General features: G+C 47.3%; 46 protein-coding genes and 1 other RNA gene (1 of these 47 running past the window's edge). 18 read left to right on the top strand and 29 right to left on the bottom strand.

Translation table 11 applies throughout. The features are described 5' to 3' along the window. The 3 genes from ssrS to E8M12_RS00720 all read left to right on the top strand — a co-directional run. Positions 1-162, top strand: a non-coding RNA gene (gene ssrS, locus E8M12_RS00730) — 6S RNA (it extends 21 nt beyond the left edge of the window). Between the two features lie 237 nt (positions 163-399). Then, positions 400-1,149: a TIGR04219 family outer membrane beta-barrel protein gene (locus E8M12_RS00725; protein WP_136734152.1), complete on the top strand. Its 750-nt coding sequence runs from the start codon at positions 400-402 to the stop codon at positions 1,147-1,149. 72 nt (positions 1,150-1,221) lie between these two features. Then, on the top strand, positions 1,222-1,800 hold the full coding sequence (locus tag E8M12_RS00720; protein ID WP_136734151.1) for a 5-formyltetrahydrofolate cyclo-ligase: 579 nt from the start codon (positions 1,222-1,224) through the stop codon (positions 1,798-1,800). Between the two features lie 45 nt (positions 1,801-1,845). Here the strand turns inward: E8M12_RS00720 and E8M12_RS00715 are convergent, their stop codons facing one another. Next, a complete protein-coding gene (locus E8M12_RS00715) occupies positions 1,846-2,238 on the bottom strand; it encodes a DUF3718 domain-containing protein (protein WP_136734150.1) in 393 nt (130 codons plus the stop codon). Positions 2,239-2,727: 489 nt separating this feature from the next. On the opposite strand from E8M12_RS00715, the gene rpiA reads away from it, so the two are divergent. The 4 genes from rpiA to E8M12_RS00695 all read left to right on the top strand — a co-directional run bounded on the left by rpiA (position 2,728) and on the right by E8M12_RS00695 (position 9,847). Further along, positions 2,728-3,390 (top strand): ribose-5-phosphate isomerase RpiA, encoded by a 663-nt coding sequence (gene rpiA, locus E8M12_RS00710; RefSeq protein ID WP_136734149.1) that lies wholly within the window; start codon positions 2,728-2,730, stop codon positions 3,388-3,390. 234 nt (positions 3,391-3,624) lie between these two features. After that, on the top strand, positions 3,625-4,854 hold the full coding sequence (gene serA / locus E8M12_RS00705; protein ID WP_136734148.1) for a phosphoglycerate dehydrogenase: 1,230 nt from the start codon (positions 3,625-3,627) through the stop codon (positions 4,852-4,854). An 816-nt stretch (positions 4,855-5,670) separates the two neighbouring features. Further along, positions 5,671-7,911 (top strand): hypothetical protein, encoded by a 2,241-nt coding sequence (locus tag E8M12_RS00700; RefSeq protein ID WP_136734147.1) that lies wholly within the window; start codon positions 5,671-5,673, stop codon positions 7,909-7,911. Further along, complete coding sequence (locus E8M12_RS00695) at positions 7,895-9,847, top strand: tetratricopeptide repeat-containing diguanylate cyclase (protein ID WP_136734146.1); 1,953 nt, start codon at positions 7,895-7,897, stop codon at positions 9,845-9,847. Before E8M12_RS00700 ends, E8M12_RS00695 begins: the two co-directional genes overlap by 17 nt. 102 nt (positions 9,848-9,949) lie before the next feature. Here the strand turns inward: E8M12_RS00695 and ruvX are convergent, their stop codons facing one another. From ruvX to E8M12_RS00680, 3 genes are all read right to left on the bottom strand, one after another. Then, a complete protein-coding gene (gene ruvX / locus E8M12_RS00690; protein WP_136734145.1) occupies positions 9,950-10,390 on the bottom strand; it encodes a Holliday junction resolvase RuvX in 441 nt (146 codons plus the stop codon). A 136-nt stretch (positions 10,391-10,526) separates the two neighbouring features. Next, entirely contained in the window at positions 10,527-11,258 is a 732-nt protein-coding gene (locus E8M12_RS00685) for a DUF3581 family protein (protein ID WP_136734144.1), read from the bottom strand. A gap of 142 nt (positions 11,259-11,400) precedes the next feature. After that, positions 11,401-11,673: a GIY-YIG nuclease family protein gene (locus tag E8M12_RS00680; protein ID WP_136734143.1), complete on the bottom strand. Its 273-nt coding sequence runs from the start codon at positions 11,671-11,673 to the stop codon at positions 11,401-11,403. 60 nt (positions 11,674-11,733) lie between these two features. On the opposite strand from E8M12_RS00680, the gene arfB reads away from it, so the two are divergent. The 3 genes from arfB (at position 11,734) to E8M12_RS00665 (ending at position 13,695) form a co-directional block, all read left to right on the top strand. Further along, positions 11,734-12,156: an alternative ribosome rescue aminoacyl-tRNA hydrolase ArfB gene (gene arfB, locus E8M12_RS00675; RefSeq protein ID WP_136734142.1), complete on the top strand. Its 423-nt coding sequence runs from the start codon at positions 11,734-11,736 to the stop codon at positions 12,154-12,156. Positions 12,157-12,209: 53 nt separating this feature from the next. Continuing rightward, positions 12,210-13,028 (top strand): DUF2797 domain-containing protein, encoded by an 819-nt coding sequence (locus E8M12_RS00670; RefSeq protein WP_438363446.1) that lies wholly within the window; start codon positions 12,210-12,212, stop codon positions 13,026-13,028. A 163-nt stretch (positions 13,029-13,191) separates the two neighbouring features. Beyond that, a complete protein-coding gene (locus tag E8M12_RS00665; RefSeq protein WP_136734140.1) occupies positions 13,192-13,695 on the top strand; it encodes a hypothetical protein in 504 nt (167 codons plus the stop codon). A gap of 75 nt (positions 13,696-13,770) precedes the next feature. Here E8M12_RS00665 and cobN read toward each other — a convergent pair whose 3' ends face one another. The 3 genes from cobN to E8M12_RS00650 are packed head-to-tail and all read right to left on the bottom strand — an operon-like array spanning position 13,771 to position 18,677. Continuing rightward, positions 13,771-17,787, bottom strand: coding sequence for a cobaltochelatase subunit CobN (gene cobN / locus E8M12_RS00660; RefSeq protein WP_246033969.1), 4,017 nt, complete (start codon positions 17,785-17,787; stop codon positions 13,771-13,773). Beyond that, positions 17,787-18,134 carry a DUF2149 domain-containing protein gene (locus tag E8M12_RS00655; RefSeq protein ID WP_211244960.1) on the bottom strand — a complete coding sequence of 116 codons (348 nt, stop codon included), beginning with the start codon at positions 18,132-18,134 and terminating at the stop codon, positions 17,787-17,789. The genes cobN and E8M12_RS00655 overlap by 1 nt, the downstream gene beginning before the upstream one ends. 12 nt (positions 18,135-18,146) lie before the next feature. Beyond that, positions 18,147-18,677 (bottom strand): MotA/TolQ/ExbB proton channel family protein, encoded by a 531-nt coding sequence (locus E8M12_RS00650; RefSeq protein ID WP_136734138.1) that lies wholly within the window; start codon positions 18,675-18,677, stop codon positions 18,147-18,149. 163 nt (positions 18,678-18,840) lie between these two features. Here E8M12_RS00650 and E8M12_RS00645 point away from each other — a divergent pair, with 163 nt between their 5' ends. The 3 genes from E8M12_RS00645 (at position 18,841) to E8M12_RS00635 (ending at position 24,149) form a co-directional block, all read left to right on the top strand. Further along, on the top strand, positions 18,841-21,030 hold the full coding sequence (locus E8M12_RS00645; protein WP_136734137.1) for a TonB-dependent hemoglobin/transferrin/lactoferrin family receptor: 2,190 nt from the start codon (positions 18,841-18,843) through the stop codon (positions 21,028-21,030). A 316-nt stretch (positions 21,031-21,346) separates the two neighbouring features. Continuing rightward, the gene (locus E8M12_RS00640; protein WP_136734136.1) at positions 21,347-22,234 is read left to right on the top strand and encodes a prenyltransferase; all 888 of its coding nucleotides are present in this window, start codon (positions 21,347-21,349) and stop codon (positions 22,232-22,234) included. Between the two features lie 97 nt (positions 22,235-22,331). Continuing rightward, a complete protein-coding gene (locus E8M12_RS00635; protein ID WP_136734174.1) occupies positions 22,332-24,149 on the top strand; it encodes a DUF885 domain-containing protein in 1,818 nt (605 codons plus the stop codon). A 127-nt stretch (positions 24,150-24,276) separates the two neighbouring features. On the opposite strand, the gene E8M12_RS00630 is transcribed toward E8M12_RS00635, so the two are convergent. Beyond that, positions 24,277-24,702 carry a DUF3010 family protein gene (locus E8M12_RS00630; RefSeq protein WP_136734135.1) on the bottom strand — a complete coding sequence of 142 codons (426 nt, stop codon included), beginning with the start codon at positions 24,700-24,702 and terminating at the stop codon, positions 24,277-24,279. Between the two features lie 166 nt (positions 24,703-24,868). On the opposite strand from E8M12_RS00630, the gene E8M12_RS00625 reads away from it, so the two are divergent. Together E8M12_RS00625 and E8M12_RS00620 are read left to right on the top strand one after the other, a co-directional pair. Then, positions 24,869-26,692 carry a DUF885 family protein gene (locus tag E8M12_RS00625; RefSeq protein WP_136734134.1) on the top strand — a complete coding sequence of 608 codons (1,824 nt, stop codon included), beginning with the start codon at positions 24,869-24,871 and terminating at the stop codon, positions 26,690-26,692. Positions 26,693-26,948: 256 nt separating this feature from the next. Next, positions 26,949-27,440, top strand: a complete 492-nt coding sequence (locus tag E8M12_RS00620) for a DUF3465 domain-containing protein (protein WP_211244959.1) — start codon at positions 26,949-26,951, stop codon at positions 27,438-27,440. Here the strand turns inward: E8M12_RS00620 and mutT are convergent. The 3 genes from mutT to E8M12_RS00605 all read right to left on the bottom strand — a co-directional run bounded on the left by mutT (position 27,434) and on the right by E8M12_RS00605 (position 31,645). After that, a complete protein-coding gene (mutT, locus tag E8M12_RS00615; protein WP_136734133.1) occupies positions 27,434-27,832 on the bottom strand; it encodes an 8-oxo-dGTP diphosphatase MutT in 399 nt (132 codons plus the stop codon). The genes E8M12_RS00620 and mutT overlap by 7 nt on opposite strands. Before the next feature lie 76 nt (positions 27,833-27,908). Continuing rightward, the gene (secA, locus tag E8M12_RS00610; protein WP_136734132.1) at positions 27,909-30,590 is read right to left on the bottom strand and encodes a preprotein translocase subunit SecA; all 2,682 of its coding nucleotides are present in this window, start codon (positions 30,588-30,590) and stop codon (positions 27,909-27,911) included. Positions 30,591-30,739: 149 nt separating this feature from the next. Continuing rightward, positions 30,740-31,645, bottom strand: a complete 906-nt coding sequence (locus tag E8M12_RS00605) for a M23 family metallopeptidase (protein WP_136734131.1) — start codon at positions 31,643-31,645, stop codon at positions 30,740-30,742. 42 nt (positions 31,646-31,687) lie between these two features. Here E8M12_RS00605 and E8M12_RS00600 point away from each other — a divergent pair, with 42 nt between their 5' ends. After that, positions 31,688-32,176 (top strand): DUF721 domain-containing protein, encoded by a 489-nt coding sequence (locus E8M12_RS00600; RefSeq protein ID WP_136734130.1) that lies wholly within the window; start codon positions 31,688-31,690, stop codon positions 32,174-32,176. Between the two features lie 35 nt (positions 32,177-32,211). Here the strand turns inward: E8M12_RS00600 and lpxC are convergent, their stop codons facing one another. The 18 genes from lpxC to E8M12_RS00510 all read right to left on the bottom strand — a co-directional run bounded on the left by lpxC (position 32,212) and on the right by E8M12_RS00510 (position 53,570). Next, a complete protein-coding gene (gene lpxC / locus E8M12_RS00595) occupies positions 32,212-33,120 on the bottom strand; it encodes a UDP-3-O-acyl-N-acetylglucosamine deacetylase (RefSeq protein WP_136734129.1) in 909 nt (302 codons plus the stop codon). 188 nt (positions 33,121-33,308) lie between these two features. Next, positions 33,309-34,466, bottom strand: a complete 1,158-nt coding sequence (gene ftsZ, locus E8M12_RS00590) for a cell division protein FtsZ (protein WP_136734128.1) — start codon at positions 34,464-34,466, stop codon at positions 33,309-33,311. Positions 34,467-34,514: 48 nt separating this feature from the next. After that, on the bottom strand, positions 34,515-35,747 hold the full coding sequence (gene ftsA, locus E8M12_RS00585) for a cell division protein FtsA (protein WP_136734172.1): 1,233 nt from the start codon (positions 35,745-35,747) through the stop codon (positions 34,515-34,517). Further along, positions 35,740-36,504, bottom strand: coding sequence for a cell division protein FtsQ/DivIB (locus E8M12_RS00580; protein ID WP_169302993.1), 765 nt, complete (start codon positions 36,502-36,504; stop codon positions 35,740-35,742). The genes ftsA and E8M12_RS00580 overlap by 8 nt, the downstream gene beginning before the upstream one ends. Before the next feature lie 21 nt (positions 36,505-36,525). After that, a complete protein-coding gene (locus E8M12_RS00575) occupies positions 36,526-37,467 on the bottom strand; it encodes a D-alanine--D-alanine ligase (protein WP_281277697.1) in 942 nt (313 codons plus the stop codon). A gap of 4 nt (positions 37,468-37,471) precedes the next feature. After that, the gene (gene murC / locus E8M12_RS00570; RefSeq protein WP_136734125.1) at positions 37,472-38,929 is read right to left on the bottom strand and encodes a UDP-N-acetylmuramate--L-alanine ligase; all 1,458 of its coding nucleotides are present in this window, start codon (positions 38,927-38,929) and stop codon (positions 37,472-37,474) included. Continuing rightward, the gene (gene murG / locus E8M12_RS00565; RefSeq protein WP_136734124.1) at positions 38,926-40,005 is read right to left on the bottom strand and encodes an undecaprenyldiphospho-muramoylpentapeptide beta-N-acetylglucosaminyltransferase; all 1,080 of its coding nucleotides are present in this window, start codon (positions 40,003-40,005) and stop codon (positions 38,926-38,928) included. The genes murC and murG overlap by 4 nt, the downstream gene beginning before the upstream one ends. Next, the gene (gene ftsW / locus E8M12_RS00560; protein ID WP_136734123.1) at positions 39,998-41,212 is read right to left on the bottom strand and encodes a cell division protein FtsW; all 1,215 of its coding nucleotides are present in this window, start codon (positions 41,210-41,212) and stop codon (positions 39,998-40,000) included. The genes murG and ftsW overlap by 8 nt, the downstream gene beginning before the upstream one ends. Next, complete coding sequence (murD, locus tag E8M12_RS00555) at positions 41,205-42,551, bottom strand: UDP-N-acetylmuramoyl-L-alanine--D-glutamate ligase (RefSeq protein ID WP_136734122.1); 1,347 nt, start codon at positions 42,549-42,551, stop codon at positions 41,205-41,207. Before murD ends, ftsW begins: the two co-directional genes overlap by 8 nt. 15 nt (positions 42,552-42,566) lie before the next feature. Further along, positions 42,567-43,649: a phospho-N-acetylmuramoyl-pentapeptide-transferase gene (mraY, locus tag E8M12_RS00550; RefSeq protein ID WP_136734121.1), complete on the bottom strand. Its 1,083-nt coding sequence runs from the start codon at positions 43,647-43,649 to the stop codon at positions 42,567-42,569. Continuing rightward, entirely contained in the window at positions 43,643-45,040 is a 1,398-nt protein-coding gene (locus tag E8M12_RS00545; protein ID WP_136734120.1) for a UDP-N-acetylmuramoyl-tripeptide--D-alanyl-D-alanine ligase, read from the bottom strand. Before E8M12_RS00545 ends, mraY begins: the two co-directional genes overlap by 7 nt. Then, positions 45,041-46,582 (bottom strand): UDP-N-acetylmuramoyl-L-alanyl-D-glutamate--2,6-diaminopimelate ligase, encoded by a 1,542-nt coding sequence (locus E8M12_RS00540; protein ID WP_136734119.1) that lies wholly within the window; start codon positions 46,580-46,582, stop codon positions 45,041-45,043. Further along, positions 46,575-48,317 carry a peptidoglycan D,D-transpeptidase FtsI family protein gene (locus tag E8M12_RS00535; RefSeq protein ID WP_136734118.1) on the bottom strand — a complete coding sequence of 581 codons (1,743 nt, stop codon included), beginning with the start codon at positions 48,315-48,317 and terminating at the stop codon, positions 46,575-46,577. The genes E8M12_RS00540 and E8M12_RS00535 overlap by 8 nt, the downstream gene beginning before the upstream one ends. Continuing rightward, complete coding sequence (gene ftsL, locus E8M12_RS00530; protein WP_136734117.1) at positions 48,314-48,628, bottom strand: cell division protein FtsL; 315 nt, start codon at positions 48,626-48,628, stop codon at positions 48,314-48,316. Before ftsL ends, E8M12_RS00535 begins: the two co-directional genes overlap by 4 nt. Positions 48,629-48,642: 14 nt before the next feature. After that, entirely contained in the window at positions 48,643-49,584 is a 942-nt protein-coding gene (gene rsmH, locus E8M12_RS00525) for a 16S rRNA (cytosine(1402)-N(4))-methyltransferase RsmH (RefSeq protein ID WP_136734116.1), read from the bottom strand. 1 nt (position 49,585) lies between these two features. Then, positions 49,586-50,044, bottom strand: coding sequence for a division/cell wall cluster transcriptional repressor MraZ (mraZ, locus tag E8M12_RS00520; RefSeq protein WP_136734115.1), 459 nt, complete (start codon positions 50,042-50,044; stop codon positions 49,586-49,588). Positions 50,045-50,429: 385 nt separating this feature from the next. Beyond that, on the bottom strand, positions 50,430-51,830 hold the full coding sequence (locus E8M12_RS00515; RefSeq protein ID WP_136734171.1) for a sugar porter family MFS transporter: 1,401 nt from the start codon (positions 51,828-51,830) through the stop codon (positions 50,430-50,432). Positions 51,831-52,007: 177 nt separating this feature from the next. Then, complete coding sequence (locus E8M12_RS00510; protein ID WP_136734114.1) at positions 52,008-53,570, bottom strand: sugar porter family MFS transporter; 1,563 nt, start codon at positions 53,568-53,570, stop codon at positions 52,008-52,010. Between the two features lie 622 nt (positions 53,571-54,192). Between E8M12_RS00510 and tkt the strand changes: the two genes are divergently transcribed. Together tkt and pgi are read left to right on the top strand one after the other, a co-directional pair. After that, on the top strand, positions 54,193-56,202 hold the full coding sequence (tkt, locus tag E8M12_RS00505) for a transketolase (RefSeq protein ID WP_136734113.1): 2,010 nt from the start codon (positions 54,193-54,195) through the stop codon (positions 56,200-56,202). 20 nt (positions 56,203-56,222) lie between these two features. Continuing rightward, positions 56,223-57,671 (top strand): glucose-6-phosphate isomerase (gene pgi, locus E8M12_RS00500; RefSeq protein ID WP_136734112.1); only part of this gene is annotated, 1,449 nt, incomplete at its 3' end.

Raw genomic sequence — 57,671 nt, 5'->3', positions numbered from 1 at the left:
TCAACTATGTCCCTGAGCCGATAATTTCTACTTAAGGGGGTTTATCGGTCGCTATTGAGCAGGCCCGGCAAGTACCGGGAAGCCTAAGGCGAGTGTGCAACCTCCGCCTTGAACACACGGTTGTTCAAGGGCTGACGTTGATGCCGGCATTTTGGGGAACGCCTTTTTCGATACTCTATTCATCCAAGCAATACCGTGCATGACCGTTTAATTTCCTCGCCAACCCCTGGAAATATTAACGCACCTTCGTCCACCCCCGCCCCCCTTAGACACCTTTAGACATCTACCCATTGTTTATAAAATATTAACCTTGCCTCTACAATTTTCTTTCAATTTGAGTTACTGTTTGCCTGTCGTACTATCTTGCAAAAGATAACAATAACTAAAAGAAGTAAAGTCATGAAAAAACTCGCCCTTGCAACAACGTTAGCCCTAAGTTCGTTTATCGCACAAGCCGATACCATCGCCGGTGTCTACATTGGTGGTCAGGTTTGGGATATGCAAGCAGATGGTAGCTTTGGTAGCACTGAAAATTTGCAGATGTTTGAGCTCGAAGATGATAAAAAAGGCAGCTATTGGGCTGCACTTGAGCATCCGATCCCGTTACTGCCTAACCTAAAACTCCGCCAGAACGAGTTGGACACAACCGGCATGGCTGAAGTGGCTGACTTTCAATTTGGCGATCGTATCTACAACGGCGATACTCTGGTTGATGCCGAGTTAGATCACCTAGATGTGATTATGTATTACGAATTGTTTGATAACGCCATCTTCAGCATCGACTTTGGTGTTAACTTTAAGTACGCCGAATATGCTGTTACGGTGAGTCAGAATGATGCAAACCCGGTATTTACTGAGGAGTCGCTCGATTACCACGGTGTTATCCCGATGTTATACCTGGCAACCGAACTCGGTATCTTAGGCACTGGCCTGGACGTATTTGCGGAAGGCTCCTGGATTGGTTTTGATGATCACAATGTCTATGACGCCATGGCTGGCATTAAATATGAATTTGTCGATAATCTGGTTGTCGATTTGGATATCCGCCTTGGCTATCGCAAAATGCAATTCGATATTCAGGACGTAGAAGACCTGTATCTTGACGCACAATTTGACGGTGCGTTTGCCGGCATTGAATTACACTTTTAAAACCTGTCGCTTGGCAACCTTTAAGGTTTAAGAAATAATGAGGGTCAGATAAAATCTGGCCCTTTTTTTACCATGACTCCGAACACCGACTTAGCAAATCGTATACAGCACCTAAGGCAAGAGCTCAGGCAAAAGCGCCGGGCATTAACGTACGCCGAGCAAACTGCCGCCAGTCATAACCTTTGCCGACAACTGCAGAAGCTATCGTCTGAGCAACGCATCGAAAACGTTGCCGGCTATATCGCCGCAAATGGTGAAATTAGCCTTGCCCCCTACTTTCACTGGTGCTGGCAACAGCAAATACAGGTCTACGTGCCGGTCCTGCATCCGTTTAGCAAAGGCCATTTGTTGTTTCTGAGTTACTCACAACATACCCCTCTAACCCGCAATCGCTATAATCTGGAGGAGCCAGTTCTGGACGTTAGTAAGGTCATTGCGCATCGGCATATAGACCTTTTATTGACGCCACTGTTGGGATTTGATTGCCATGGTAATCGACTTGGCATGGGCGGTGGTTATTATGATCGTACCCTGCACGCTTGTCCTAATTTGCAGAACCGGGCCATTGGCGTGGCCCACCGTTGCCAACAGGTTGAACATCTGCAACCCCAACCCTGGGACATACCGCTTAAACAAATCATCAGTGCATAAAAAAAAGTGACCGGCATTGACGCCGATCACTGTGCTGGTTCAAGGTTATTTGCTGCTAACATAGACAACCACTTTTTTACTGATGTCGCTAGGTTGATAAGCACTGATGTCAATGATTTGAACATCATCCTCTACCTTAAATGCCTTTGGAACGCGGCGATTCAGGTACTCTCCGGTATCTACTGCACCATAAGTATGGGCAAATGAGTTAATGTCCTGATCGTTACAAGCGATAGATAAACTCATAAGCTTGGTGTTGCCATCAAAGGAACGGCGTACCGCTTTTTTCAAGTCACTTAAGTTATCACTTGCTGCGGCTACGCAGGTTTTGGTGGCTACCGAATTGTCGGCTGCAACAAACTCATACTCTACCGCCTGGCCACTTAAAGATACGACCGCCATACCCGCGGCCAGTACTAAACTATTCAGGCCTTTCATAACTACCTCCTCGATTAAAAATCTGTTCCCGAGTGAATTTCCGGCATCGGTTACGTCGATGAATCGAGCGTGTGCAATTGATTGACAGCGGTTTTACTTTATTTCCGGCTTTCGCAAGTGCTTGCAGCTCATCAATTAAGGGGGCGCCTAAGTTTTCGCTACCCCATTCGTTTCCGATGCCAGTAATTAAACCTCAAAAGCACCTAAATAACCTGAGGAAAAGCTGAAGATTGGCCTATAAATTTATTTGCAAACACATAAATATCAATAAGTTATAATGACAACTTTGAAAGTTGTGAAGAATAACAATATTTCCGCTATGGCAGATTAAAAAGTGAGAAATTGCGCAACGGATTCGACCGTATCAACGACTAACTGGCAATTAGGCAAACGACAATGCACTTTATTTAAGCAGCAACAAACAGGCCAGGCGACAAACCGCAATTTTTCAGGCTATAATCGCGCCATCGCGTCGAAAAAGGATTCGTTATGACTCAAGATGAAATGAAAAAAAATGCTGCCGAAGCAGCGCTTGCATTCGTCACCCCTGACAGCATTGTTGGTGTGGGAACCGGCTCAACCGTCAACTTTTTTATTGATGCTTTAGCAAGTAAAAAAAACGAGATACAAGGTGCGGTATCCAGTTCAGATGCATCGACAGAAAAGCTTACCGCCCTCGGCATCGAGGTGTTCGATCTTAATTCGGTAGACAGCCTGGATGTTTACATTGATGGTGCCGACGAAATCACAGAACATATGCACATGATAAAAGGCGGTGGCGCAGCCCTTACCCGAGAGAAAATTGTTGCTGCAGTTGCCAAAAAATTTGTCTGCATCGCCGATGCCAGTAAACAGGTTGGTATGCTCGGTGCGTTCCCCCTGCCGGTCGAAGTAATCCCTATGGCACGCAGTTATGTGGCGCGGGAACTGGTTAAACTCGGCGGTGATCCGGTTTATCGTCAGGGCGTCCTGACCGACAATGGTAACGTCATTCTCGACGTTTATAATCTCGAAATTCTAAATCCGGTTGCCATGGAAGCGAAAATTAACAGCATTGTTGGTGTGGTCACCAACGGTTTGTTTGCCAATCGCGGCGCTGATGTGCTGATTGTTGGCACTGAACAAGGGGCAAAAATCATCGAGGCGAATTAATTGATGTTGATAATGGAGCGACCATTCTCTGCAATCAAAGCCTTGCCTTAAAGCCTTTAAATTCTCACTGAGTGGGAAAACACTTAGTGGAATTGCTATAACATCCAACCGGGCTGAACGTTCAGCCCGTTTTTTCTATCGCAATTATTCAAAAAACGCTTTTGAGTTTTCACTCTATATGCTAATTTAGCTGTCTAGCCATCCAAACTGATATTTTACACAGAGTTAGTGACCATGACCCGACAATCGTTGCAAAAAGAAAAAATCCGCATTTTATTGCTTGAAGGTGTGCATCCGAGTGCAGTGAAAACCTTGCAAGATAGTGGCTATAGCAACATTGAATACCTGAAAAGTTCGTTACCGGATAATGAGCTGAAAGAAAAGATCGCCAATGTGCATTTTGTTGGTATTCGCTCTCGCACCCAATTATCAGACGATGTGTTAAGCCATGCGAAGAAATTAGCAGCCATTGGGTGTTTCTGCATCGGTACCAATCAGGTTGATTTATCCGCCGCGCAAATTCGTGGTATTCCGGTATTTAATGCTCCGTTTTCTAATACCAGGTCCGTGGCAGAACTGGTGATTGGCGAATTATTACTGTTATTTCGCGGAGTGCCGGAAAAAAGCGCTCTCGCTCATCGTGGTCAGTGGCTAAAGTCCGCAGTGGGATCGGTAGAGGCCCGAGGCAAAACACTGGGAATCGTCGGTTACGGACACATCGGCACGCAACTTGGCATTCTTGCCGAGCACCTGGGTATGCAAGTTAAATTTTTTGATATTGAAACCAAATTACCGCTTGGTAACGCCAGTCCAAGCAGCAGTCTTCAGGAATTACTGGCATGTGCCGATGTCATATCCCTGCACGTCCCGGAGACTCAGGCCACGCAGAACATGATTGGCGCCGAACAATTTGCGCAGATGAAAGACGGAGCAATTTTCATCAATGCTTCGCGAGGCACGGTTGTTGATATCGATGCGCTGGCGGCTGCCATAGAAAACAAAAAGGTCGGTGGTGCCGCTATCGACGTATTCCCAATCGAGCCAAAGTCGAATGATGATGAGTTTATCTCACCATTACGACAGTTTGATAATGTCATTCTGACTCCGCATATCGGTGGTAGTACTCAGGAAGCTCAGGAAAATATAGGCATTGAAGTAGCTAGTAAAATTATCAAATATTCTGACAATGGCTCTACGGTATCTGCAGTAAATTTCCCGGAAGTTTCCTTACCGGCAAATATCAACCGCTCACGCTTATTCCACATTCATCATAACCGACCGGGTGTGCTCACCCAGATTAACCAGGCATTTGCAGACCGGGGAATCAATATCGCCGCTCAATATCTGCAAACGGATGATAAAATCGGTTATGTGGTCATCGATCTCGACTCGAAAGACAGCGATGCTGCGTTAAAAGAGCTTAAGGCTATCGATGGCACCATACGGGCCCGGTTGATCCACTAATTTAAGCAGTTCATGTTCATTGTCAGCGGGGAGGAACCTCCCTGTTGACAATATGATAACATTGCACAAAACGCGCCGCCGATTTATATCGACACTGTATTTCCTATGCGCGTTATCCCCTGCTTATCCATTGTCTACCTGTCGTAATACTTACCTCCCGATGCGAACCAAGCTCAGACAGAGCCTAAAGGTGAATAGTTCTGCTTTAACAACGGCCATTCAAAAGGCTTGAAACAACAACCCTTGATACAAAATAATACAAACCCAAAATACGCATAACCAATTGTAATATAAACGATTTACGGTTTTAATATACGATCCAGTTTTAAAGTCGGGAAAAGCTATTGAAACTTCACGAAATACCAGTAACTATCTGCATAGGTGATCGGATTTTCCCTGTTTGCAAATTTTAGTTATCATGGCGCCTTACAAACAAGATTTCAGTAAGCATAAGGCTGGAATCACGCGGTGCGAAAATGGGTGAGATGTGAATCGCTTAAACAATAATAAGAGGAAATATCGTGTCTGAAATCATCAAACTGCCTGACTGTCCAGTTGAGCTTCATTATGTCGTGCGCCGAATAAATTATGCCGTTAAATAATCGGCGACAGCCATTTACTGCACTAATCCGAATGTAATCTATCGTGACTAACATTTTTAGTAAATTCGCTTTTTATCGGCTTGCCATTAATTCAAACCTCACGCGGCGAATATTGTCACGCCTTCAGGTTATTGCCGCGCGCATTGCTAAATTATCTACACCTGGACATGGGATGCCTTGTTTAGTCATGACCTCGAATTGCCGAACAGCTATCGTGACCTGGGTTTCCTGTCTGTTACTACAGTGGATGGTTATGGGCGTTGCGACATCAGCGCAAGCTATAACTATCGTTGATGAGCAACCTGCCAATAAGGAAATGAAAAATCCAATTGCGTTGCCAGACCAAGTAGTTGACGAACTGAACCAGTGGATTACATCTTGGTGGCAAAAAATTGACAGAGGTGTAGGGGCATTCGAAGAGTTCAATAAGGAATTTGCGGAAAAGATACCCACCATCGAAAGCATTCGTACCCGACGAATTGCTGATTTTATTACTCACATTGGTGAGCTTGATGAGTTTATTAACCGCAATGATATCCTGCTTGATACTAATAACCAGACTGAATGGATCTACTTTAAAGCGCACCGGGCAACATTTTTAAACGATATCGAACGAGCGAAACAGTTACACCAGCTACTGGTTAATCACCATGACCCGAAAACTCGACTGCGCGCACACAGCAACTTATTAAATCTGGGTGTTCTGTCAGAAAACTACGATCTGATGCTTGAGCATCATCAAATAATCGTAGAATCCTTACCCGACATTGCAGACTTCCCTTTGAAAGACTTACTGCTACTTACTCTCGGATATTTCTACAATCACATTGGCGAATTCAATCAGGCACAGCAAACCTTTGCACAGGTTAACGCTGCCGGATTGCCACCAAGGCGGCAATGCGTAATTGCACTGCACATGTTGGAGACCACTATAGGTCTGCAACGGACTACAGAAGTCTTTGAAAACTTGCAGCGCACCGAACACCTGTGCCTGAAGAGTCACGAACCCGCCATTTTAAATGCCGCATTAATTGAAACTGCTCATTACTTCCTTAACCAGCACGCGCCTGAAAAAATCAGTGACTTTATCAAAAAGTATCAACGTATTATTGAAACTAATACATTTCAACGCATGAATAACCAGCACATGTTACTCCATTATTACTGGCAAGCAGGTGAAGATGAACTGGCTAGTCGCTACGCGCAACAGCTAACCGCTGAATTAGAAAGCTTAGAACAGATGCAACATTTTAATCGCTGGGTAACCGCAAGTTACAAGTTACTGGCCGATTATCACTACGCAACAAATGCATTAGACCTTGCACAGGCATTTCTAGATCACTATCAGCGGCATCTGCAACGCTCATTACAGGACGAGCAGTCTAAGGCACAATCCAGAGAATTTGTTCGCCTTGCTAAGCAAAATGCCGAGCAGCAGCGAGTGAAATTAAAGCAACGGTTACTTGCCAATAATGTCAAACAGCAAAGAAATTTCACACAATTGCAGCATGAGCTGCAACACCAGTTAGTTTTGCAGTACTCATTATTATCGTTGGCAGTAATTACGCTGATGCTTTACGTTTACCTTCGACGTTATCAGCACATACTGAGCCCATTGAAGCGACAGCTGAGTCTTGACGTAACAAGTAGCGCCCTGAACAGAACTGCTTTTGAAAAAGAGGCTGTTACAGCTTTAAATTCCTGGCGTCAACAAAGCGCAGGGGTAGGAGCTTTGATCATCCGCTTGCCGGATACCTGTAATAACAAGCATGATGATTTATCTTCAATCGACCGTAAATTGGTGTGCGAAACTGGAAATCCAGAAGAAGTCTCAGAAGTTCAATACCAGATTGAGGTTAACCAGCGGCAGCAAATCCGATTAACTGTAAATCTGACCCGACAATTGGCACAACAAGCGTTACAAATTCGTCAACCCGCCTGTTATCCGCCTCGTAACTCCTGGCTACAGCGGACGGCAGCCTGGTACCAGACTCGGTTGAGAGGTCAAAAATGGCTGCGAGATGGTCGTTTTTTCCTCCTTGCCCGCACTAGTCACCAGCAATTAATATTGCTGTTAGGTGATATGGATAAAAAACACACCTTGACCTTTGCCACTAAATTGCAGCAGACAATAAGCAAACAGCTGGGTCACCAGGGGGCGATAGGCGTAACCCACAGCGATAACAGTGGTTATCGATTCCGTTACCTGATGATGGACCTTACAGGTGCATTGCGCTTAGCGCAGCAGCAAGGTAAGCACAACATTGCTAGACAAGACGATAACAGCGCACAGGCTATGCCGGCCTATTGTCCACAGACAGTTATCGAGAGCCCAAATTATCGTACCACCCCGGTTTTTGACGAGCTACACGATATGCCATTCAGTCATGGAGCTAACGACAGACTGACACCTGGCCATCAACCATTGGAGGCTGAGGATGCAACTCGTGGTTAATAACACATCGAAAGCTTTGCAAAGCAACCGCTTCCCCATGTGTACTCCAGTATTGTTTGACTGCGCAAGGCTATTAGGCTGCGCCTGGAAAATGATGTTAATAATCAGTCTGAGCGTTACTATCTGTGTTAATGCACAGGCTGACGGTATAGCGACGGATGGCATTGAAACAAACTCACAACGCTTAGGTTATTTTAATAATTGGACAACAACAGCGTTGCTGGATAAAGCCAATGAAGTTCGCTCCACCGATATCGAATTGAGTAAAACCTTGCTCGCCCTGTTGCAACAGCGCTCGCTTGATGAGTCTCAGCAAGCCAAATTAGCATACCTTCAGGCTTATCGGTTGATCATGGAAGGCAACTATCAGGAGTCTCTACGACGGTTTCAGGTCCTTGCCGAGCACCATGATATCAATGTACGGCTACAGGCGTTGAGCTATAAATTGAGTCTGTACTTATTAGATCGTGATTATCCACATGCGGTAAACCTGCTGGCAGACATTCTTGAATTATTACCTCATCCACAGATCGAGCCACAACTTTATACCAAAACCATTATGGGTATTGGTTTCTTTCATAATCAACTGGGGGCTTATCAAAAAGCCCTGAATTATTTTGAACGCCTTAATAACCGTCACCTGACAGAACGCCAGCAATGCCTGGTGTCGGCACATAAAGTTGATTCGTTAGTCGGTTTAAAAAAGATTAGTGTCGACGATATACTGTATCAGGCCACCCTGACCTATTGTCAGCAAATCAACGAAAACATCATCACCGAGGGGGTCATTGCCGAGATGGCCCAATTCCAGGTGGAGTTAGGCAATTACAACTGGGTAATCGATACATTGCTGCCTCGTCTTGGCTCGATCGAAGCACGCAATTACCCGATGAACAGTGTCGATGCCTATGGCCTATTAGCGGTCAGTTTTTACCACGTACAGGATTATGATAATGCCTGGTTATATGGCACCAAGGCAATGTCCTACAGTAAAGATTTCAAACTCAGCGAAAGCCTGCATGCTGCAGCTGGGATCATGGCATCTATGGCAAAAACTCATGGTAGCCCGGAACAGGCCTATCTTTATCAGATTGATTATCTGCAACGTCAGCAACGTCAATATGCGCAAACCCGCGCCAGGGAAGTCGTCCGCCAACAATTAAATTTTGAACTTCAAAATCACAAAAAATTATTTGCCGAATTAAATTCACATCTGAGCAAACAATACTCGACACTGCATACCACTAATCGGGAAATTGCCGACGTTAGCGAGCAAAACCGCTTTGGTATGCTGTATATCGTCATTTGCATTTTAATTGCAGCAGGGCTGGCACTGAGTGTTTTTGGTATTCGCTGGTCGCGCCGGGTTGTGACCAAGCAACTGCAACTAGACCCCCTGACTCAGGTTTATCATCGCCCAAACACCCTGGAATATTTTTCCCGGCGCTGGCTGAGAATTCAACAGCGCGGACAATCAGCAACTTTGTTTTGTCTGCAGCTGGATCAACTAACGGACATTAATTACCGTAATGGCCATACCATTGGCGACTGGTTAATTGAAAAAGCAGCACAAGTAATAAAAGAGAACGCCCCTCATCAGTCACTTATCGGGCGGTACAAAGGCAACATGTTTGTCATGTTAATGCCAAATACCAGTATGCATAGTTTATTGCAGATCCAGGGGCGAGTGATTCAGCAACTTAATCGATTGCAGCCAAGTATTTTTCTGACCTATAAACTTTCCTACCAGACTACCAGCTTGCTGATGAATCTGGATTACCAAAAAGACTCAATGCATAACATTCTGGCAAGATGTGAATGGATGATGGCCGATAAGGCCAATGTTGATGGACATAAACTCATTGTCGAGGATGGCAACTCTATGATTGCTAATGACGCAAAGGCAACCGCAACGACGGAAATCGCAAACGGTTAATTATATGATTGTGACGATGGAGCGAGCATTCCCGGCAATTTAGGCCTTGCCTAAAAGCCTTTAAATTATCACTGACTGGGAAAACCCTTAGTGGAATTGGTTTTACTCATATTGGCTGGCAAACCAACTTTCTATGATTACCACTGCCGATTGACAGTCAATATGATCTTTTTGCAGGTTACGATAGCCCCCTGTCTCAAACAGGCTCTGTTTGGCATCGGCGGTCGTTAGTCGTTCATCCTGCATCTGAACCTGTAAACCGAAGCGACCATGTAATCGATTGGCGAACTTTCTGGCCCGGGCAGTAAATGGCTGTTCACTACCATCCATATTTAACGGCAAGCCAACAACCAGCAGATCAGGCTGCCACTCTGCAATCAAATCAGCGAGTTGATCAAAATTGGGAATACCATCTCTGGCTTTAATGGCCTTTAAAGGCCTTGCGGTACCAGTCAGTTCCTGACCAACCGCAATACCTATATGTTTGGTACCAAAATCAAATCCGAGTACGGTGCGGGAACCAACAGAAGCAGGCAAGGACATATCTCCGGTCAAAACTGCAAGTTTAAAGGCAAAATTTAGCCTAGACAAGAATAGAGGATATTAATGATAAGCCGGGCATCGCTTTGATGCCCGCGATGCGAATTTTAAGCGGGTACTGGCTAGTTAAAATGGCTGATTAACCATTTACCACTTGTTGACCATGATAAGCGCGCTTCATCGCCAGGTAATCTTGGTAAACCGCGTCCATAACGTCTGCGTCGTATTCACGCAAGCCACTCAATACCATGTGCTTTTCACCATAACCAATGACTTTTCCAGCAGCGATAATGTCAAACACCAAACGTACTTTACCACGCTTGCCATCCACATTTAGATCAGTCTCGCTGGCATTAAACTGCAACGACACCTGTTTCACATCGACGCTGTTTAAGTTCAGCTTCATACTCTCATACATCACCATTGGGCGAGCCGGATTAATCATCACCGACTTTTTGCGCATCAGCTCGCCAAGAATGTTCGGAAACGTGTCACCGGAAAATGCCACATAGGAGCGTACTAATGACTCTATCAGGGTTTCGCAGCGACTGTGTTCGCCATCGGCGGCAACGGCTAAGTAGGTTTTTCCCTGTTCGTCGTTTACTTCGGCACTGGTTGTAATTTTCTCAGGAAAGTTAAGTTCGTTGGCATCGGTCACCATACCAGCGAAGGTAAAGGCCATATTCTGATGAATGCCACACTTATCCAGAATCACTGAAAATAATAAGTCCCCGGGTACACAGAAACGCTTGGCGTCAATATCGTGCAACGGATTGAAATCATCGGCAATATTCTTAGCAAAATCGCTTGCCTGTTGGCGGCTAAAGCGCACTTTGTCATTACTATCGTGATAATACTGGCGAATAAACATGGTCTGCCTAATCAAATCTAACTTGAAACTGGCGGCTAGTTTACCGAGCAAAAAACAGCAAGTCGACGAAATTTACACTAATCAGACCTCTGTACAGCTGTACACCGAACTATTATTAAAGGGATAAACAGTAAATAAGTGCTTACATGCACATACTTTCATCGGCATTGATTAATTTTATTTTTTGCTGGCGGGAAAGCTTTTTAATTTGTGCTTCACGTTTTGCCGCACCGCTGCGATCCGGTAGTGTTTCCTGATAGACCAATTCTACCGGACGTCGGGCCCGGGTATATTTCGCGCCTTTAACGTTATCAGCATTGTGTTCCTGCAATCGTTTTTCAACATCGATAGTAATACCTGTGTACAGGCTTTTATCGGCGCAGCGCAGTATATAAACAAACCAGGAAGATGACATACCATTGAACCTTATCTAAGAATCCCGCACTATATATACAAGTGTGCAAAAGGCAATTATATGATCCCCGTTAGCAAAAACCATCCTGACTTTCTGATTGATGAACTGGATCTGCAATTCACCGCCATTCGCTCGCAGGGCGCCGGTGGCCAGAATGTCAATAAAGTGGCAACAGCGATACATTTACGTTATGACATTAGCACTGCAAACCTACCAGAGAAATATCGACAAAAGTTGCTGGCGCTAACCGATCATCGGATTACCAAAGACGGTGTGGTGATCATCAAATCCCAGGAACATCGAACCCAGGAGATGAACAAAGCCGCTGCCATTGAACGATTGATTGAGGTGTTATTACCCGCCAGCAAAGAGGTGAAAAAACGACGCCCGACCAAGCCGAGTAAAGCGGCGCGAGCCAAACGCATGGATAAAAAAAATCAGCGTGGCAATCTCAAAGCCAACCGCGCAAAAATTCGAATATAACGTTTAGAAACACCGACCCCGGTGCGAGTACAGATACCATGACAGAAGTAAATATTACCGGCCATTTAACGAAAATGGCGACCGAACTGATCGATGGCGTAGCCCATTACACGTTAAAAGCAGGTGAACACCGACTGCTACTTAACCCACTGATTGGCAGCAAACTGACTCTAACCCATACCGGACAGATCAATTGCCAAAGTTGCGGTAAGAAGACCAAAAAAAGTTATTCCCAGGGGTTTTGTTACCCCTGTATGATGAAACTAGCGCAATGCGACATGTGTATTTTAAAACCGGAAAAGTGTCACTTTGAACAGGGTACCTGTCGCGAGCCAGAATGGGGAGAAGCGAATTGTTTTGTACCTCATTACGTCTATCTGGCAAATACCACAGCCATTAAAGTGGGGATTACCCGCCATACGCAAATCCCTACCCGTTGGATCGATCAGGGCGCCAATCAGGCCCTGCCAATTTTTAAAGTGGATTCCCGCTTGCAATCAGGATTGGTCGAAACCGCTCTTGCCGAGCTTATCAGCGATAAAACTAACTGGCGTAATATGCTCAAAGGCAAAGCCGATGCCATCGACCTAAAGCAACATGCTCAACAGCTGATTCCTAAAATAAATGAACGCCTGGACGAGCTAAGACTTCGCTTTGGCAGCGACGCTATCGAACAACTGGATGAAGAAGTCATTGAAATCGACTATCCGGTTGATCTCTACCCAAGCAAAATAAGCTCATTTAATTTTGATAAAAATCCACAAGTGTCGGGGATACTACAGGGGATAAAAGGCCAGTATTTAATATTTGATACCGGTGTTATTAACCTTAGAAAGTTCACCTCTTATGAAGTAACCGTAACCACAAGCTAAGCGATGAAAGTCAGGGACGAAACGAAAGATATGAATCGAAGCGGCTCTGGGGCTTGGCTGTTATGCCTTGCCATTCTGCTAATTGTCGCGCCGTTAATGGAGAGTTGGTATGGTATCACCTTTTGAGGCTTAAACCTATACTCTCCTGCACACATGGATGTGCTTGCTGATTATCTACGCCCGGTTAAAATCGTCCTTGTTTGCACAGGTGTTTTCCTGCTTATCCACAAATCAAAAGCCATTAAAACAGTTATGGATTCGCGCATTGCCCGCCACCTGGTTTTTGCCTGCTTGTTATGTTATCGCCGTAGCGCAAATTCTGTTGCTAACCTTGGGTATCTTTTTCCTCACCACGTCTCATACCGATTTACATTATATCCATCAGGAACATAACCTTAACGAACACACCATCTATGTCCACACAGTCGATCCTGGTGCGATGGCTAAAGCGTATCACTATGTGTATTTAAAGTGCCCATTAGCTTTCAATCGCTATGCCCTGAAAAAGATAGGTCGCTTAGACTGGATGCGGGAATTTCGCGTAAATTTCGATGATGAAAAGCTTGTTATTACCCAGGTAAACTCTTTACCGTCAGAACGTTCAAACACACACATCATGGATATTAGTGCGTTCACGTTTGTAACCGAAACACCTCAGGTACTCTAAGCTGAGCTAGAAAAAATGCCGGTAAAAACCGGCATTTTTTCTAGTTAATCATTGACTCTATTTCTGACAGTAAGCTCAGGCGGCAAGCTGATTGTTATCCACTGAAGGGTTTTCCAGGTCATTTTTATCAACGGGCACCGGCACACGGGGTGGCCGTTGCAGGAAGTTGCTGATAAAACCCACCAAAACAACCAGCAACAGTAGGTATAAGCCCCGATAGTCAGTTTCATGTTCAACCACTTCGGTCTGCTCAAGTTTTTGCCCGGTGACTTGCTCCATTTGCGGCTGTGCAGCGGCTACGGGCGGAACTTGTGCCAACGCTTCGGTCAACGCTTGCGTCAATGGCGTTAATCCAAATCCGGCAGCGGTGTTATCCATAAACTCTTTGAACTTTTCATTGTCCGTTGCCACATCAAATTCCGTCGCAAGTTCCGTGTAAGTTTCTACCATGGTTTGCAAGGTCTGCTCATCCGCTTGCCAATAGCCCTTGCGAACCGCTTCTAACATGCGTTCTAGCATCTGAGCCAACGCTTCGGCATTGTGCTGTTCGAAGAACTCGCGCATGTCCAGTTCGTACTTGTCGTTGACATACACTTCAAAGAACTCCTGCCAGTGATCGTCACGAACCGCGTCCGGTGTCATGACCTCCCAACCCCACATATTGTTCATGCGATCGAGGATCGCGGTAGCACCGGCGTAACCTGACTCCTGCATTGCCTGAATCCAACGCGGATGGAAATAGCGGCTGCGCATTTCCTGATTCAGGAAGGCATCCATAGTCTGCGCTTTAACATTATCCTTGCGTCGTAGATTCGATACATACATTTCCGGTGTTTCACCATCGAGATGACGCACCGCCAGGCCAATGCCACCAAAGTACTGGAACGGATCATCATTGGTCATCAATGCGTATAAGTTGGTAGAGCGGGAAAATACCACACCATCGGTACCAGACAAAACTTTGCCGTAAAGGTTATCGCCGCTGACATTCTCACTCCAACGCGACTCGTCTTTGCCATAGGCAAAGCCCATGCGGTCCAAATACAAATTCGCCAGTTTACTGTCGTCTTCCCAGCTACCGGAATCCAACGATGCGCCAGCAAGCCCCGTCCCATAGTTACCCGTTTCATTAGAAAATATACGCAAGGTTGATAAATAATCCGCATCTTCAACCGACTTACCTGATTCTAAAAGCTCTTGCTTTAATACATTGGCATGGCGATAAACAAAGTTGTTTTCTTCCTTAAGCTGAGCAATATCATCAATGGCTTTGGCGAGGAACAGCATCACATTTGGGAATGCATCGCGATACAACCCGGTCGCCGATATCACCACATCGACGCGAGGGCGGCCTAATTCAGAATAAGGAATGACTTCGGTACCGGTCACATTACCGGCGCGATTCCACACCGGTTTTACCCCCATGGCGTGCAAAATTTGCGCTTCCAAAGCGCCTTGATGACGCATGGTTTCCAGTGACCATAGTGAAAACGCCAGTTTATCCGGGTATTTACCGTGCTTGGCGTAGTAGTCTTCGATGGTCTGGTCCATGAGTTTGACACCAGCTTCGTACGCTTCTTTGGATGGCACTTTCGCCGGGTTGAAACCAATTAAGTTGCGACCAGTTGGCGCCGCGTCGGGGTTACGAATTGGATCGCCACCATGACTTACCGGAATATAACCAGCATCGAGCGCCAGCATCAGATTGCTAATTTCGGCAATATTATCGAAGTTATTCCAGTAACTCTCGGCCAGCTGCAAATCGGCTGCGAGCAGTGCATCCGGCTGTGCCGGTAATTTACTGGCATCCACCTTGTTATCTAACAAGTGACGTTTCAGTAACTGGAAACCATCAAGCGCGTGCAGATTTACCACCTGACGTTCATCCAGACGTTCTGCTTCCGGGACTGCAATGCCATTCTCCTGCTCATAACGGCCGGCTCGGTTAGCAAAATCATCGCCCAGCATTTGAATAATGGTACTGAATAAATGGGCTTGTTTTGGCAACAAACCAAAGATATGTACCCCTAACGGCTGGCTTTGCTGGGCCAAATCATTTAAGTGATCCTGCATCGCGGTGATCGCGTCCGCGAGAATAAAGTCCCCGGCATTAGGGTCTATGCTTAAGTCTTTAAACAGTGACAATTCGATGGCCAAATCCTTAATTGCCTGCTCGGTGTTGGCACGGGTTTGCCCGTCTTCCAACATCATGTAATTAGTCATTAACTCATTTAGCTTAGCGACATCGGCGTATAACCCGGCTTTAGCAAACCCTGGGGTTAAGTGGGAAATCATCGTCGCTCGACCACGACGTTTCGCCTGCATCGCTTCACCGACGTTATCAATAATGTATGGATAAAATACCGGCAGGTTACCAATCGCCAGGTTAGGTGCATCCCACACGGAAAGTCCGCGCTCCTTACCCGATAGCCATTCCTGTGAACCATGGGTGCCCAGGTGAATATAGGCATCGGCGGCGAATACTTCGCGTACGTATAAATAAATCGCCAGATAACCGTGGTTTACCGGGGTTTTTGTTGAGTGATATAAGCTGGCATGCTCTTGAGGGTCTTCACCACGGACGCCCTGAGGCAAGACAATCATGTTACCCAGTTCCATGCGCGGGATCACAAACATCTTCTCACCGTCAACGTCGGTCACCATGTTCGAGTCGCCGGGTTTTCCCCAGCGCTCTACAATCGGTTGTTGCACGTTCTGAGGTAGTGAATTGAACCAGCTAAGATAGGTGCTAAGCGGTAAATAATCTGCAAGACCTTTGTCAATTAACGTCGCAGAGTCTTCGTTACGATAATAAGGTCGAAGCAACAATCCAGCTTGCTCAATTAAGGTCTCGTTGTCTTTAACATTCACCTGATAGCCATTGGCTTTCATCGCCGTGGCGATTTGCTCAATCGATGATGGGACATCTAAAAACGCGGCGCCAATGTTTTTTTCACCCGGAGGGTAATTCCAGATAAAGGTGGCTACTTTCTTGTCCGCCGCGGCGATATGGGCAAGGTTTGCGTGATTGTAAGCGCGCTCAACTAACGCATTTAGCTGGTCTTGCATGATCACTTTCGCACCCTTGTCATTCGCGGCAATGATGGTCGGATCGGTACTTCCTGTGTCTTCTGGCATCACCAGAAAGAACGGCGTTAATGACGGAGATACACCGGTGTGATTTTCGTTAAATGAGGTTTCATCGCCGTCATTGTAATTCAATGCGTGAATAACCGGCACGCCAAGTTTTTCAAACTCTCCTCGACGTTTATCTACGTAGTGAAGAGAGCGGTAGTTAATCAATAAATCAACACGGGTTTGTTGCTGATTATCTTGAAGCAAATCAGTGTAGTTAAGCGCTTCATCGTTACCTTCAAAAAAGTAGCCTAATGCTTTGGCACCCTTGGCCTCCAGGCCTTTAATGATGGCATCAACGATTTGTGTTTGCTCATAATCGACGACAGAGCGGTGCATACCGATAGCAATGACAGGTTGATTGTCCTGCGCTTGCAAAAAATTAAAAAACGCCTGTTCATCGGCGGTGACAAAGCCGGGATAATCATAATGGTATAAACCAACATCCGGAGTCACCCGCGGTGGAACAACCTCCTGCTCACTGAGTGCAAATATCTCAACGCTTAAGTAATCCATCATATTGGCGTAGTTATCGCGACCAGCATTCCTGTAGTAACTGCCCAGCGTTTGCTTCTGCTTAGTCGTTAATCCCTGGTTTTGCTTGTTATTGTCCAAATCCCCTAACGAGATCACCGGCACTGCAGCAAACTCCTGCAGATAGGCTTGATATTTGCCAAACATAAACGCCGACAATGCCGGGTTGATACCATCGAGCATGATCAAATCGGCCGACTGCCAGCGAGCTTTCACCTCATCTTCGCTCTTGCCCTTAGTCGAGTAAATATCAAGGTTAAAGGCCTGTTCCTTTGCCAGTAAGGACAATAAATCGCCCTTGGGTTTTGCTGCGTGGGAAGACATGATCAGCACCACGTCCTTGGTGTCTTGCTCAGCCATCAGCAATGGTGCAGTCAGTACCATGATCAGGGCCGTTACCGTTGTTATCAGGCGCTTCAACATTAATCCTGCCCTCCGCCATTATTCACCTGTTCCGCCGACTCATCTTCCGGTACATAGACAAAGCTGCCATCGGCCATTTTATAGGCGACACCAGCGCGCATACCTTCGCCCGAACCGATATCACCAGTGGATTTATACTGTTTGATTTCCTTACCTTCTTTAACGATCACTTCCATGTTTGGCTCACCGGCATTTTTTATCACGGTTACATTATCGGCGCTGAATACATTGAGCGGATTTTGCGCCAGGGCTATCAGCAAGGCAGCAATAATCACCAGGAACACATCCACCAGGTTTACGGCACTGACGATTGGGTTTAATTCTTCATCTTCATCAAGAAATCGCATGGTAATGCCTTCCTAGTCTTGATTACGAAGTTTGCTGATTTCGATTAGCTCATTGGCACACCAGCGCTTCTTAACCGATGCCGGCCAAAAGGTGATCGATGAGATAACCAGCCCCCAAATCACGGCAGCAAAGGCAATAATCAGATTTTCACTAATCCCCTGGATGTTACCGTCAGCCAGCGCCTGCAGCGCCGGCCCCATTGGGATCATGGTGGCAATCAACCCCAGCATCGGGGCGATACGAGTCACAATTCGCAGTGTTTCCAGCTTTTTCAACGCAAATACTTCCAGCTCATCCTGGCCGGCATCAGGGTTTTGTACGAAGTAGTTATATACCGGATACCCTGATACGCCCTGCGGCTGTTCGCTGCCAAGTTGGCGAGCATATAACAGCGCATTTTGACGGCGTTGCAGTAGCTGACTGAAAAAACGCCCAAGCGCATATAAGGCATAAAAAAGTAACAGCACAATGGCGATTATGACCGGTGTCATAAGCAGTTCTGACACCTGTGCCATTAATTGTTCGATGGATTGGATAAACACAAAAACGGTTCCTTATTGAAATTATGGAACGAACTATAGCGGACACCGAAACAAATAACAATGAAAATGAGAATAATTATCATTAAGCTTTACATATGCATTTGTAGCACTAATAATAAAAAGCAATTTTTTCCCGGCAAAAATCCAAGAAAAAGGAAATGCTATGTTTCGCTGTAAAAAAACCTTGTTAAGCACTGTTGTTGCTGGACAATTTTTAATCTCCCCCGCTGCCCTATCGGAGCAATTGCAACCAGGTCCGGCCGCTACAACCATGGAAACCATTGTCGTCAGTGGTACAAAAACCCCAAAAGCCTTACAGGACGTCGCCGGTAGCATTTCCGTCATTGACGCTGAAACCATTGATACTCAGGTGGTAACCGACCTGAATGAAATTTTTAAGTATGATCCGTCGATTCAGGTAACCGGCAGTGTTGGTGGTGCGCAGAATATCCTGGTGCGCGGCATGGGTTCTGACCGTATTTTGATGATCAAAGACGGAATGCGCATGAATGAAGGTTATGGTGCCAACGGTCAGAATGATATTGTTGGTCGTGGCTTTATCGACACCGATACTTTAAAGCAGGTGGAAGTTGCCAAAGGCGCGGCGTCTTCTTTGTATGGCTCGGATGCTCTTGGGGGCATTGTCGTCTTCACAACCAAAGATGCCAGTGATTACCTGCAAGACGGTGAAACTGTTGGCGGCCGGGTAAAACTGGAGTACTCAGACCATAGCTCGCAATCGGGTATTGCCGGTACACTTGCCCTGAAAACCGGGGGACTCGAACACCTGTTAAATGCCAGTTACCGTGATGGTGAAGAGCAACAGAATTATCAAGAGTCAAACGCCCCATTTAACATTGAATCGAACAGTGCACTATACAAAGCAAAATGGAACATCAATGACGATAACGCCGTCAATTTTATTGTTGATTATTACAAGCAAGACGTTAGTGGCGACAGTGCCGACGGTTTATTATTCTATTTCCGCAGCTTAGCCAATTATGGTTACAATATTGTCAGCGAAAGTACCATCACCGAGAAAGAATCCACCGCTTATAAACTGCAATACACCAGCACCAGTAACACCCCATTCTTTGATTACTTAAATATTTCGTTATACAACAATACATCCGAGCAAAGCGATGAAGAGTATGGCCAACTGGATATTAATGCGCCAATGTTTGGGGTCGTTGAATTACGGGACATGTGGAAAACAGGTCTTTATCAACAGGAAACATCCGGGTTTTTGTCTAACGCCTCAGTCGCTTTAAACGAAATGCATACCCTGGGCTATGGTTTTGATTATGAAACGACTGAAAGCCTGCGCACCTCGCACGAATACCGTGAGGTGGCTGGCGAAGCAACGAAAGACGACCTGAGTAACAAATTCCCGACCAATGACGTCAACCGTTTAGGGATATTCATTAATGACGAGATCAGTTTCCTTGGCGGAGATATCCTGGTGACTCCGGGCGTTCGCTTCGATCAATACGATATGGATCCAAACGGGGCTTTGAACGGCAATGGCGAAGCTTTTGCCAAAATTAGTGAGAGCCAGACGTCTTTTAACCTGGGAGCGCTGTATAAAGTTAATGGTATGCTGTCTGCATTCGCTCAATACGGCCAGGGATTTAAAGTGCCTGCCTATGATTTGGCGTACATCGAGCACTACAACCAGGCTACATCAACCTACATCTACGAAATCGTGCCGAGCGATGATTTATCCCCGGAAGAGAGTGACAGCCTTGAGATCGGTATTCGTGGTCATATCGGCGATTTGATCATCAATGCGGCAATTTACTACAACGAATATGATCAATTCTTAGCAACACAACTCATCGATTCTGAAACCGTGTTGAATGAAGATGGTAGCTTCGCTTATCAATACGATACGTACCAATATCAAAACATCGATTCAGTAACCATCAAAGGCGCAGAACTGGCGATAGATTATGCCATGAGTAACAACTGGAGTGTGTTTGCCAATGCGTCCTATCAGGACGGCAAAGATGATACAACGGACGAATACATCAACACCATCAGTCCACTATCCGGTGTTGTCGGTTTAACCTTTGACTATGCGGACCTTTCCAGCCAATTAACCTTAAACTGGGCTGTTCGGATGACCAAGGTTAATGCGGGAGAAGCTGAAATTGCCGGATACGGCTCACTCGACTGGTCGGTAAATTACCACATTAATGACGCCTTAACGCTGAATGTCTTAGCCAGTAACTTACTGGACAAGGAATACGTTCGCTTTATCAATGTTGCCGGACATGCAGCTGGCGACGACCTGCAGGGCTTTACAGAACCAGGTCGCGGCGTTGCCGCAAATATTACCTATCAGTTTTAGAAGCGAAACTTAATCGTTTCGCTTCAGTTGAAGAGGGACTCTACCTAAGGTTATGACCACGGATGGTCGGTATAAAGAAAATGAAGGAGCTATTTTCTGAGGAGAAAACCACTCACGTTGTCGTGGTTTTGGGTGGATACTAACGTGGTGGAAGGAGTCACTTCCTCCTCCACCTTCCCTTCCTCCGGTTCTTTGCTATTGTTAAATAAATACCAATAATTACATATCGTTAAATGACAACAACGGCCCCACACCTGCTCCAAAAAAAGAAGCGATTATGGGTGCAATGGCTCGCTAAAATAGTGGGGCTTAGTGAATGATCGCCACCCTTGTTAAATCGATTCGAATGCCATTTCTTATTCTGGTACCAGTGTGCATCTTCCTCGCCACCAGCCTGGTAACTTATGAGAATACCCATGTTGATTGGCTGGTGCTATTTCTGGCTTTGGCTGCTGCATTGTTTGCCCATGTCAGCGTTAATGCTTTGAATGAATATCAGGATTTTCACAGTGGCCTGGATGCACACACCAAACGCACGCCCTTTAGTGGCGGCAGTGGAGCCCTGATTGCCGCGCCCCATATGGATAAGTGGGTGCTCTATATTGCCTTAATATCTTTGCTAGTTACCATCACCATCGGCCTGTTTTTCTACTACCTGAGAGGAACTGTGATACTGGTGTATGGCGCAATTGGTATTCTGTTAATCCTCACTTATACGCGCTGGCTCAATAAATACGCTGTACCCTGTTTGATCGCACCCGGGCTTGGTTTTGGTACTATTATGGTCACCGGTGGTCATTTCGCTCTGTCAGGACAACATACCTTAGGGTCGGTTTTGGCAGGTTTACTGGTGTTTTTGCTAACCAACAATCTATTACTGTTAAATCAATTCCCAGACATAGATGCAGACCGGCAGGCAGGCCGCAACCATATGGTTATTCGCTATGGCACCAATATAGCCAGCAATGTCTATGCCTGTATATCTGTCATGGCAATACTGACTCTAGTCCTGGCGTTAATCACCTCAATATTCCCGGCATCTGCAGCCATCGCCTTGCTACCTTTACTTGCTAGCTATTACTGCTTTTGGGGTTGTAAAAAATACGGTAAAGAATTAGGCAAGCAGCCGCAAATACTTGCGGTTAACACCATTATCACCTTAATTACCCCCGTGCTTATTGCAATCACTCTGGTCAGCACCTGACCACTGCCCCACTCGTACCTCTAACAAAATTTGCAGATTAGGTTACAATGCAAAAATCGGGCAATTGCCTCCCTCGTTAATAGAAGACAAGATTATGATGAAAAAAACCTTTCTGGCTTTAGTTTTAAGCGGTGCGATAATCGGCTGTAACAGCCAGACAGCAGACTCGCCATCCACCACGCAGTCACAAACGCAGGTGAGTGAATCACAGAACCCGAAACAACTAGCGCAACAGGTATTCCAGTCTTATTTTGAGGAATCCATGGCGTTATCACCGGTATATGCAACATTCGTAGGCATGAATGAGTATAACGACAAGTTTAATGCCCCCATTAGCGAAGCAAGCCTGGCGCAGAACCTGGCGTTGGAACAAAAATATCTCGATAACATTAATGCCATTGATGAATCTCAACTTTCCGGCCAGGATCTGCTGAGTTATCAAATCTTTAAACGTGACCGCGAATTGGCGATTAAAGGCTATGATTTTCCTTCGCACCTGATCCCGTTAAACCAGATGTACGGTATTCACAACATGTACGCGACTTTGGGTTCCGGCCAGAGTGCGCAACCATTTAACACATACCTGGATTATCAAAACTTTATCAGTCGTACCGATGGATTTGCTGCCTATATGGATAGTGTCATCGTGGCAATGCGCGAAGGCATGGAACAAGGCGTCGTATTGCCAAGACCAATCGTTGATAAGATCCTGCCGCAACTTTCCGTGCATGTCGTTAAAGACGCTAAAGATAGTGTATTTTACGGCCCGGTAACCATGCTTGACGACAATAGCGAACTAACAGATGAGCAAAAGCAGCAAGTGACTGAGCAATACAGAACCATGATCATGGATGTTCTGGTCCCCACCTACGATAAGTTCTATCAGTTTATTGAAAGCGAATATCTGCCAAAAGCGCGGGAAAGCGTCGGACTATCAGCGTTACCTAACGGTAAAGCCTGGTATGAGTATCAAATCGAAACCAATACCACCTTGCCATTAACCGCTAACGAGCTACACGATTTTGGTCAACAGGAAGTGGCACGCATCCTGGAAGAAATGAATAAAGTCAAAGCTCAGGTGGGATTTAACGGTGATTTACCCGCTTTCTTTACTTTCCTGCAGGAAGACGAGCAATTTTACTGGGACAATGAACAAGACGTTATTGATGCCTACATGGCGGTCAAAGATGACATTAATCAGCGTTTACCTAAGCTATTTGAAGTATTTCCTAAAGCCGATTATGAAGTTCGCGCAGTGGAAGCATTTCGTGCAGCATCCAGCGCCGGTGCCAGCTATCAGTCACCGGCACCCGATGGCTCACGCCCGGGTATTTTCTATATCAACACCCATAACCTGAAAGCTCAGCCTAAATTTATTTTAGAAACCTTGAGCATCCATGAAGCTTCACCTGGCCACCACTTCCAAATTACCATCCAGCAGGAAGTCAAAGACCTGCCGATGTTCCGAAAATTTGGTGGTTATACGGTATTTTCTGAGGGCTGGGCACTATATGCAGAAAGTTTAGGTAAAGAGCTTGGTCTATTTACCGACCCTTACCAGTGGTATGGACGCTTATCCGATGAACAACTGCGCGCCATGCGTCTGGTCGTCGATACCGGCTTACATGCGTTTGGCTGGACCCGCGAGCAGGCAATCGATTTTATGGCAAAAAACTCATCACTGGCGATGTCCGATATCGAAGCGGAAGTGGAACGTTACATTGCTATCCCGGGTCAGGCACTTGCCTACAAAACCGGACAACGGGCAATTCGCGATATGCGTAATAAAGCTCAACAGCAACTCGGTGACGACTTCGATGTCCGCAAATTCCATACCCAGGTGCTGATTGACGGCGCACTACCTATGCCGATCCTGGAAGAGAAGATCATGGCCTGGGTCGAAACCCAAAAATAAACGTCACCAGAACAAAAAACGGCAAGATTGAATCTTGCCGTTTTTTAAAAGTTGTAGAAACAAACAGAAAAATTACAGCTTAAAGCTTGTAGCTTGTAGCTTGTAGCTTGTAGCTTGTAGCTTTTCGCTAGTTTACTTTAAAATGCGTAAATGCCGTTTCAAATGCGCCTTGTTGAAACTGCTTCAAGCCAGTATCCCGATAATCGATCTCGATTTGGCTTTTCTTCAATTTTTCTTTGATATCCGCGGGACGCGCCATTTCCACCTGCAATCCGTCGATCAGCTGGATGGCTGCTTCCATTTTAAAACCTTGTGAGCCACCGGCAAATTTACCTTTGGTCATGCGCTCTTTAATCACAACGGTGTCGACACCATAGTCAGCCATTAGCTTGGCAAAGGTAAATTGAAATTTACGAATATTTTCGCTGTCAGTACCACGCTGTAAAGACACCTTAGGTACCCTGACATGGGGCAAATCAAACAATTGGTTTTCGTAGCTCATCACGCAGATAATTGCATCATCGCCTTTAATTTCTACACCACAAATCTTCATTGACAGTCCTCTAAATATTAATGCCGCAAGTATATCAGCTTTTCTCGCCGACGATACGCCTTAAGGTCTTTTTCAACCGCTTTACCGCAAATATCCCAATACCACTTGCAACAGACTAAGCTGTCGTATTAAGTTGTTTTAAATAACAACGATTGTAGAGAAAACCATGAAAAAGCATTTACTTGCATTAACCATCGCCACCGCATTAACGTCGGGCTTGTCCGCATGCGGTGAAAGTGGTACCCCTCAGCAAAACACCCAGGCTGAAAAGCCGGCGCCAGTACCGAAGCTTGAACAAGCTGATGTAAACCAGCAATTCGCGGTATTTAGTGAAAACCTGATCAATGAGTTCTGGAAACTAAATCCTGGCTATGCGGTTTATGTTGGCTATTACAAATATGATGACCAATTACCCATCCCGGACGCTGAAAGCATGGCTCACGACCTGGCAATCGTAAAAGAAAAACTGGCAGCTCTACAGGGCTTTGATCCAAAGCAGCTGGATGCCGGTAATGCCAGTGATTACTACATTTTGAAAAACCAGTTGGAATCTCAGGTCTTCGCCGTAGAGCAATTAAAATCCTATCAGTGGAATCCTGCAAACTATAATGTGGCGGGTGTGTTCGGGGTGATTTTAAACACCGACTACAAAGCCAAAGATGAACGTCTGCGCACCATTTACCGCCGGATGGAAAACATTCCTGCTTATTATGAGGCCGCAAAAGCCAATATCACTACGCCTACCCTGCCACACACCGAGTTGGCCATTCAGCAAAACCAAGGCGCGATGGGATTATTCTCTGGTGCAATAGCCCAGGCGGTTGCTGATTCAGCCTTAAGCGACCAGGAAAAGTCCGATTTTACCTCTCGCATTGAAGAATCAACAACGGCAATTGAAGGCTACATCAACTGGCTTACGGAAAAGGCCGCTGAGCTAAAAGAAAATAACTCAGGCAAAGATTTTCGTATCGGCGCTGAGCTTTATGAACAAAAATTTGCCCTGGATATTTACTCAAGCCTGACTGCAAAACAACTGTTCGATAAGGCCGTCAGCGAGAAACAGCGTGTCCATGGCGAAATGGCAAAGATTACCAAACAACTTTGGCCGACCTATTTTGCCGACACCAAGATGCCAGAAGATATGTTGCTGGCAACAAAACAGCTTATTGATCATCTGTCGGTAAAACACGTAAAGCGTGACGAATTTGTTGATGCCATTCGCGCCCAGATCCCTGAGCTGGAAAAATTTGTGATCGACAACAACCTGGTGGCAATGGATAAGGACAAGCCACTCGTGGTTCGGGAAACACCGGAATATCAGCGTGGTTTCGCGGGCGCTTCAATTAACGCGCCAGGCCCTTACGATGCTGAGGCCAACACGTATTACAACGTCACGCCTCTGGATAATTTCAATGATGAGCAGGCAGAAAGCTATCTGCGTGAATACAATCACTGGATCTTACAGATTCTCAATATCCATGAAGCGGTACCGGGCCACTACACTCAGTTAGTGCACAGCAACAAGTCCAAGTCTTTAGTAAAATCCATCTTTGGTAATGGTGCCATGGTTGAAGGCTGGGCCGTGTATACCGAACGAATGATGCTCGAACAAGGCTATGGCGATAATGAACCAGAGCTGTGGTTAATGTATTATAAGTGGAACCTTAGGGTGATCATGAACTCCATTATCGATTATGCCATTCAGGTAAATGGCATTGGTGAGCAGGAAGCATTGGCGATGATGATGAATGAAGCCTTTCAGGAAGAGGCAGAAGCCCGCGGTAAGTGGCGCCGTGCAACTTTGTCTCAGGTGCAACTGACCAGTTACTTTACTGGCTATTCTGAAATATATGACCTGCGTGAAGAATTAAAAGAAAAAATGGGCGACGACTTTAATTTAACGGACTTCCACAATAAGTTTTTAAGTTATGGCAGCTCACCGGTACCGATCATTCGTGAGATGATGTTAGCGGAATTAAATGCCGGATAAGCAGTAGAATAGCAACTAGCTTAAAAAACCCGGTTAACGCCGGGTTTTTAATGCCAATTTTCGAACAAAAAAAAGGGCATCAAAGATGCCCATAAAAAAACCAAATGATACTTTGAAAAATCTGGGGAGATTTCGAAAGCAAAGTTAGAGTAAAAAATCTAAATGTATTTCACAAGCGAGAAGAACTAAACTAATAAGTCAAATTTATTCATCCATTTAACCGACTATCTGGCCCGATACTGGACTTCCTTTAACCATGTCACGAAAACACCGAATTACCCCAAAAAATATTATCGCCGGCATTGTCCTGACCCTGGTCGTTGCCTATTTGATGAATAGGCCGACACCACAACAATCGTCCCCGCCACAAGGCTCGCCGCAAGCGCCGGTTGCCGATAACCGTACTAGCACGGATGCCGTCGAGCAACTGAAACAGGCCTTTGAGAACCGCCAAAGTGATTTGCAGGTACAGGCATCTGGCGTGGTCACAAAAGTCCTCGCCGATGATAATAAAGGCAGCCGCCATCAACGATTTATTATCAGACTTAGTAGCGGCCAGACCTTACTGGTGGCCCATAACATCGATCTGGCACCGCGAGTCGCTAACTTAAAAATGGGAGATACCATTGATTTTTACGGAGAGTACGAGTGGAATAGCCAGGGAGGTGTTATCCACTGGACTCACCACGACCCGGACAAAACACACCCTGATGGCTGGCTCAGGCATCGGGGTAAAATTTATCAATAAGCGGCTTGTTGCAGTAACTTGTCAATAATCCGTTGGTTGGCCTCTGGAAATTCCAGGCTGGCTAATTGCGCTAATGCAAACCAGCCTTGCTCCATCCCTTCCTGAGATTCTGGTTCACCACCAAACTGGTCGACAATAAAGACTTCAAGCAGCACCGACTTATCATCATAATCATGGGATATATTGAGCAGGGGCCGCATCGCCAGAACATCGATAGCCACTTCTTCCATCAGCTCGCGATGCAACGCCTGGTGCACGGTTTCATTGGCCTCTACCTTGCCACCAGGAAACTCCCACCTGCCTCCCTGATGTTGATGCTGGTGTCTGCGTGTCAGAAATACCTGTCCGTCACGGTAAATAACACCCACCGCTACATGCAATCGCTTATTCATTGAACGTTAATACCTGATATCTAATCGTTAGAAAAAAATAAGGCCGGATAATACCGGCCTTAGGATTTAAGTCAATTTAGTTTAACTTGCCATGACATTGCTTATATTTCTTACCTGAACCGCACGGGCATGGATCATTACGGCCAACACGTTTTTCCGGTAACTCTGATACCAGGGGACCAGCAGATTCGTGCTGCAGTTTTTGTTGCATTTCCGCTTGCTTGCGACGTTGTTCTTCCAACGCATCGACGTCGGACTGCTGCTGAATACGTACTTTAGATAAAATGCTTACCACATCATACTTCAGGTTTTCCAGCATATCGGAAAACAGCGCAAACGATTCTTTCTTGTATTCCTGTTTCGGGTTCTTTTGCGCGTAACCGCGAAGGTGAATACCCTGGCGCAAGTGATCCATCGCAGCCAGATGTTCTTTCCAGTGCGAATCAAGGCTCTGCAACATAATGGCTTTTTCAATCTGTCGCAATGCATCAGCACCGACTTGCTCTTCTTTTGCCTGATACGCTTCTTCAACGCTGTCGAAAATCTTGTCACGCAACGATTCTTCGTGCAGTTTATCGTCTTCTTCGAGCCACTTAGCTATCGGTAAGTCCAGCGCTAAATCGCCACGCAATTGCTCTTCCAGACCAGCCACATCCCACATTTCTTCAAGAGATTGTGGTGGAATATGCTGAGCGATCATGCCCGAGATAACGTCCTCACGAATCGCTTTAATGGTGTCACCAATTTCACCATCATCAAGCAACTCATTACGTTGCTCATAAATGACTTTACGCTGGTCATTGGCAACATCATCGTATTCGAGCAATTGCTTACGGATATCGAAGTTGCGACCTTCCACTTTACGTTGCGCATTTTCAATACTACGGGTCACCCACGGGTGCTCAATCGCTTCACCGTGCTCCATACCCAGTTTGCGCATCATATTGGCAATGCGTTCCGATGCAAAGATACGCATCAGGCCGTCTTCCATCGACAGGTAGAAACGGGTTGAACCCGGGTCACCCTGACGACCAGAACGACCACGTAACTGATTATCGATACGACGCGATTCATGGCGTTCTGTGGCGACAATATGTAAGCCACCAAGCTCGAGCACCTTATTGTGCTCTTCCTGCCACTGTTCAGTGACCTTGGCAATTTGCGCTTCATCCGCAGCATCGATTTTTTCAAGCTCGGACGCCAGGTTACCACCTAATACGATATCGGTACCACGACCAGCCATATTGGTAGCAATGGTAACGGCACCTATCTTACCCGCCTGAGCAACAATTTCTGCCTCTTCCGCATGGAACTTGGCATTCAATACCTTATGCTTGATTTTTTCTTTGCGCAGCAGCTTAGATAAAAACTCTGAAGTTTCGATACTAATGGTACCAACCAGAACCGGTTGACCACGTTTGACACAGTCTTTGATGTCGGCAAGAATGGCTTCAAATTTTTCTTCTGCGGTAAGGTAGATTAAATCCGCCATATCATCACGAATCATCGGACGATTGGTTGGGATGACGACCGTTTCCAGCCCATAAATATGGTTAAATTCGAACGCTTCAGTATCAGCAGTACCTGTCATACCCGATAATTTCTGATACAACCGGAAGTAGTTCTGGAACGTGATGGATGCCAGTGTCTGGTTTTCATTCTGGATGTTAACGCCTTCTTTCGCTTCAACCGCCTGATGCAGACCTTCTGACCAGCGTCGACCTTCCATAGTTCGTCCAGTATGTTCGTCAACAATGACGATTTCGCCGTCTTTAACGATATAGTCGACATCTTTTTGGAACAGTTTATGAGCGCGCAGGGCCGCCATCACGTGATGCAGTAAAGAAATCGAACTTGCTGCATACAGGGAATCACCGTCCTGCAACAAGCCTCGCTCGTGAAGAATTTCTTCAACCCGAACCTGGCCTCGTTCAGTTAAGTAAACCTGTTTAGATTTCTCATCAATGGTATAGTCGCCGGTACTTTCCGTACCTTCCTTATCCTCTTCTTCCTGAACTTCTAACAATGGCACCAGGGTATTAATCAACTGATACAGTTCAGAGCTGTCTTCTGCCTGGCCAGAAATGACCAGCGGCGTACGCGCTTCATCGATTAAAATCGAGTCAACTTCATCTATAATCGCATAGTTTAAAGGCCGCTGAACCCGTTGTGATGGTGAGAACGCCATATTGTCACGCAGATAATCGAAACCAAACTCGTTATTGGTACCATAAGTGATATCTGCCGCATAGGCTTCTTGTTTTTCCTGTGAGGAAATATTGGGGATATTACAACCAACCGTCAGCCCGAGAAATTCAAACAATGGACGAGACCAGTCAGCATCACGCTTGGCCAGGTAGTCGTTGACGGTAATAACATGCACACCCTTGCCGCTCAGGGCGTTCAGGTAGGCAGGTAACGTTGCCGTCAGGGTTTTACCTTCACCGGTACGCATTTCTGCAATTTTCCCCTGATGCAGTACGGTACCACCAATCATTTGCACGTCAAAATGACGCATACCAAAGACCCGCACCGACGCTTCGCGAACAACGGCAAATGCCTCGTTCAGTAAATTATCCAGGGATTCGCCATCGGCAATACGTTGCTTAAATTCCGCCGTTTTTTCTTTTAGTTCTTGGTCGGACAACGCCTGCAGACCTTCTTCCAGGTCATTTATTTTTTTTACGTCTTTTCCCATTTGTTTGAGTAACCGATCATTTCGGCTACCAAACAGTTTTGTCATCATTTTTACAAACATGTTATTTCAAACCATTTCCCTGAGGTGAAACCCCAGTTTCTTTATAAATAAGCTCACCCGGCTTATTGTCTTTGTTGTTGATAATACCAGCCGTTTACGCAAGTGGCTGTTAGCTTTCGCCCACCTGCAGCTACGTAAAGGTATAAGTTCTACTTTTTCGGCTTTCGATAAACGTACTTAATCGGGTTAATCTGTTGATTTGCGCGCAGGATTTCGTAATGAACGTGAGGACCTGTTGAGCGACCTGTACTACCCATGCGAGCAATCACTTGCCCTTTGCTTACCACATCACCAACTTTTACTAATAGGGCACTATTATGCCCATATCTGGTCTTAAAGCCAGTACCATGATCAATTTCAATTAAATTTCCATAACCATAGCGCTCTGAAGCCCAGCTAACCACCCCTGAACCGGTGGCTATTACCTCAGCATTTTCCTTGCCCGCAAAATCAACCCCCTTGTGCATGGTTGGCGTGCCATTAAATGGGTCCTTGCGAACGCCATAATACGACGATAACCAGCCTTTGGTAATTGGTCTGCCAGATAAGTAACTATTATCTTCAATGTGGTGACCCAAGGCTAAAGATTCAAGTAGGCTAAATTGATTTTGTTGTTGTTCTACATTTAACGCCAGTTCAGCAAGTTGAGTTTCGAGCTCTGACACTGAGTTCAAACTGACAATCGCTTCGGTCTGCAAAGGTCCACCCGAAGACGGTAGTGTACTCATATTAAACTCATCTTCAGGTATATTGGCTTCTTTGGCGAGGCGCTCTGCCAGGGCATTGAGGCGTAAAACATGGCTTTGCAATTCCGCCAGGCGCGCCGTTAATGTGGTGATCTGCAACGCATCATGATTGAAATCACTTTCTGGGGATTGTTTCGCATCGACCATGGCTGCCTGTAGATGTACCGGCACCGGAACCGGCTTTAAAATCCAGTGAATCACCAATCCGGAGAGCAGCGTAAAGGAAGCGAGTATTGCCACCCAGCGAGCTTTGCTGAGCCGCAATGAAAAGCGAACATTTTTTCCACGGTATAAAACTGTTAAACTCATATTATTATTCTTGCTTACATATTTTAGATTAAGCGTTTATTCATGTCGCGTATTGAAAAAACACCGCAGGATTTAGCGAATTTACTGTCCCAGTCTTCCGGCAACCTGGCCGGCTTTGGCGCCAAGGCAAAAACTCTGCAATCCTTAAATACCATCATTGCCGAAATTTGCCCGGATATCCCTGAAGAAATTTGGCAGGTAGCTAATTGTAGACAAGAAACGGTTGTTTTAGAAGTGAAATCCGCCGTCTGGGGACAAAGATTACAGTTCGAACGAAACCGAATTTGCCAGCACCTGGCGCAACAAAGCCAGGGACAGTTAACCCGCCTGGAACTGAAAATTAATCCTTATGGCCATCAACGCCAGACGGAAACCCCGGCGCCAAAGAAACCATCAGAACAGCCGGGGAAACACATGTCGATGCATACCGCAGAGCAATTAAACATGGTTGCAGAACATGCCCCACAGGGTTTGAAAGAAAAGTTACAAAAACTTGCCAGGCACGCATCGGCCAGTGAAAAGAAAACATAAAAAAACCGGAGTCAGACTCCGGTTTTCAATGATCTTTATGCCAGGGCTTCCTGGTAGGTAATCGGTGCAGGACGATTGTCCTCGTATGTCACCCATTCCCAGTTTTCCCGCTGCTTGAACACTTCGCGAAGCAACATATTATTCAGGCCATGACCTGACTTGAAGGCGTTCAGTTCACCAAGGATGCTTACCCCAGACATATACAGGTCGCCGATCGCATCCAGGATCTTGTGTTTGACGAATTCGTCATCATAACGAAGTTCGTCCGCGTTCAGCATGCGAAATTCATCAAGAACGATGGCATTTTCCAGGCTGCCTCCCAATGCGAGGTTATGAGATCGCAAGAACTCAATGTCCTTCATAAAGCCAAAGGTCCGTGCACGACTGATTTCTTTTATAAATGAGCTACTGGAAAAATCCATGCTCATGGTCTGTGCAGTATTGGCAATCACCGGATGATCGAAATCAATGGCAAAGTTAACCTTGAAACCTTCATACGGGCGCAACTCGGCCCACTTGTCGCCCTCTTCAACACGAATCGGATGCTTGATACGCAGAAAACGTTTGGCCACGTTCGCTTCTTCAATACCAACTGACTGAATCAGGTAAACGAATGGCAATGAACTACCATCCATGATCGGGATTTCGGGTGAGTCGACATCGATAATCAAGTTATCAATCCCCATCCCTGCCACGGCAGCGAGCAAGTGTTCAACGGTGGATACTTGTACACCTTGCTCATTGACCAGACAGGTACACAACGTCGTCTCGCCCACAGCTTCCGGGCAAGCTTTGATGTCAACAACAGGTTCCAGATCTACACGGCGAAACACAATACCTGTATTCGCAGGCGCAGGACGGAGAGTGATCTGCACCTTTTCACCTTTGTGTAAACCGACTCCTGTGGCCGAAATACTATCTTTTATCGTACGTTGTTTAATCATAATTCGCCTATATACCGCGCAAAATTAATCTTTTTGTTATGACTCAGCCCTACTGTAACAGTTCGGACCAGTAAGTCAGGGGGCGTAATATATCAAAACTCATGCAAACAGTCAAAATTTGCTCACCTTCAACTATAGAAGCTTAGCAATTTCAACAGGTTAAACAATACCAAAAAACGGGCAGACGGTTAATCTGCCTGCTTTCTCAAAAATGCCGGGATATCCAGGTAATCGGGATCCGCTGCGCTTGCAGGCTGTGGCGCTGCTCTTTCTTCCGCATACGGGTTACTCACCGGTTCTGGTTCCGCATTTTGTGCAAATCCGCCGTTAACAACCATAGACTCTGACTGTGCCGGCTTATTTGGCACTATGGTGATTTCTGGTTTTTGTGCGATACCAATGCCAGTCGCAACAACGGTTACCCGCAATTCATCGGACATATCCGGATCAATAACGGCACCAACCACCACGGTTGCATTTTCCGAGGCAAATGCCTTAACCGCATTACCGACTGTTTCGAATTCGTCGATACTGATATCCATGCCCGCGGTAATATTGACCAAAATACCGCGCGCCCCGGCTAGATCAACGTCTTCCAGCAATGGACTGGATATTGCTGCTTCGGCAGCTTCTTCGGCGCGATCCTCACCAGATGCAATACCGGAACCCATCATTGCCGTTCCCATTTCCGACATCACCGTACGGACGTCAGCAAAGTCGACATTAATCAGACCCGGACGGGTAATTAACTCGGCAATACCTTGCACGGCACCCAGCAAAACGTTATTGGCTGCTTTGAAGGCATCGAGCAAACTAGTGCCAGGCCCCAATACTTTAAGCAGCTTTTCATTAGGTATGGTAATAAGCGAATCAACATTACCAGCAAGAAACTCAATCCCCTGCTCGGCATAGTTCATCCGTTTTTTCCCTTCAAACGGGAACGGTTTAGTCACCACGGCAACGGTTAATATACCCATTTCCTTGGCCACTTCGGCGACGACAGGTGCCGCCCCCGTACCGGTACCACCACCCATGCCGGCAGCGATAAATACCATGTCAGAGCCCTGCAGGGTCTGGCGAATGGTTTCGCGATCTTCTTCTGCTGCACGACGTCCAATTTCCGGGTTGGCGCCAGCGCCAAGCCCTTTAGTAACGTCAGCGCCCAGCTGCAGGGTAATATTGGCGCTGGAATTGCGCAGCGCCTGGGAATCGGTATTGGCTGTGATAAATTCGACCCCTTCAATGGTCTGATTTACCATATGCTCAACTGCGTTACCACCGCCACCACCGACGCCGATAACTTTAATGACCGCTTCCTCATTGTGGTCGTCCATTAATTCAAACATAGTTTTCTCCGTCTTTGTTACTCTTTTTGTTCCACCAAAAACCGTATTCTAAAATTCCTTTATCAGGGAACGAAATTTAGCCCACAAATCGGCCATTCCCTGGTTACTGCCACTTTCAGGTTTACTCTGAATGCTGTGTTGAATACCATACTGCAGCAAACCGACTACTGTACTATAACTTGGGTCATTAACATAGTCTGTCAAGCCCTTAATATTCAACGGTGTACCGATTCTCACCGGCATTTGAAAAATTTCTTCGGCAAACTCGACCACACCTTCCATTTTTGCGGTGCCACCGGTCAGGACAATGCCCGCAGCGATCTGGTCTTCAAGACCCGTTGCCCGCAACTCTTCCTGAATCAGCTCAAACAGTTCATGATACCGGGGTTCGACCACTTCCGCCAGCGTATGTCGTGACATACTGCGAGCCGGACGACCACCGACACTCGGTACCTCAATATTTTCTTCCATCGATACCATCTGTCTGAGCGCGCAGGCATATTGTACCTTGATTTCTTCAGCATGACTCAATGGCGTGCGAAATATTTTCGCAATATCGCTACTAACCTGGTTACCGCCGACAGCGATCACTGCACTATGGCGCAATGCTCCACCGGTAAACACGGAGATATCCATGGTACCAGCGCCCATATCAACGACACAAACGCCGAGTTCTTTTTCATCTTCGGTAAGGACGGCGTAGCTGGAGGCGAGTGCAGAAAAAATCAATTGGTCTGCATGTAAATCGCAGCGTTCGACACACTTAACAATGTTGCGGGCCATATCGTTGGCACAGGTTACGATGTGAACCTTGGCTTCCATGCGCACACCGGACATACCAATCGGGCTTTTAATACCCTCCTGGCAATCGACACTATATTCCTGTGGCAGAACATGCAGCATGCGCCTTTCCGCCGATAACGGCACCGAGCGGGCGGTATGGATGACGTTGTCGACATCTTCCTGTGTAACTTCGCTGTCGTTGATCGGCACCATGCCATTTTCATTCTGGCAGGTTATGTGTTTTCCGGAAATGCCGAGATAAACGTTGCCAATACGACAATCCGACATTAACTCTGCTTCGTTAACCGCTCGTTGGATTGACTGCATTACCAGATGCAGGTCATTGACTCCACCCTTGTCCATGCCGCGTGCTGCATGATGACCAACGCCAACAATACTCAGGGTATTGTCAGGTGACACTTCGCCGACGACGGCAACAATCTTAGAGGTGCCGATATCTAATCCCACCACTAAATTTCTTTCCATTGCTTTAGGCATTACCATTCTGCTCATCTTGTTGTTTTTCTTTAAAACCAACGGCTAATCCCGTATCGTATCTCAGGTCAACATAATCGACCCGTTGCTGTTCTGTTTGTTGTGCCTTAATTTGCGGATAGGCGTCCATGTAGCGCTGCAATCGCTTCACCCGGTCTTCGCGACCAAGGTTGAGAAAAATGCCATCTGACAGGGTTAACTGCCAGGCATAGCGTTCGGTCAACACCAGTTCATTAATATCGGTATCGATAAATGCCAGTAACTGGTTCAGATTCCGATAATTTTCCAACGCCATTTTCTCACTTCCCTCAGGACCAAACAATTTAGGCAAATAGCCATTAATCCGATCCTGTGGTGCCTGAAATATGGTGCCATGCTCATTGATAAAAAAGTCATCATTCCATTGTGCAACCGGCACCTGATCTTCAATGTATAACCGCAATTCGCTTGGCCATTGCTTGCGCACGGTTACCGAATATACCCAGGGCAGAGCCTGTACCTTTTGCTGGACATCGTTTACATCAAGCTGAAAAAAATTATCCAGTTTCGCACGACTTACTGCAGCGACTATTTCATCACGCCGGGTGTAAGGAGTATCTCCTTTAATCACCAGAGATGACACTGGCGCTACATTTTCCTGCAGCATGCCATTCATAATGCGCATTAAGCCGAGCACCAGTGCCAGGCAAATAAGCACAAAAAACAACAGTCCGAACCAGAACGACAGGTTCGCTTTTACTGAGTTATTTGTTGTTATCATGCTCTGGCTCATACGTTCAGCTTACCTTGTGCTCAGCTGTAAAATCCGTTCGGTTAATTCTGCAAACTCCAGACCTGCCTGCCTGGCAGCTTTTGGTACCAGCGATGTTTCGGTCATACCTGGAACGGTATTAACTTCTAACACCTGCCAGTTACCTGAGCCATCCTGCATCACATCAACCCGGCCCCAGCCTTTAGCTCCAGTAGTCCTGAATGCCTGCAATGCGATAGCCTGTAAGCTCTGTTCCTGCTCCTCTGGCAGTCCACATGGGCAGTGATAAACCGTCGACTGACTCTGGTACTTGGCCTGATAATCGTAAAACTCATTTGGCGTTTCCATGCGAATTGCCGGTAATGCCTGCTCACCAAGAATTGCCACCGTGTACTCAGCACCACTGAGCCAGGCTTCAATTAACACCTGCTGATCATATTGCAATGCCAACTCCACTGCCGCCATAAGTTGGCCGGCATCATTGGCAATACTCATGCCGATGCTCGAGCCCTCTTTAGCCGGTTTTACCATAACCTTACCACCAAGCTCCGCTAACATTGCGGTAAAGTCGGCCCCTTGATAATCTTCCCGGTTGAGTACCTGAAAACTAGCGGTTGCAACGCCGGCAGCCGCAAACAATTGCTTACTGCGCACCTTGTCCATCGACAAAGCGGAACCAAGGACGCCAGAGCCGGTATACGGGATCTGCATATATTCCAATGCGCCCTGTAAACAGCCATCTTCACCACCGCGGCCGTGCAAGGCAATAAACACCCGATCAATTTTCAGGGCGTGCAAATCTGCCAGGGCAAAGCCTTGAGTATCAATTCCCAGTACCTGGTAGCCCTGTTGCTGTAAGCCGGCCACAACCGCCTCGCCGGATTTCAAAGAGACTTCCCGCTCAGCACTATCACCACCAAATAACACCGCTATTTTTTCCTGATGCAATTGCTCAGTTGTAATTAGAGACAAATCGTTATTCATCATCGCCTCCGGTTTTGGCCGTATCCTGGCGCTGATTCAACACTTTCGCGTCCATCAGGCTGCGGGCAATAGTACCGATATTGCCAGCTCCCTGGGTAATTACCATATCACCGTCCTGCAAAATCGAGGCGAGAATATCCGGTACCTGCTCTGCCGAACTCACATAGATAGGCTCTAAGGCGCCACGCGAGCGAATGCTGCGCGTCAGAGATTTTGAGTCGGCATTGACCACGGGCTCTTCACCTGCGGCATAAACATCTAACAGGATCAGGGCATCAACCTGTGACAGTACCTCAACGAAATCCTCATAGAGATCGCGGGTACGACTGTAGCGGTGCGGCTGGAACATCATCACCAGGCGCTTTCCAGGCCAACCATTGCGCATTGCTTTAATGGTGGCATCGACCTCACTCGGATGATGACCATAATCATCCACCAATTGCATTTCCCCCTGCGTCGTAGTCAGGGTGCTGAGAAATTCAAAGCGACGGCCAATTCCCTCAAATTGCTTTAATGAAGCAACAATGGCTTCATCGTCAACGCCTTCATCGGTGGCAACGGCTATGGCGGCCAGGGCATTGAGAACGTTATGACGTCCCGGCAGGTTCAAGGTGATCTGCAAATCGGTGCGATCCTGGCGGTGCACGGTGAAACTCGAGGTTTGCGAGCGTTGTTGATAATTACTGGCGCGCACATCCGCATCCGAGGAAAAACCATAAGTGGTTGTCTGGCGGGCAATACGCGGTAACAATTCCCTGACCACTGGGTTGTCAATGCAGACCACCGCCAGACCGTAAAACGGCAGGTTATGTAAAAACTCGATATAGGTATCTTTGAGTTTCTCAAAGTCGCCTTCATAGGTTTCCATGTGATCGGCATCAATATTGGTCACCACCGACACCATAGGTTGCAGGTGTAAAAATGACGCGTCACTCTCATCGGCCTCAGCCACCAGGTAACGACTGCTGCCAAGACGAGCGTTGGTGCCGGCACTGTTAAGCAGGCCGCCAATCACGAAGGTAGGATCGAGTTCACCCTGAGCGAGAATGCTGGCAATCAAGCTGGTGGTAGTGGTTTTACCATGGGTACCGGCTACGGCAATACCATGGCGGAAACGCATCAGCTCGGCCAGCATTTCCGCACGGCGTACTACCGGAATACGTTGTTTTTTCGCTGCCAGTAATTCGACATTTTCAGCATCGATTGCGGTCGAAACGACGATAACACTCGCCCCTTCGATATTCGCCGCATCATGGCCAATGGAGATATGGGCACCGAGTGAAGTCAGGCGGTTAACAACCGCATTGACACCGATGTCCGAGCCCGTTACCTGATATCCTTCATTGAGTAGGACCTCGGCGATACCTCCCATACCGGCGCCACCTATACCAACAAAGTGAATCACTTTTACGCGGCGCATTTCAGGAATGTGGGCTGTTAATTGTTTCATACGTGTACCAAAGATTGACAAATTTTACTTACCTGTTCGGTTGCATTGGGTCTGGCCGCTGCACGACTGGCTTTACTCATATTACTGAGGTTATGTTCCGAGCTGAACATACCAAGTAACTGCTGCGCCATATTAGTCGGCGTCAATTGCGATTGCGGCAACAGTTTTGCTGCCCCTGCAGCGACTAAAAACATAGCGTTCTTAGTCTGGTGATCATCGACCGCATGGGGAAGCGGAACAAAAATAGCGGGTTTACCTGCCAGAGCCAGTTCGGACACGGTTAATGCCCCTGAGCGACAGATTACCACATCAGCCCAGCGATATGCCTCTGCCATATCATCAATGAACTCGCTAACCTGAACTGTCTGTGGATCAATGGCTAACTTGTTATAAGCGGCTAACACAGCATCTTGTTTACCGGCACCGGTTTGATGCCATATTTGAAGCGGTTGACTGTTAAGTTGAGCTATCGCCGCCGGCACGGTCTCGTTCAGGGCCTGGGCACCAAGACTACCTCCCACCACCAACACTCGCCGTTGTGGAGACTGCGATGGTGTTTGATTTAGCGCCAGAATATCCGCTCGTACCGGATTACCGACAACTTCCACCGTCATTTTTGAGGCAAATGCACCAGGGAAAGCGGCCAACACTTTGGTTGCGATTTTCGCCAGCAGACGATTGGTTAGCCCGGCAGCCGCATTTTGTTCATGCAGCACCAGTGGAATGCTCCGAATTCGCGCAGCAACCCCGCCTGGCCCGGATGCATAACCGCCCATACCCAGTACCACATCTGGTTTTACCTGATCGATAACCGCAAGCGACTGTTGTACTGACTTAATAATTTTTAATGGCGCATGCAGTAATGAAGCAACGCCTTTGCCACGCACGCCTTCTATATTAATGAAGGATATATCATAACCATATTTAGGAACGACATTGGCTTCCATACGGGTTGGTGTCCCCAACCAATGCACTTGCCAGCCCTGCGCCTTAAGATAATCGGCTACTGCCAGGCCCGGAAAAATATGGCCACCGGTACCGCCAGCCATAATTAATATCGTTGGGGACTTAGTCATCGTTGCCCCCTTTTTTATTACTCGTTTCTGTTGCCAGCATTCGTAACTCAAAATCTATCCGCATTAACACCACAATTGCCAGCGTCATTACCAGCATCGAGCTGCCACCATAACTGATTAACGGCATCGTCAAACCTTTAGTTGGGAACACTCCGGAGCTGGCGCCGACATTTACGGCGATTTGAAAACTCATCCAAATACCGATGGCATAGGCAAAATAGCCTTCAAAATATCGTTCGTTCATTAGCGCCCGATTGCCGAGCAATAAGGCTTTAATAACCAGAGTCAGGCAAATTAATAAGATTGCCAGGATACCGATAAAGCCAAACTCTTCGCCAATGACCGCCATCACGAAATCGGTGTGCGCTTCCGGTAGGTATTCCAGTTTCTGAATGCTGTTACCCAGCCCCTGGCCAAAGGTCTCGCCGCGGCCATAGGCCATTAACGACTGAGTTAATTGATACCCTTCATCAAATGGCCGCTCCCAGGGTTCCATAAATGCAGTAATTCGTCGCCATCGATATGGGGACACCACAACCAGGGCGGCAATCCCGGCAAAGCCTGCGACCATTACTGCCAGAAACTGCCAGAGCTTAGCACCCGCAAGGAACAACAGGCCGATGGTGGTAATAAACATAACAACCGCGGTGCCTAAGTCCGGCTGCATTAACAACAGGAAACCAAGCAGACCAAGCACCAGTAACGGCTTAAAGAACCCTTTGATCTGCTCTTTGATCTCATCTTTTTTGCGCACCAGATAGGCCGATAAATAACAAAAGAAAAACAATTTTGCCGGTTCTGCCGCCTGGATATTGAAAGGGCCCAGGGCAATCCAGCGGGTCGAGCCATTAACACTGCGACCAATAATTAACACCGCCACCAATAATGCGATGGCCAGCAATAGCAGATAGCCACTTGCCTGGTGCCATTGTTTCATCTCAACGTTCAGGGCGACAGCAGCCAGGCACAAACTAACCAGGATATAAAAGCCATGACGTAAGACAAAGTGAAAAGGATTATCATAAAGACGTTCAGCTACCGGCATCGATGAGCTGGCAACCATGATCATGCCGATTAAATACAGGCATAATGCTAACAACAGCAGGCCTCGGTCAAAGCTGGTTGGTTTACTGCTAACACCTCGCACACTCAGCCATTGCCCCCAGGAAGCAACCGGTAACGGTAAGGACGAACTTAGCTTAGACATAGCTTGCCTCCTTAACCAGCGTGGCAAATTCTTCGCCTCTGGCCATATAGTTGGGGTACATATCTATGCTGGCACAGGCAGGAGATAACAGCACCATATCGCCAGGACGGGCAATGGCCTTTGCCCGGGCGACGGCTTGTGCCATCGAGTCCACAACGAGGGTACCCGGCTTCAGGGCCGCCAGGGAGTTCTTATCTTTACCCAGGGTAATTAAGGTTTTTACTTTTTCTGCCAATATCGGTTGCAGAGGTGTGAAGTCGGCGCCTTTGCCATCCCCTCCGGCAATCAGGATTAACCGCTCCGCCCTATCGGCAAGCCCTTCTATCGCCGCTAACGTCGCGCCGACATTGGTTGCTTTTGAGTCATTAATCCAACGCACGCCGTCTGCGGATGGAATCAGCTGACAGCGATGGTCAAGGCCTTTAAAAGTCTGTAAACCGGTTAGCATCGCCGTCATCGGCCAACCAAGCAATTTACCAAAAGCCAAAGCGGCCAGACAATTGGCCCAGTTATGCGCACCCTGCAATGGCAAATCATCGACGGCTAGCAAACACTCACCGTCAAAAGCGAGAAACACCTTGTCATCAACCTGCAAGCCAAATTGATTGGCTTTGGGTGAATTAAGGCCAAAGCTTATTGCCTGCCCCTGATTATCACCAGGCCAAGTCAAATCGTCATCGCGGTTAAACACCCAACGTTCACTCATCGGGTAAATGCGTTGCTTGATCTGCTGGTAGTTTTCTAATGTTTTGTGGCGGTCCAGGTGGTCATCACTAATATTAAGAATGCCGCCTACTTCAGCCTGCATGGTTGACAGCGTTTCCAGTTGAAAGCTGGACAGTTCAAGAATGACTACGTCGGCTTCGTGGTCGATGATATCGAGTACCGGCAAGCCAATATTGCCAGCCAGTATTGCGTTGATGCCACAAGAGCTTGCCAGATGCGCCAATAAACTCACCACCGTGGACTTGCCATTCGAGCCGGTAATAGCAACGATGGGTTTTTGGTTTACCCGGACAAACAGTTCCACATCACCAATGAGTTGGCAATGCTCGCTCATTGACTCGCTGATCAGAGGTTGCTGAATATCAACACCAGGGCTGGCGATCACCACATCGCTAATTGCCAGGCGCGCCTGATCCCAGCCACCCAGCACCACTCCCTGACAATAGGGCAACGCCAACGCTTGTGCCGAGGCGGCAACACAGGGGCGTGAATCGAGTATGGTAAACGTTATCTGATGACGGTTTAAAAACCGGGCACAGGACAAACCGGTAGCCCCCAGCCCAAGGATGGTGACCTGCTTGTTGTTTAAAAAGTCTAATGCCGTCAGAGTCATCAATTATGCCTGCAATTATCTCAGCTTCAGTGTCGCCAAGCCAATCAGCACCAGGACGATAGAAATGATCCAGAAACGCACGATAACGCGCGGCTCAGGCCAGCCCTTTAATTCGTAATGATGATGAATGGGTGCCATACGAAAGATACGCTGACCGCGCAGCTTGTATGAACCAACCTGTAAAATCACCGACAGAGTTTCGACGACGAATACTCCGCCCATGATGAATAAGACAATTTCCTGTTTTACCAGCACGGCGATCACTCCCAGAGCCGCGCCGAGTGCCAGCGATCCCACATCTCCCATAAATACCTGTGCCGGGTAAGTGTTAAACCACAGAAAACCCAGTCCGGCGCCAACAATTGCTGTACAGACGATCACCAACTCACTGGCTTCACGTAAATGTGGCAGGTGGAGATATTCAGAAAAATTCAGGTTACCGGTAACGTAGGCGAATACCGCAAACGCGGCAGCCACCAATATGGTTGGCACGATCGCCAGGCCATCGAGGCCATCGGTCAGGTTTACCGCATTCGAGGTACCGACAATCACCAGATAGGCAAAGACAATATAAAACATTCCCAATTGCGGCATTACATCTTTAACAAATGGGATCAGTAACGATGTCTCGGTCGGCGAAGCTGCCGTCGCGTATATAAAGAAAGCGGTAAGTAGTCCAACCACCGTTTGCCAGAAATATTTCCAACGGGCGATCAGACCATTCGGATCTTTACGAATTACCTTGCGATAATCATCAACAAAACCGATCAAGCCGAAGCTGATGATGACAAACAACAGGATCTGCACGTAACGATTGCTAAGATCTGTCCACAATAGAATACTGGTGACAATCGCCCCCAGGATCAGGATACCACCCATGGTTGGGGTTCCGGATTTTGATAAGTGGCTTTGCGGGCCATCGTCCCGAACCGTCTGCCCTATCTGCATGCGTTGCAAGGCGCGGATCAGCTTGGGCCCAAAATACAAAGACAATCCCAGCGCCGTCAATGTACTGACGATGGCGCGGAATGTTAAATATGAAAATACGTTAAAAACGCTAAAATACTGGGTAAGATATTCACCCAACCAAACTAGCATGATGCTCCCCCTGTTGCTGAACTGCGACGCCAGTTGGCGATATCAGCAACGACTAATTCCATTCGCGCACTGCGCGAACCTTTGACTAAAATTGTGGTTGGCTGTGTTTTCTCGTCGAGCAATTGCTTGACATAATCGAGCAATAATTCACGGGATGAAAAATGACGGCCTCGTTGCTCATAGACATCCGATGTTGACTGACTCAAAACCCCAAGGGTAAGGAGGTTATCAATGCCTTTTTGTCTGGCGTACTCGCCAATTTCCTGGTGATAAATACGGGCATCTTCACCAAGTTCGGCCATATCACCAAGTATCAATATGGTACGACCCTGGTAACCGGTTAATAGTTCCACCGCTGCTCGTGCCGATTCAACATTGGCATTATACGTATCATCAATCAGGGTTAATTGCCCCGGCAGCTGTTGCAGGTTTAATCGACCTTTCACCGGTTGCATGCCTTCCAGTCCCTGTTTGACCTGTTCAAAGTTTGCGCCCATCGCGATACACACCGTCGCCGCGGCGACCGCATTACTGACATTATGCAGTCCTGGTAGCGGCAAACGAATGGCGATCGACTGGTTATCACCATTGAGGATGAATGATGCACATCCGAGCGGGTCGACCTGGATGTCACTGGCAAAATAATCCGCCTGCTGCTGATTTTCGCTACCAGAGAAGGTTTTTACGGTTTTATCCTGTAACCGCCACAACCACTTATCCGCATATGGCGTATCAAAGTTATACACGCCGACACCGATTTCACCGAGGCCATCAAAGATTTCCCCTTTCGCCCGGGCGACGCCATTAAGATCGCCAAACCCCTCCAGATGCGCAGCGGCAATATTATTGATCATCGCCACATCCGGTTTTGCGAGGTTGGTGGTATAGGCAATCTCCCCTAAATGATTGGCACCTAGTTCGATAACCGCGTATTCATCACCTTCGCTCAGGCGTAACAGGGTCAAGGGTGCACCGATATCATTATTAAAATTACCCGCTGTCGCTAACACCTTGCCCAATTGCGATAATATCGAAGCAGACATTTCCTTGACGGTGGTTTTGCCATTACTACCGGTTATCGCCAACGTTTTTGGATTAACCCGGGCTTTGACCAAGGCACCAAGCTGGCCGAGCGCCTTGTGGGTATCGGCAACAATAAGCTGAGGAATGGATAGCTGTTGCTGCTTTTCAACGATAACCGCGGCACATTGTGCCTGCTCAGCCTGCTCGATAAAGTCATGAGCATCAAAATTTGGACCTTTGAGGGCGATAAATAAATCCCCCTCGGCTAACTGCCTGGTATCGGTACTTACCGAATTAATCTGTATATCTGCCCCAAGTAAGGTTGCATCCAGGTGCGCGGCGATTTCGGATAAGGTTAACGTAATCATTTATGACTCCCCGGCAAAATAATCTGCCACTACGGCGCGCTCATCATAGTCGATACGCTGTTCGCCAATAATCATATAATCTTCATGGCCTTTACCGGCCAGCAATACCATGTCCTGTGGTCCCGCCTGGGACAGGGCAAACGTCACCGCCTGGCGACGGTCAAGAATCACTTTGGCTTGCTCCGGTTTCTCTAGGCCACTGATAATGTCATCAGCAATTGCCTGTGGTGACTCCGACCTGGGATTGTCGTTGGTAATAATCAGGTGATCCGCGTATTGCTGGGCGGCTTTTGCCATCAACGGTCGCTTGCCTTTGTCTCGATCACCACCACAACCAAACACCACCCATAACTGGCGGGGATTATGATAACGACAGGCCTGAAGCGCGTTTTCCAGTGCATCTGGGGTATGGGCGTAATCAACCACGGCGGTGGTGGTATTAACGCCTGCAAATGCTTCCATGCGTCCAGCTACGGCTCGTAGCTTCTGACTGGCAAGGACTAATTGCTGAAGGCTGATACCAGAAATTAATAGCGCGCCAAAACAGGCGAGTAAATTATCGACATTAAATCGTCCCAGTAGCGGCGTATCGATAACCGCCTCCCCCCAACTGGAAACAATGCTGAAGCTCAGTCCCTGGGGATGGCAATGGATATCACTTGCCACTACGTAGTGCGTAAGATTAACAAACTGCTCTTGCAAGCTGGCTAATGACTGGCGCGAGGAGACCAACACGGTGCTGATATCACGATTGGCATTGCCCAGGTAACCCAGGGTTTGCCTATCATCGGCGTTCATCACCCAACGTTGCCTGCCATTGTCGACAAACAATTTTCCCTTCGCATCGGCATAGGCCTGCATGGTGCCGTGATAGTCGAGGTGATCCCGGCTCAAATTGGTAAAAATGGCAACATCGACTAAGTCGGGCTGCAGGCGTTTTTGCTCAAGCGCATGACTCGAAACTTCCATGGCAACATTAGCAATCGCCAATTGTTTAAAATCGGCTAACAAAGACTGTAGCAGGGTTGGTCCAGGCGTGGTATTGGCAATATCCCGCAGGTTCTGTAATGGGCCTGCGCCCAGCGTACCGATAATGGCGGCTGGAGTGTCGGCGTAATTCAGGATCTGTGCGATTAATTGACAAACGCTGGTCTTACCGTTGGTGCCGGTCACTCCATAAACGGTCATATCGTTGGCCGGATATTGATAGTAAGCGCTGGCGATTTCAGCCAGAGATTGACCAAGCTGATAAAACTCAATCGCCGCCACCGATCTTGAGGTGCCCTGCAGCCAACGCAGCTGGCCGTGCCCGGACTCGTCATCGATATCAATGAGAATCAGTTGCGCACCGGCAGCGATCGCCGCCTCAATATAAACATGCCCCTGCGACAGGGTGCCACGTACCGCGGCGAAAATATCCCCTGGCTGTACTTGTCTCGAATCATTAACAATATGTCTGGTGCCCTGATCGAGCTTAGGATCCTGGCGGATACCAAACTTACCCAAGGCCGAGGTAATGGAATAAGCAGCTACATCACCCATTGCTCACTCCTGTAACGTCTGTTTGCGTCGTCAGCTGTTCAACAGCATCGGGCGCGATATTTAAATAACGCAGTGTTCCGGCCATTACTTTTGAAAAAACCGGAGCTGCGATTTCTCCGCCATGGTACAAGTCGCCAGCCGGTTCATCAATAACCACGACCACGACAACCTGCGGATCGGATACCGGCGCGATACCAGCGAATAGCCCCCGGTAGTCATTACCATAACCACCGATACCACTTTTTATTGCTGTTCCGGTCTTGCCCGCTACCCGATAACCTTCAACTTTTGCACGCCAGGCACCGCCATCACTGACCACCTGCTCGAGCATCGACAATAGCGCACGGGCATTTTTTTGTGAGACCACCCGCTCACCCTGGTTAAATTCCGGATCTTTTAATACGGATAGGGGGCGTTTTATGCCACCATTGGCAACCGTCGCATAAAAGCGAGCCAATTGCAGCGGACTGATAGCCAGCCCGTATCCGTAAGACAAGGTCGCTAATTCGAACTTTGACCAACGACTACGATCCGACAACATGCCCGGGGTTTCCCCAATTAAACCGGTACCGGTATCCTCAGAAAATCCCATTTCAAAAAACTTGCCGATAAAGTAATCCTTCGGCATGTCTAACGCAAGTCGCGTACTGCCCATATTGGAAGAATTTTTTAAAATATCTGCCAACGTCTGCTCACCATAAGCCCTGGGGTCTGAAACGCGGCGACCACCGATACGCATTGTTCGTCCGGTTTTGATAACGGTATCCTGGTTGGCACTGCCAAATTCCAGTGCACTCAATACCGTCAACGGTTTCATTGTTGACCCTGGCTCAAATACATCGGTAATGGCACGGTTACGAAACCGGTGTGGTGCCACACCGCTGCGATTATTCGGATTAAAGGACGGGGCGTTAGCCAGTGCCAGGATTTCGCCGGTATGGACATCAGCCACAACCACCGAGCCTGAATTGGCTTTGAAAGATTTAATGCCGGCGATTAACTCACGATAAGCCAGAGCCTGAATTCGCTGGTCGATGGACAGAACAATATCCTGTGGCTGTTTCGCTTCCTGCTCATCAAGGATTTCAATCGGATTACCCTTAGCATCTTTGCGATACTGTTTTTTCCCTGACTCACCGGTTAGCACATCATTATAGACTCGTTCCAGCCCCTCAATGCCCATGTCATCAACGTCGGTAAAACCGATCAAGTGGGCGGTAATTTCACCGGCCGGATAAAATCGCTTTGACTCTTTGCGCAGGTGAATACCCGGAATTCTCAGTTCCTTAACATAATCGGCGATAGCGGGATTAATCTGCCGGGCAAGATATACGAAGCGGCGTTTTGGGTTGGTGCCGATGCGTTGTTTTAAAGTAGAAAGGTCCATACCCAGCACATCGGCCAGCGCCTGCAGGCGACGGGTCTGGCTTAAACCATTTTTCTCGATGACGTATTTTGGATCGGCATAGACGGTTTGTACTGGCACACTGACCGCAAGTTCCTCGCCATGACGGTCAGTAATCGAACCACGATGGGTATCTTTGGTCGCCGTTCTTAAGGAGCGCAAATCCCCCTGAGCCTTGAGCATATCTGGCTCAATCACCTGAATGTAAGCAGCGCGGGCTATCAGGCCTAAAAATACCAAAGAAATGCCGCCGACTACCAGATTAAACCGCCAGGGAATAATCGTTGGCCGATAGTTATCTTTGTTCTTTTTCGGTTTCCTTGCCGTCATGGTATTTTTATTATTTTTTCGTCTTTTGCCAAAGGCCTGGTCATCATCAAAAAGCCCTGGGCTTTTTGTTCTATTTCACTGTGCTCGGCCAGCGCGCTTTGTTCGAGAATCAAATTGCGCCACTGCATATTAAGCCGGTCTTTATGACTGAGCAATTCATCAAGCTCGGTCGTGGTCTGGCGATTTAAGTGGGTAAAATAAATCACCGCAAACGCCGACAGTAACAAAGCAAACATCAATCCATAGGTGAACTTGTGCTCATAGATGTCTTCCCATATCTGTCTGCCAAGCCCTGGCTTTCGCTCTGCCATGCCAACTCCGTTGATTATTTTTCTAGTCGTTCCGCGACTCGCAGTACCGAACTTCTTGAGCGAACATTTTCCTCTACTTCACTCTTGCCCGGTTTCTGCTTACGGCCAACCAGGCTCAGTTTTTTACCTTTTTGCAGTTCCTGTTCTGCGATCGGCAGGCCTCGTGGTACCTGCTTGCCCTGGCTATGCTTCTTCATAAACTGTTTCACCAGTCTGTCTTCCAGGGAATGGAAACTGATAACCACTAACCGACCACCACTTTTGAGTACATCCAGTGCAGCCGCTAAGGCGGTTTCAATTTGCTCAAGCTCGCTATTAATGTATATGCGAATGGCCTGAAAACTGCGGGTTGCCGGATGTTTCTTAATCTCGCGCTGGGGCGCTGCGGTGGCAATAATTTTCGCCAGTTGTGACGTCGTTGTAATTTCCTGCTCAGCGCGGGCATCAACAATAGCGTTAGCAATACGCCAGGCATGCTTTTCCTCGCCAAAGGTACGCAATACCCAGGTAATATCTTCGACGTCCGCATGCGCAAGCCATTCGGCAGCCGTCTGACCTTTGCTGGTATCCATACGCATATCCAATGGGCCGTCTTTCATAAAGCTGAAACCACGGCTGGCATCATCAAGTTGTGGCGAGGAAACACCAAGGTCGAGGAGGATGCCATCAACCTGGTTAACTAGATCTAAATCATTGGCAATACTTGCCAGTTCAGCAAAGCCGTTGTGGACAATCTGAAAGCGTTTATCATCGGCATATTTTTGCGCCGCTTCGATCGCCGTTAAATCGCGATCGATTGCCACTAAGCGTCCATTGTCGCCAAGGTGATTGAGAATCAGACCAGAATGGCCGCCACGACCAAACGTACAATCGATATAGGTACCGTCTGGTTTGATTGCCAAACCATCAATGGCTTCCTGCAACAGGACCGAAATATGTGTAAATTCTTGAGCCATATTACAGTGAAAAATCCTCTAACCGTTCTGTTAATTCAAAATCGCCCGACTGAATGCTGGCGATCCCTTGTTGCATCTGCTGCTGCCAGCGCTGCTCATCCCAGATTTCAAATTTATTGAACTGACCGACCAGCATGCAGGCTTTGTTAAGATTTGCGTGTTCGCGCAATACCGGACTGATCAGCAAACGACCATTTTTGTCCATATCACATTCGGTTGCATTGCCCAGTAACACCTGTTGAAACATACGCTCTTGCGGGATCATGCTCGATAATCGGGACAGCTTTAATTCGATCTCTTCCCATTCGGCTAATGGGTAAAGAAGTAAACACGGGTTCTGGATGTCTACGGTGCAAACCAGTTTTCCTGAAAAATCCCCACACAAAACCTCACGATACCGGGTAGGTATTGTGAGTCGGGATTTGCTGTCCAGGGTAACCTTGTTTGCGCCTCTAAACATAAGCCTTTTTTTATTCGTTAATATGGGCTAATTCAATTTCACTATAGTAAAGATCACACAAAGATCCACTTTTTTCCACTTTTTCCCACATTTGCACAGTTTAGTGATAAGGGTAAAGGACTGTCAAGCTTGATAGGCAATTAAAAACCCGTGTAAAAATGCCGTAAAAATGGGCGGTTTCGAGAAGTTTTTGAAATTATGGAGTTTTGTCAGATCACTAAGGTTAAATCAGGATCTTGTGCGTAAAAACCTTAGCGATTTTATCAGAAAAGCCGTCGTAGAGTCATTGAAGATTACGTTAAATTACAACTTAACAGCGATGTAATAAGGCGACAGGCGTGCACAACTGCAATTCAGCACAAGCTTGTCGGAATGAGCAAGGTGTTCAGGCCTTCATGTCTTCCAGCTCTTTACCTTTAGTTTCATGCACATACCTGAATACAAAGAAAGCGGAAAGGATTGCCCCTAAGGTGTAGAAACCGTATGCCCCCGCCAATCCGATACCGGTTAACATCACCGGGAACGATATGGTAATGGCAAAATTAGCCAGCCATTGCGCCAGACCGGCAATCGCCAGCGCCGAGCCACGCAGCTGATTGGGAAACATCTCGCCGAGCATTACCCACATTACCGGACCCCAGGAGAAGTTAAAGAAAATAACATAGAGATTGGCGCTGACCAATGCCAGGGTGCCATAGTCGCCTAATGCCAGCTTACCCCCCTGGCCAACGGTAGCATTGGCAAAAGCAAACACCATTAACGCCAGCGACACCGCCATGCCTGTCGAACCAATCAGCAAAATCGGCTTGCGGCCGATACGATCAATAAGCAATACGGTGACAATACAGGCAGCTATACTGACCGCCCCTGAGATCACATTAATCTGCAACGCATCAGACTCGGTAAAACCAACGGCCTGCCACAGCACCGCGCCATAATAAAACACCACGTTAATGCCAACAAATTGCTGGAATACAGCCAGGCCAATACCTATCCAGACCAGTGGGCGAACTTTGCCGGTAGCTTTATCGAGTAAATCGGCAAGACTGGGACGGTGATCAAACCTTGCCAGCGATTCACGAATGGTATTAAGGTGACTCTTGCCTTCTACCTCGCCGTAGAGTTTCACCAGTACCTGCTCCGCCTGGGCAAAGCGCTGTTTGATAATCAGGTAACGGGGACTCTCTGGTATCAACATCAACAGGATAAAAAATAACGAGGCGGGAATTAACTCCATCCAGAACATCCAGCGCCACGCCTGAAAACCCAACCAGAACTCGGCCGTAGACTGACCAGCCGTTTTAGCCAGGACGTAATTGCTGACGAATGCCAGAAACAAACCACTGATAATGGCAATCTGCTGAATCGTCGCCAGTGCACCACGCATTCTGGCCGGTGCCACTTCGGCAATATAAGCAGGCGCCAGGACACTCGCTGCCCCCACTGCCAGGCCGCCGATAATGCGATAAAAAATGAATTCGCCACTGCTCGCTGACATCCCGGAGCCGAACGCACTAACGATAAAACAGATTGCGGCAACAACTAACAGGGTTTTACGACCGAAAATATCCGCCAGCCTGGCGGCAAAAAACGCGCCGACCGCACAACCAAGCAACATACTGGCGACATTAAAGCCAGTACCAACACTATCGGAGTTAAACGCCTTTTGCAGCCCGTCTACCGTGCCATTGATAACCCCGGAATCGAAACCAAATAAAAAACCGCCAATGGTGGCAACGCAACTGATCAGTATGATAAAGCCAATATTTTCTTCCGGTTCAGCGATGGCTTGTTGGTTCACATTGACTTCCTCTTGGATTGACGGTGCCGAGCGACTACATACTCAACGGCTACGATTTATTGTAGTTGACAGTTTCGAGCCTGAAAAATAAGCATCTGTTTTCATAGCGTTCAAACGCTCGTTATGTTGTAACGAAACCGCCTGACACCGCAGCGACTCTTGTTAAGCCACTCGACCTGGTATCAATTCCAGTTCTATCTGTTCCAGGGATTTACTTTTGGTTTCAGGAAGTAAATACATTACCAGGAACAACCCAATGACAGCGAATATACCACAAAGCAAAAAGGTCATTGCTGTACCTAAATAGTTAATTTCCCAGGGAAACATTAACTGCACGGTAAAACTTACGGCAGAATTGATCAAGCCAGTGACGGCAATGGCAATGCCTCGCATATGATTGGGGAATATTTCCGCCAGCAACACCCACATCACCGGCCCTAAACTAACCGCAAATGACGCAACAAATCCGAGGATACCAAACAGTACCAGCTCGGGCTGAATATTAATCGCTGACTGAATTAACTTCGCTTCATTAACTTTAAATTCTCGCGGCGACAAAGATTCTTTTATCGCATCCTTAAAGGCAAGGTCATCTGCATAGTTAACGCCAACGACATGATCCAACTTGCTCGCCTCGATGGGCAACTGCGTGACCTGCTCTGCGGTTAATTGATAGGTTGCATTTTTAAATCCATAGGAAACAAGGCTCATACTGATAAAGATGCCGGTCAAGCCGACAATCAACAAAGGCTTACGGCCTACTTTATCAATGAGCAGCATCGCCACAACGGTAAACAAAACGTTGATAATACCGACCCAAATCGCCTGTGCAAAAGCGGCATTGGTGCCCACACCACTTTGTTCAAAAATGGTGGGAGCATAGAAATAGATCGCATTAACGCCGGTAATTTGCTGTACCACAGCAATGATGATGCCGATACTTAGTACCTTGCGCATTTTAGAAGAAAACAGCTCCTTGAAGCTATCTAGCAGCCGGGCCTTTTTGTGGTGTGACTTTTCCTCGATTTCAGCCATCTCATGGAGCATGGCGCGCTCACCATGTAACTGAATTAAGACCTGCCGGGCCTGCTCCTTCTGATTATTCAACGCCAGAAATCTCGGGCTTTCCGGGATCCGTGTTAACAGTAGCAGAAACAGTGCCGCAGGAATGACTTCGATGCCCAGCATCCAACGCCAGACGTTATCTGTGATACCCAGTGCAGTGGCCCATTCGCCTCCTTGCTGAGCAAGATTCAACAGATAGTAATTGGCAAAGTAAGCTGCAGAAATCCCTATGACGATGTTAAATTGATTTATCGAGATCATTTTCCCGCGGTGACTGGCTGTGGAAATCTCGGCTATATAGACCGGTGCCAGTACCAGTGAGGCAAAGGCGAAACCACCGAGCGTGCGCGCCGCAACCAAAACCCAGTAGCTGGATGCTAACGCTGAAAGCAATGCTGAAACCACATACAAACCGGCAATACTAAGCAGGACTTTTCGCCGACCAATACGATCACTTACTGTCCCCGCCACCAAAGACGCAATGGCCGCGCCCAAAGTGGGTACGCCAACCAGGAATCCCAATTGCCATTCGTTAATATCAAATTCAAGGGATACATAACTATTTACCCCGGATATGACTGACGCGTCAAAGCCGAAGACAAAGCCACCGAGGGAGACAATCAGAGCAATGGTAAAACTGGAGGGTAATGCTTTGGTCATGGTTATATTCTTATTGTTGTCTCGTTAACGCGCTCATCACTCAGTTGCACCCGGGCATGTCAATGCGCATATAAATTTTTATGTAGCCGTGGAATATTTAACCACAAACAGGCGGCCAAGTTAATCATTGGCTAAGCATTAACACCAGGTTACTGGATTATGCTTACCCATTCACCGATTACACCGCGATTGCACAACAATAACCTGTTCATATGATTAAACCAAGTGCGATCCTGTCATCATCCGTCAAATTCATCCCTCACCCTCCGCCGCCTGTATCTGGCATTAAGAATTAACAGGTAAGCTCGGCAACTCGTGACTTTTAAATAATTAAATATCAAGCCACATTACTGCAATGACATTAGCTGGTCTAATGTTCAATAAATTATCACCCGTTATTGGCAATCACACCTTAGTTCAGGTTAAGCTGGAGCAAATACTCGAAAAACCTTGTATGCCAGGCTGGCCATAACCTTAAGTGCTTGATTATAACTGCGGTGATAGTGACTTCAGCGGTTAACGTGCTAATATGCCGGCTTAGCATGCAATCATTGTTCGGTTCAATATCCGATAACTTTTATCCATACATTCAATTCAATACGTAAACTAAGGTAAGTAACAGATGACCTCGCGCAAACAATTAGCCAATGCCATCCGCGCTTTGAGCATGGATGCTGTACAACAAGCCAACTCGGGTCACCCGGGGGCCCCAATGGGAATGGCGGATATCGCTGAAGTACTATGGAATGACTTTTTAAAGCACAATCCACAGAATCCGAACTTTCCGGACCGCGACCGGTTTATCCTCTCCAATGGCCATGGCTCAATGCTAATTTATTCGCTGTTACACTTGAGTGGTTACGATTTACCGATGGAAGAGCTGAAAAATTTCCGTCAGTTACATTCAAAAACCCCGGGCCATCCTGAATATGGTTACACTCCAGGCGTTGAAACCACTACAGGTCCTTTGGGCGCGGGAATTGCTAATGCTGTAGGTATGGCGATTGCAGAAAAAACCCTGGCGGCGCAATTTAACCAAGAAGGTCACGATATTGTTGATCACTTCACCTACTGCTTCCTTGGCGATGGCTGCCTGATGGAAGGCATTTCTCATGAAGCCTGTTCATTAGCCGGCACCCTTGGCCTGGGCAAACTGATTGCGTTTTGGGATGATAATGGCATTTCTATCGACGGGCATGTTGAAGGCTGGTTTACCGACAATACCCCGGAACGCTTTAAGGCATACGGTTGGCATGTTATCGCTGATGTTGATGGTCACGATCCTGAAAAAATCAGCGCGGCAATTAAGCAAGCACAATCGGTAACCGATAAACCAACCTTAATCTGTGCGAAAACCATTATCGGCTTTGGCGCACCGAACAAGTCCGGTTCTCACGACTGTCACGGCGCACCATTAGGTGAAGAAGAAATTGCCGCTGCCCGGGATTTCCTTAACTGGCATGAGCCAGAGTTCGTCATTCCAGATGACGTCTATCAAGGCTGGGATCATAAAGATGCCGGTGCTCAGGCAGAACAAGACTGGCAGCAGCGTTTTGACGCTTATCGACAAGCACACCCCGAACTTGCCCAGGAATTTACCCGGCGTGTTATCGACAAAGCATTACCGAAAGACTTCAGCGCTAAAGCAGATGCCTTTATTGCCCAATGTCAGCAGCAGATGGCGAATATCGCCAGCCGTAAAGCGTCGCAAAACAGCATCGAAGCGTTCGCACCACTGTTACCCGAATTGTTAGGCGGCAGCGCCGACCTTGCCGGTTCCAACCTGACCTTATGGTCGGGCTCTAAAGCCATCAAAGCCGATGATGCCAGTGGTAATTACCTGTTTTACGGGGTGCGTGAATTTGGCATGAGTGCGATCATGAATGGTATCTCATTACATGATGGCTTCATTAATTACGGGGCTACATTCCTGATGTTTATGGAATACGCACGTAATGCGGTACGCATGTCAGCGCTGATGGGCATTCAAAACATATTCGTCTATACCCATGACTCCATTGGCCAGGGTGAAGACGGTCCGACCCACCAACCAGTTGAGCAACTGGCAAACTTACGAATGACGCCGAACCTGACCACATGGCGCCCATGTGATGCAGCAGAATCTGCTGTCGCCTGGAAAGCAGCCATCGAAAATCAGCAAGCGCCAACCGCGCTGGTATTTTCCCGCCAGGGCTTAACCCACCAGGCACGTTCAGATGAGCAACTAGCGAACGTCAGCAAAGGTGGCTATATCCTGATCGACAGCGAAGGCACACCGGATATTATTATCATTGCCACTGGCTCGGAAGTTGAACTTGCCGCCCAGGCTGTTAAGGCTCTGCAACAACAAGGCATCAATGCCCGACTGGTTTCAATGCCGAGCACGACCGTATTCGACCAGCAGGACAAAGCGTACCAACAGCAGGTTTTACCTGACCAGGTTATCAATGTCCTGGCCGTTGAAGCCGCGCATGTGGATTTCTGGCACAAATATGTCGGCAAACAGGGTGATGTGGTTGGCATGACCACCTTCGGAGAGTCTGCTCCTGGCGGGGTATTAATGGATCACTTTGGTTTTAATCTGGACAATGTTACCGCAAAAGCTAAGCAACTGATCGCCAACAACCAATAAAGGAACAAGGAATAAATTCTATGGCATTAAGAACCCAACTTCCTGGCTGGCAGGCGCTTCAGGTACAGGCAGAGAAAATGAAATCTGTGCATATGAGAGATATGTTTGCCGCCGATCAGAACCGCTTTGAGCGATTCTCCCTGTCATTACCATCACTGCTTTTTGATTATTCAAAGAACCTGATTGACGATGCGACGATGACGGCATTATTTAACCTGGCGCGCGAGTGCGACCTGGAAAACTGGCGTGAAAAAATGTTCCGTGGTGAACGCATCAATATCACGGAAGATCGTTCAGTCCTGCACGTCGCGTTGCGTAATCGCAGTGACCAGCCTTTAGTTGTTGATGGCGTCGACGTTCGTGCTCAGGTCCGGGCAGAATTGGAAAAAATGCGCGCCTTCTGTGAAAAAGTGCACAGTGGCGCCTGGTTAGGTTACACCGGTAAAACCATTACCGACGTGGTCAGTATCGGAGTTGGCGGCTCAAACCTTGGCCCGCAAATGACCACCGAAGCCTTGAAACACTATGGCGATGGCACGCTGAATGTTCATTACGTGTCGAATGTTGACGGCAACCAGATTGCCGATGTGCTTAGCAATATCGACCCAGAAACCGTGTTATTTGTAGTATCGAGCAAAACCTTTACCACCTCGGAAACCATGACCAATGCCAACACCGCGGTCAACTGGTTAATGGCGAGCGCCGCCGATCGCGCAGCGATCGCCAAACACTTTGTTGCCGTATCGACCAATACCGAAAAAGTCACGGCATTTGGCATTAGCCAGGACAATATATTCGATATGTGGGACTGGGTCGGTGGGCGTTTCTCACTATGGTCCGCTATCGGTTTACCCATTGCACTTTATCTAGGTTTTGACGCATTTGTTGAATTGCTCGACGGCGCACATCTGGTCGATGAACATTTTCAACAGGCTCCACTGGAACAGAATGTGCCGGTTATCATGGCATTATTAAGTCTTTGGAACTGTACATTTTTAGGGGCGCAGTCTCAGGCTATCCTGCCTTATGACCAGCCGTTACATCGTTTAACCGCTTATTTACAGCAAGCGGAAATGGAAAGTAATGGTAAGCATGTCAATATGTCAGGTGAAGTGGTTCCCTACCCAACCGTACCCACTATCTGGGGCGAAATCGGTATCAATGGTCAACATGCGTTTTATCAGTATTTACACCAGAGCAATAATATCGTTCCAGCGGATTTTATCGGTTCCGTGGAAAGTGTCGCCAATGTCGAAGGCCATCACGATATCCTGATGGCGAACTTCTTCGCCCAGTCAGAGGCGATGATGACCGGTGTTAACGAAGAGGAAATTCGCGCTGAACTGGCCGCTAAGGGCCATAATCAGAATTACATTGATAAAGTGGCGCCGCATAAGGTGCACGAGGGTAACCGGCCAACCAATACCCTATTGATGGACAAACTTGCCCCTAAAACGATGGGGATGTTG

Origin of the sequence: Thalassotalea mangrovi (assembly GCF_005116735.1) — a bacterium.
GTDB classification, from domain to species: Bacteria; Pseudomonadota; Gammaproteobacteria; order Enterobacterales; family Alteromonadaceae; genus Thalassotalea_A; species Thalassotalea_A mangrovi.
The sequence above is the reverse complement of the archived record's forward strand: the minus strand, read 5'-3'. Positions and strand labels throughout refer to the sequence as shown.

Bases quoted from the DNA above. Each gene is read 5' to 3' on its own strand.
- E8M12_RS00725 (WP_136734152.1), top strand. From the start codon at position 400: ATGAAAAAACTCGCCCTTGCAACAACGTTAGCCCTAAGTTCGTTTATC.
- E8M12_RS00720 (WP_136734151.1), top strand. From the start codon at position 1,222: ATGACTCCGAACACCGACTTAGCAAATCGTATACAGCACCTAAGGCAA.
- E8M12_RS00715 (WP_136734150.1), bottom strand. From the start codon at position 2,238: ATGAAAGGCCTGAATAGTTTAGTACTGGCCGCGGGTATGGCGGTCGTA.
- rpiA (WP_136734149.1), top strand. From the start codon at position 2,728: ATGACTCAAGATGAAATGAAAAAAAATGCTGCCGAAGCAGCGCTTGCA.
- serA (WP_136734148.1), top strand. From the start codon at position 3,625: ATGACCCGACAATCGTTGCAAAAAGAAAAAATCCGCATTTTATTGCTT.
- E8M12_RS00695 (WP_136734146.1), top strand. From the start codon at position 7,895: ATGCAACTCGTGGTTAATAACACATCGAAAGCTTTGCAAAGCAACCGC.
- ruvX (WP_136734145.1), bottom strand. From the start codon at position 10,390: ATGTCCTTGCCTGCTTCTGTTGGTTCCCGCACCGTACTCGGATTTGAT.
- E8M12_RS00685 (WP_136734144.1), bottom strand. From the start codon at position 11,258: ATGTTTATTCGCCAGTATTATCACGATAGTAATGACAAAGTGCGCTTT.
- E8M12_RS00680 (WP_136734143.1), bottom strand. From the start codon at position 11,673: ATGTCATCTTCCTGGTTTGTTTATATACTGCGCTGCGCCGATAAAAGC.
- arfB (WP_136734142.1), top strand. From the start codon at position 11,734: ATGATCCCCGTTAGCAAAAACCATCCTGACTTTCTGATTGATGAACTG.
- cobN (WP_246033969.1), bottom strand. From the start codon at position 17,787: ATGTTGAAGCGCCTGATAACAACGGTAACGGCCCTGATCATGGTACTG.
- E8M12_RS00655 (WP_211244960.1), bottom strand. From the start codon at position 18,134: ATGCGATTTCTTGATGAAGATGAAGAATTAAACCCAATCGTCAGTGCC.
- E8M12_RS00645 (WP_136734137.1), top strand. From the start codon at position 18,841: ATGTTTCGCTGTAAAAAAACCTTGTTAAGCACTGTTGTTGCTGGACAA.
- E8M12_RS00640 (WP_136734136.1), top strand. From the start codon at position 21,347: ATGATCGCCACCCTTGTTAAATCGATTCGAATGCCATTTCTTATTCTG.
- E8M12_RS00635 (WP_136734174.1), top strand. From the start codon at position 22,332: ATGAAAAAAACCTTTCTGGCTTTAGTTTTAAGCGGTGCGATAATCGGC.
- E8M12_RS00630 (WP_136734135.1), bottom strand. From the start codon at position 24,702: ATGAAGATTTGTGGTGTAGAAATTAAAGGCGATGATGCAATTATCTGC.
- E8M12_RS00625 (WP_136734134.1), top strand. From the start codon at position 24,869: ATGAAAAAGCATTTACTTGCATTAACCATCGCCACCGCATTAACGTCG.
- E8M12_RS00620 (WP_211244959.1), top strand. From the start codon at position 26,949: ATGTCACGAAAACACCGAATTACCCCAAAAAATATTATCGCCGGCATT.
- mutT (WP_136734133.1), bottom strand. From the start codon at position 27,832: ATGAATAAGCGATTGCATGTAGCGGTGGGTGTTATTTACCGTGACGGA.
- secA (WP_136734132.1), bottom strand. From the start codon at position 30,590: ATGTTTGTAAAAATGATGACAAAACTGTTTGGTAGCCGAAATGATCGG.
- E8M12_RS00605 (WP_136734131.1), bottom strand. From the start codon at position 31,645: ATGAGTTTAACAGTTTTATACCGTGGAAAAAATGTTCGCTTTTCATTG.
- E8M12_RS00600 (WP_136734130.1), top strand. From the start codon at position 31,688: ATGTCGCGTATTGAAAAAACACCGCAGGATTTAGCGAATTTACTGTCC.
- lpxC (WP_136734129.1), bottom strand. From the start codon at position 33,120: ATGATTAAACAACGTACGATAAAAGATAGTATTTCGGCCACAGGAGTC.
- ftsZ (WP_136734128.1), bottom strand. From the start codon at position 34,466: ATGTTTGAATTAATGGACGACCACAATGAGGAAGCGGTCATTAAAGTT.
- ftsA (WP_136734172.1), bottom strand. From the start codon at position 35,747: ATGCCTAAAGCAATGGAAAGAAATTTAGTGGTGGGATTAGATATCGGC.
- E8M12_RS00580 (WP_169302993.1), bottom strand. From the start codon at position 36,504: ATGATAACAACAAATAACTCAGTAAAAGCGAACCTGTCGTTCTGGTTC.
- murC (WP_136734125.1), bottom strand. From the start codon at position 38,929: ATGAAACAATTAACAGCCCACATTCCTGAAATGCGCCGCGTAAAAGTG.
- murG (WP_136734124.1), bottom strand. From the start codon at position 40,005: ATGACTAAGTCCCCAACGATATTAATTATGGCTGGCGGTACCGGTGGC.
- ftsW (WP_136734123.1), bottom strand. From the start codon at position 41,212: ATGTCTAAGCTAAGTTCGTCCTTACCGTTACCGGTTGCTTCCTGGGGG.
- murD (WP_136734122.1), bottom strand. From the start codon at position 42,551: ATGACTCTGACGGCATTAGACTTTTTAAACAACAAGCAGGTCACCATC.
- mraY (WP_136734121.1), bottom strand. From the start codon at position 43,649: ATGCTAGTTTGGTTGGGTGAATATCTTACCCAGTATTTTAGCGTTTTT.
- E8M12_RS00545 (WP_136734120.1), bottom strand. From the start codon at position 45,040: ATGATTACGTTAACCTTATCCGAAATCGCCGCGCACCTGGATGCAACC.
- E8M12_RS00540 (WP_136734119.1), bottom strand. From the start codon at position 46,582: ATGGGTGATGTAGCTGCTTATTCCATTACCTCGGCCTTGGGTAAGTTT.
- E8M12_RS00535 (WP_136734118.1), bottom strand. From the start codon at position 48,317: ATGACGGCAAGGAAACCGAAAAAGAACAAAGATAACTATCGGCCAACG.
- ftsL (WP_136734117.1), bottom strand. From the start codon at position 48,628: ATGGCAGAGCGAAAGCCAGGGCTTGGCAGACAGATATGGGAAGACATC.
- rsmH (WP_136734116.1), bottom strand. From the start codon at position 49,584: ATGGCTCAAGAATTTACACATATTTCGGTCCTGTTGCAGGAAGCCATT.
- mraZ (WP_136734115.1), bottom strand. From the start codon at position 50,044: ATGTTTAGAGGCGCAAACAAGGTTACCCTGGACAGCAAATCCCGACTC.
- E8M12_RS00510 (WP_136734114.1), bottom strand. From the start codon at position 53,570: ATGACCAAAGCATTACCCTCCAGTTTTACCATTGCTCTGATTGTCTCC.
- tkt (WP_136734113.1), top strand. From the start codon at position 54,193: ATGACCTCGCGCAAACAATTAGCCAATGCCATCCGCGCTTTGAGCATG.